Genomic DNA, 57,671 nt, shown 5'->3' with positions numbered 1-57,671 from the left:
CATCCTGATGAAGGCCTCCGCCCGCATCGGCCTGCCGGAGATCACCATCGGCACCTTCCTCGGCGGCGGCGTGACCCACACCCTGCCGCGCCTGGTCGGGCTGGCCAAGGCACGTGAGCTGGTGTTCCTGGGGGAGAAGATCGACGGCGCCGAGGCGTTGCGCATCGGCCTGGCCAACCGCTGCTTCGAGGACGACGCGTTCGATGCGCAGGTGCGGGCCTTCTGCCAGCAGCTGGCGCGTGGCGCGCCACTCTCCATGCAGCTGGCCAAGCGCCAGCTCAATGGCGCGGCGGAGCAGGGCTTCGAGGCCGCGCTGCAGGCGGAGCTGGAGGGCATGACCTTCTGCGCCACCACCCGGGACTGGCAGGAGGGGGTGGATGCGTTCCGCGACAAACGCACCCCCCGTTTCGAGGGACATTGAAATGGAGCGGTCCATGAACAACCAGTTGCAACGGATTCTCGCCCCCCGCTCGATTGCCGTAGTGGGTGCCTCCCGTGATCCGGGGAAGCGGGGCAATCTGGCGATCCGCTACCTGCAACAGAGCCAGTTTCAGGGGGCCATCTACCCGATCCATCCGCACGAGACCGAGGTGCTGGGGCTGACCTGCTACGCCACGGTGGAAGAGTTGCCGGAGGCCCCGGACCTGGCCCTGATCTGCACCGCCGCCCACACTCTGCCGGAGCTGATCCGCCGCTGCGGCAGCAAGGGCATCCGCGGCGCGGTGGTGCTGGCCACTGGCTTCTCCGAGACCGGGGAGACGGGCCAGGCGCTGGAGCAGGAGATGGTGCGGGCGGCGCGCGAGAGCGGGCTGCGCATTATCGGCCCCAACACCTCGGGCATGTTCAACACCCACTGTGGCGCCAACCTGGTGGGCTATCGCGATCTGCAGGCCGGCTCCGTCGGCCTGCTCTCCCAGTCCGGCAACATGGCGCTGTCGCTGGTGACCGAGGGTGGGCAACACGCCGCGCTGGGCTTCTCCACCTACGTCGGGGTGGGCAACGAGGCCGACGTGCAGTTCCACGAATACCTGGACTACTTTGCCGCCGACCCCGATACCCGGGTGATCGTCGGCTATGTGGAGGGGCTGAAACAGGGCCGGGCTTTCCTGCAGGCCGCCGCCCGGGTCTGCCTGGAGAAGCCGCTGGTGATCTACAAATCCGGGCGCAGCGCGGTCGGCCAGCAGGCTGCGCGCTCCCACACCGGCGCCCTGGCCGGCAGCTATGCGCTGGCCAAAGGGGTGATGCGCCAGGCCGGGGTGGTGCTGGCGGAGCGTGCCGACGAGATCCTGCCGATGGCCACCACCCTGGCGGCGATCGCCGAACGGCTGCCGCTCAAGGGCAAGCGGGTCGCCATCCTGGCCGATGGCGGGGGACACGCCACCATTGCCGCGGATGCCCTGCATCAGCTCGGTCTCTCGGTGCCGCGCCTGGCCGAGCCGACCCGGGAGCGCCTGAAGAGTCTGCTGCCGCCGGCCGCCGCCTACAACAACCCGGTGGATGTGGCCGGCGGCACCGACAACCATCCGCAACTGTTCGCCGACTGTGCCGAGGTGTTGCTGGGCGACGACGGGATCGACGCCCTGTTGATCGTCGGCCTGTTCGGCGGCTATGCCCTGCGTTTCTCCGAGGCGTTGGCCGAGGATGAGCAGCAGTGCGCCGAGCGTCTGGCCCGGCTGCCGAACCGGTTCGACAAGCCGTTGCTGTTGCAGAGTCTCTACCGGCCGTTGAAGACCGAACCGCTACGCTACCTGGAGCGCGGCGCTATCCCGCTGTTCAGCTCCATCGACGAAGCCACCCGCTGCCTGGCTGCCGTGGTCGACTACAGCGAGGCGCAGAAGCGCCTCTCCAGCCCGGACCGGCGGGGGCAGGGCGATCCCTCGGTAGCGGTCTCGGAGATGATCTACAAGGTGCTGCACAGTGGCCGCGGCAGCCTCTATGAGTACGAGGCCCTGGAGGCGCTTGCCGCCTATGGGGCGGAGGTGGTGCGGCCCTGGCTGATCCGGGACGAGCACGGATTCGGTTCCCTCGACGCGGTTGCGCCGGAGCGGCGCTATGTCATGAAGCTGGTCTCCCGGGACATCCTGCACAAGAGCGATGCCGGGGGTGTCCGCCTCAACTTGGCCGCGGAGGATTTTCCTCGGGCCTATCACGAGATCCTGGCCAACGCCCTGCGCTACCGGCCGGATGCCCGCATCGAGGGGGTGCTGCTGACGCCGATGGCGGCCCCCGGGGTGGAGGTGATCATCGGTGTCACCCGGGATCCGCAGTACGGCCCGGTAATGATGTTCGGTCTCGGCGGGGTGTTTGTCGAGGTGCTGAAGGACGTGGTGTTCCGCACCCTGCCGTTGCGCCGGGCCGATGCCCTGGAGATGCTGCAGGAGATCCGTGGCAGCAAGGTGCTCGACGGCATTCGCGGCGGTGAGCCGATCGACCGGCAGGCGCTGGTCTCGCTGATGCTGGCGGTATCGGACTTGTGCGTGAACCATCCGGAGCTCAGCGAGCTGGATCTTAATCCGGTGCTGGCGCGGGCGGCGGATTACTGTGTGCTGGATGCGCGCATCATCCTCAAACCACTACAGGAGGCTGCATGAGCGGTATCCCGAAACTGGTCGATGCGCAGCTGCAGCTGCAGGAGCGGGTCGCCACACTGACCCTGAACCGCGATGACGTGCGCAACGCCCTGACCGGCACCGCCCTGATCGATGATATCGAAACCACCATTCATTGGATCAACCGTACCCCGGAGATCTCGGCGCTGATTCTCACCGGGGCCGGGCGCGCCTTCTCGGCCGGCGGCAATATCAAGGATATGCAGAACCGCCGCGGCGATTTCGGCGGCGACGTGCACAGCGTGCAGCAGAAATACCGCGAGGGCATCCAGCGCATCCCGCTGGCACTGCACAAGGCGGAGGTACCGCTGATTGCCGCCATCAACGGCGCGGCCATCGGGGCCGGTTTCGACCTCGCCTGTATGTGCGATATCCGTATCGCCTCGGACAACGCCAGGATGGGCGAGACCTTTGTCAACCTGGGCATCATCCCGGGTGACGGCGGCGCCTGGTTCCTGCAACGCTTGATCGGCTATCAGCGGGCAGCGGAACTCACCTTCAGCGGCCGGGTGATCGATGCCCAAGAGGCGTTGGAGATGGGCATCCTGCTGGCGGTGGAACCGCCAGAGGCATTGCTGCCCAGGGCGCGGCAGCTGGCGGCGAGCTTCGCCGCCAAACCACCCCAAGCGCTGCGCTATACCAAGCGCCTGATGAAGCTGGCACAGCGTCAGGAGCTGCCCGACTTTCTCGATAGCTGCGCCCTGTTTCAGGGGATTTGTCACAACACCGAGGACCAGCTGGAGGCGGTCAATGCGTTTATCGAAAAACGTGATCCGGAGTTCAAGGGAAGGTAGGAGCCAGAATGATGTCATCTAACACCGAGCGGGACGCGGATCTTCCTGCTTGCTTGCCGGGACGTCGTAAACCCATCCCTGGGGGCTTGCCACGGCCATCATGGCCGCGGACACCCGTCAACCAAGCAGGCAGATCCTCTCTCACAAGCCGTTGCGTATTTAGAAGGCGTGGCCCTGAGGTAGGACCCTTTTCCCGTCGCCGGGGAGAGGATTGTATGCACATTCTGCGGGTCGGCCCGCGGAGAACGAGAGTAGGAAAACGAGACTGTTCATTTAAGGAGGATTCATCATGTTGAAGAAGAAAATAACCACCCTGGCACTGCTGGCCGGTCTGGCAACAGGTCTGACACTGGGCGCGGCCACCACGGCCCAAGCCCAGTCATTCATCACCATCGGCACCGGCGGCGTAACCGGCGTCTACTATCCCACCGGCGGCGCCATCTGCCGTCTGGTCAACAAGAACCGGAAGGAGCACGGCATCCGCTGTTCCGTGGAGTCGACCGGCGGTTCAGTCTATAACCTGAACACCATCCGCGCCGGCGAGCTGGACATGGGCGTGGTCCAGTCGGACTGGCAGCATCACGCCTTTAACGGTACCAGCCAGTTCGAGGAGGCCGGTCCCAACAAGGAGCTGCGTGCCGTGTTCTCGGTGCACCCGGAACCCTTCACCGTGGTGGCACGTGCCGACTCCGGCATCAAAACCTTTACCGACCTGAAGGGCAAGCGGGTCAATATCGGCAATCCCGGATCCGGTCAGCGCGGCACCATGGAGGTGTTGATGGCGGCGCTGGGCTGGACCAAGGACGATTTCTCCCTGGCCTCGGAGCTGAAGTCGGCCGAGCAGTCCAAGGCGCTGTGTGACAACAAGATCGACGCCATGGTCTTTACCGTCGGCCACCCCTCCGGCTCCATCAAGGAGGCGACCACCACCTGCGACACCGTGCTGGTATCGGTTACCGGTCCGGAAGTGGAGAAGCTGGTCTCGGAGAATGCGTACTACCGGATGGCTACCATCCCGGGCGGCATGTATCGCGGCAATGACGAGGATGTCCAGACCTTCGGTGTGGGTGCCACCTTTGTCTCATCCAGCAATACCCCGGCGGACACCATCTACCAGGTGGTGAAGGCGGTGTTTGAGAATTTCGAGGATTTCCGCAAGCTGCACCCCGCCTTCGAGGTGTTGAAAAAGGAGGAGATGGTGAAGGATGGTCTCTCGGCACCGCTCCACGATGGCGCGATGAAATATTATAAGGAAGCTGGCCTGATGTAAGGCGACACAGGGGGCGGTCCCCGGGCTGCCCGGGTTGGTGCAACCGGAGGTTTCGGGCAACCACGGGGGGTTGCCCCTACGGGAATGTTGAACACCTGAGGGGCGAAGCTGTTCGTAGGGGCAGGCCCCCGTGCCTGCCCGGGGTTGGCATCACCCGAGCAATTCGTGCACAACTCATTGGGAGAGCATGATGAGCAAAGAGACAACAAGAGAGGAGAACGTCAGCGACCTGGAACTGCAGGCGATGGTCGCCCAGGTGGATAGTGGCGCGCGCCATCCCGCGGGTATCCCTGGCAAGATCCTGTTCGGCGTGCCGCTGGCGTGGTCGCTGTTTCAGCTCTGGTATGCCTCACCACTACCGTTTTTTTTCAATTTCGGCGTGTTCAACGACACCGAGGCGCGCTCCATCCACTTGGCGTTTGCCCTGTTCCTGGCGTTCACCGCCTTTCCCGCATTCAAGCGCTCGCCGCGTGAGAGCATACCCCTGGCGGACTGGATATTTGCCGTGCTGGGGGCGTTCAGCGCCGCCTATATCTACCTGTTCTACGAGTCCCTGTCGGGGCGTTCCGGTGCGCCGATCACCCAGGACCTGGTGATCGCCTCCATCGGCATGCTGCTGCTGCTGGAGGCGACCCGGCGCTCCCTGGGGCCGCCGCTGATGGTGGTGGCGATCGTCTTCCTCATCTATACCTTCGGCGGACCCTACATGCCGGATGTGATCGCCCACAAGGGGCAGAGCCTGTCCAAGGTGATGTCCCATCAGTGGCTCACCACGGAGGGCGTGTTCGGTGTGGCGCTGGGGGTCTCCACCAGCTTCGTGTTTCTGTTCGTGCTGTTCGGCGCCATGCTGGAGAAGGCCGGGGCCGGCAACTATTTCATCAAGATGGCCTTCGCCCTGCTCGGCCATATGAAGGGCGGTCCGGCCAAGGCGGCGGTGGTCGCCTCGGCGGCCACCGGGCTGATCTCCGGTTCTTCCATCGCCAACGTGGCGACCACCGGCACCTTTACCATCCCGTTGATGAAGCGGGTGGGTTTTTCCGGCGCCAAGGCGGGCGCGGTGGAGGTGGCCAGTTCCACCAATGGCCAGCTCACCCCGCCGGTAATGGGGGCGGCGGCCTTCCTGATGATCGAGTATGTGGGGATCTCCTACATCGAGGTGATCAAACACGCCATTCTGCCGGCGGTGATCTCCTATATCGCGCTGTTCTACATAGTGCACCTGGAGGCGCTGAAGGCGAATATGCAGGGCCTGCCGAGGCGCACCCAGAGCACCCTGGCGCAGAAGCTGATGACCTTTGCCGCTATCGTCGCCGGCACCTGCTTCATCGGCCTGGTGGTCTACTACGGCATCGGCTGGATCAAGACTTACGCCGGCGAGGCAGCATTCTACATTGTCTCGTTGCTGATCATGATCGTCTATGTCGCCCTGATCAAGTTTGCCTCGCGCTATCCCGAACTGGAGGTGGATGATCCGGAAAACCCGGTGCTGGAGCTGCCGGAGGTGGGGCCGACGGTCAAGGTCGGACTCTACTTTCTGCTGCCGATCGTGGTGCTGATGTGGTGCCTGGTGGTGGAGCGTTTCTCACCCGGTCTGGCCGCCTTCTGGGCAACCCTGTTCATGATCTTCATCGTCATCACCCAGCGTCCGCTGGTGGGTTTCTTTCGCGGCGAGAGCGGTGAGATGGAGTGGATCGAGTTCCGCCACGGCCTGGTTGACTGTATCGACGGCCTGGTGGTGGGGGCGCGCAACATGATCGGCATCGGCGTGGCCACCGCGGCGGCCGGCATCGTGGTCGGTACCATCACCCTCACCGGTATCGGCCAGGTGATGATCGAGTTCGTCGAGTTCATCTCCGGCGGTTACCTGATCCTGGCGCTGATCTTCACCGCCGCCATCTGTATCGTGCTTGGCATGGGGCTGCCCACCACGGCCAACTACATCGTGGTCTCCAGCCTGATGGCACCGGTGGTGGTAACCCTGGCGGCCAACAGTGGCCTGGTGGTGCCGCTGATCGCGGTGCACATGTTCGTGTTCTATTTCGGCATCCTGGCGGATGACACGCCGCCGGTGGGACTGGCCGCCTTTGCCGCGGCCGCCATTGCCAAGAGCGATCCGATCCGCACCGGTATCCAGGGCTTCATGTACGATATCCGCACCGCGATCCTGCCCTTCCTGTTCATCTTCAACACCCAACTGCTGCTGATCGGCATCGGCAGCTGGCTGGAACTGATCCTGGTGATCGTCAGTGCCGTGATCGCCATGCTGCTGTTCGCCGCGGCCACCCAGGGTTACTGGTTGACCCGTAGCCGCCTGTGGGAATCCCTCGCCCTGCTGCTGGTGGCGTTCACCCTGTTCCGACCCGGCTTCTGGTGGGATGAGGTGTACGCGCCCACCACCGTTATCCCCGCTACGGAGATAGCCCGGACAGCGGAGGCGGTGCCGGAGAACGGCAAGTTGCAGATGACGGTGGCCGGTGAGACCCTGGATGGCAAGTTCGTGGAGAAGACTCTCCTGCTGCCGCTGGGTCCGGCCGGTAGCGGTGAAGAGCGCCTCGCCAGCGCCGGGCTGGAGACGCGTGTGGAGGGCCTCAAGGTGTTTGCCGACAACGTGATGTTCGGCAGTGCGGCGCAGGGTGTGGGGATCGATTTTGACTGGGAGATCGTCCGCCTGGAAGTGGAGTCCGATCGCCCGGCCAAGCAGTGGATGTTCATACCGGCGCTGCTGCTGTTGGCCCTGGTCGGCCTGATTCAGTTTCGGCGTCACACCAGGCTGGAACGGCAGAGTGCGCCACAATCTGCCTGATCCCCGCCTGATCTCCCTTGGTCGGCGACCCGGGTCGGTCCCGGGTCGTCACTGGTAAAAAGGAACCGGTTATGTTCAAGAAAATATTGCTGCCGATCGATCTCCAGGAGACGCAGCTGGCGGTCAAGGCGTTACGAATCGCCACCGAGGAGGCGCGCAAACACCAGGCGGAGATTTATGTGATGACGGTATTGCCCGGATACGGCCTGCCCCTGGTGGCTTCCTTCTTTCCCGACCAGGCGATGAAGGAGGCGATGAAGGAGGTGGCCAAGGTGATGAAACGCTACATCCGCGACAACCTGCCCGATGATATCGTCACCCATCCGGTGATCACCGAAGGCAATCCCCCGGAACAGATCCTCAGGCAGGCGAAGAAGATCGATGCGGACCTGATTGTCATCCCGTCCCACGCCAAGGGGTTGACCCAGGTCTTTCTCGGCTCCTGTGCCGCCAAGGTGGTGGAGCACGCCAAGTGCTCCGTGATGGTGATCAAGGGCGGGTGACCGACTAAAGGGGATGCGGAGCTTGTGACACGGATTACCCGGACTAGACTTAGATGGCGTCCAAAAGCATCCGCAGGTGGTCTGTTTCATCGGCTGATTGATGGTTTGTGGCAACTTCGGACGGACGCGGTGCACCAAAACAACATCATAAGGAGGAGTTTATGCGCCGGATTATTGGATTGAGTGTCTTGCTGTTGGCCGCCTGGTCGGCACAGGCGGAGGTTCAGGGAGAGGAGGTGACCTACCAGGCGGGCGATACCACGCTCAAGGGTTACCTGGCCTATGACGATGCCATCACCGGCCAGCGGCCGGGAATCCTGGTGGTACACGAGTGGTGGGGCCACAACGAGTATGCCCGCAAGCGCGCACGCCTGCTGGCCGCGATGGGTTATGCCGCGCTGGCGGTGGACATGTACGGCGATGGGAAACAGGCCGATCACCCGAAGGATGCGGGGCAGTTCGCCGGTGAAGTGAGCAGCAACATGGAAGCGGCCACCACCCGCTTCGAAGCGGCCATGGCGTTGCTGAAACAGCACGCGGCGGCGAACCCCGCGCAGATCTCGGCCATCGGCTACTGTTTCGGCGGCGGCATCGTGCTGGAGATGGCGCGTCGTGGGGTTGATCTGGACCTGGTGGCCAGCTTCCACGGTAGCCTGGGAACTGACGCACCGGCCACACCGGGCAGTGTGAAAGCGGAGGTGCTGGTGTTCAATGGCGCGGCCGATCCGTTCGTCAAGCCGGAACAGATAACCGCATTCCAGTCGGAAATGGAGAGTGCCGGGGTCAACTACCGGTTTGCCAGTTACCCGGGGGCCAAGCACTCTTTCACCAATCCCGACGCCACCGCGGTGGGTCAGCGGTTTGATATGCCCCTGGCCTATGACCTGGAGGCGGATCATCTCTCCTGGCTGGCATTCCAGCAGGCGCTGGAGGAGATGTACAGCAAGTAGCGGTCCGATATTGATCTCTCGCAAAGACGCCAAGAACGCAAAGAAAATACCGGTACGCCTCGACTTTGCGTGCTTTGCGTCTCTGCGAGAATAATTTTTCTGATTACGCACCCGGCTCGGCCGTATCAGAGGTGGGGTGATGAGGTCCGTAGGGTGGGTTAGCGGCGCACAGCCACGACACTTTCCGACTGCAGCAACGCCCGGGCGCCGCGTAACCCACCAGTTCTCCGGCCACCCAACGGTGGGTTTCGTTGTGCATCGGGCAATATGTGCGAAGCGTGCCTGTCTGTTCGATGGGCTACGTCGTACCTCCTCCGCCCATCCTACATCCCTGCGGTAGTCAGTCAGGGTGAGATCGGCTCAGCTCTCCAGATCCAGCAGCGGCAGCGAACCGCGCGCCTTGATCTGCGACAGCTGGATATTCGACTTGATGGAGGAGACCCCGGGCATCTTCATCAGGTGCTCGGAGATAAAGCGCGAGAAGCCCTGCAGGTTGCGGGCGATCACCCGCAGCTCGTAATCCCCGTCACCGGTGATCAGCAGGCACTCCAGGATCTCCGGCCGCGCCTGTACCGCCTGCTCGAATGCCGCCGCGATATTCTCCTGATGTTTCTCCAGGGTGATGTTGATCAGCGCCACCACGTCCAGCCCCAGGGCCTGCGGGTCGATCACCGCCGAGTAACCGGTGATGACGCCGGACTTCTCCAACTGCTGCAGACGGCGGGCGCACTGGGAGGGGGAGAGATTGATGCGCTCCGACAGGGCGACATGGGAGAGGCGGGCATCCTGCTGCAGATGGTGCAGGATCAGTCTGTCGTACTTGTCCAGTTTGAGGGGCATGGTCTGTCTCGCGATGGCTGGGTCTGTTCCGGTGATGCAAAACCAGGCAAGTAGCCGTGCATAACGCCCTGGTATTGCGTGAAAAATGCGTAAAAATAGAATAGATGCGTGAAAGTAGCATTATGGTCCGGTTTAGGCCAGGTAATCACGCGAAAACAGCATGAGAATTCCGCTATGCTGACAGCCGTTTCCACCCCTGACTGGAGAGATGATGATGACACTGGCCGAGGCACTGCTGGACGGTTTGAAGCGACACGGCGCACGGGAGTTGTTCGGGATACCCGGGGACTTCGCGCTGCCGTTCTTCAAGGTGATTGAGCAGTCCGGCATCCTGCCGTTCTATACCCTGAGCCATGAGCCGGGGGTCGGTTTCGCCGCCGACGCCACGGCGCGCTACCGTGGCTCACTCGGGGTGGCGGTGGTCACCTACGGCGCCGGTGCCTTCAACATGGTCAACAGCGTGGCCTGTGCCTACTCCGAGAAGTCGCCCCTGGTGGTGATCTCCGGTGCCCCCGGCATTGCCGAGCTGCAGGGCGACCTGTTGCTGCATCATCAGGTGAAGAGTCTCGCTTCCCAGCACCAGGTGTTCAAGGAATTCACCTGTGACCAGGCCGTGCTGGACGACCCGCGCACGGCACCGGACAAGATCGCCCGGGTATTGCGCAACTGCCTGGAGCAGTCGCGTCCGGTCTATATCGAGTTTCCGCGTGATCGGGTGAACAGTCCCTGTGATGCCGTCCCGCTGCTGGAGCCCTCCGTGGGCGATCCCCGGGCGCTCGCCGCCTGTGCCGGGGAGATCCTGGCGCGGCTTGCGGCGGCGCAACGGCCGGTGATCCTGGCCGGAGTGGAGGTGCGCCGTTACGGCCTGGAGGAGAAGGTGGCGGAGCTGTCGCGCCGCCTGCGACTGCCGGTGGCCACCTCGTTTATGGGGCGCGGCCTGTTCTCCCATGCCGATTGCCAGCTGATCGGCTCCTATATCGGCATGGCCGGTGATCCCACAGTCAGTGAGACGGTGGAGGAGTCGGATCAGCTGCTGATGCTGGGGGTGATCGTCTGCGACACCAATTTTGGCGTATCCGCCAGACGGCTGGATATCCGCCATACCGTGAATGCCGCGGACCGCGAGGTGGCGGTGGGGTATCACCTGTACCGGGCACTCTCCCTGGCCGAGCTGGTGGACGAACTGCTGCGCCAGACCGCGTCCAACACCCACCATGCGACCCCGCTGAAACCCGACTATCCTCGTGGCCTGGTGGTGGACGATGCGGCCATCGTGCCCACCGATATCGCCCGGGCGGTGAATGACCTGTTCGATCGCTACGGTCCCATGCCGATCGCCTCGGATATCGGCGACTGCCTGTTCACCGCTATGGAGATGGACAACACCCAATTGGTGGCGCCGGGCTACTACGCCACCATGGGTTTCGGCGTGCCGGCGGGACTGGGTCTGCAGGCCGCCAGCGGCGAGCGGCCGATCATCCTGGTGGGCGACGGGGCGTTCCAGATGACCGGTTGGGAGCTGGGCAATTGCCGCCGCTACGGCTGGGACCCGATCGTGCTGCTGTTCAACAACAGCTGCTGGGGCATGCTGGCCACCTTCCAGCCGGAGAGCAGTTTCAACCACCTGGATGACTGGCGCTTTGCCGAGATGTGCGGGCCGCTGGGGGGCGACGGGGTACGGGTCGGCAGTCGCGCCGAACTGCAAGCGGCATTGGAGCGGGCGGTGGCGGCCCGGGGCCGCTTCCAGCTGATCGAGATCATGCTGGCTACGGACGCTCGCAGCGCCACCCTGCAGCGTTTCATCGAGGCCCAGGGACGGCGCAGCGGGATGGTTACAACTCCATATCCCAGCTCTCGCTGATGATCTCGGTGCCGAACTGCTTCTCCTGCCAGGCGCCGCTGCAGCTGAACCCCGCCTTGGTGTAGAGCTTGCGCGCCTGGGTCAGGTCGGCACAGGTCCACAGGGTGATCCGCCGGTAGCCGGCCTGGCGGCAGAAATCGACGCACTGCTCGATCAACCGACGGCCGAGTTGCAGACCGCGAAAGCGCGGTTCCACCAGTAGCGCACGCAGCCGCGCCGTGGTCTCATCCTCCTTGACGGCGAAGATACTGCCGGCGAACTGCCCGTCCACCTCCGTCACCCAGCCGCGTTCACGTTGCGGGTCATAGTTGCTGGCAAAGGCCGAGAGCACATCCAGCACCGTGCGCTCAAAGCTCTGGTCCCAGCCGTACTCGGTGGCATAGAGTACGGCATGGCGGTTGATGATGGTGCCGAGATCACCCAGTTTCAGCGGTCGGATCAGCACCACGTGCCGGCTGTCGGACTCCAGCAGGTGACGGATACGTGTCATGGCGGCGATCAGTTCGTCCTGCTGGTCCGGCGGCAGGGGCTTGAGCAGGAGCTGCATGCTCTCCCGTGCCAACCCGTCGAGCGACTTCAGCTGGGCCTCGCCGCGCGATGTCAGGGTGAGTTGTTTGCGGCGCCTGTCCCCGGGGTCGGCGTCGCGCTGCAATAGCCCCCGCTCCAGCAACTTGGCGAGTATCCGGCTCACATAGCCCGGGTCCATGCGCAGATAATCCGCCAGCGAGGTGGCGGTGGTGCTGCTGTCCCGGGCCACCTCGAACAGCACGCGGATCTCCGGCAGGCTGTACGGTTCACCGAGAAAACATTCGTCGAGAATGCCGATTTGGCGGGTATAGAACCGGTTGAAAACCCGGATCCGGTCGATTCTGTCTGCTGCCTGGTCGCTGCTCATCGGCTGATCTCCCTGCGTATGTGCCGTTAATATGCAACCAATTAGTTGACATAGTCAACAAAAATAAACCCGCTTGCCTGAGGAAGTTGAACGCAGGGGCGAAGTCGATCTTCGCGTCGGATGGTACGACCCCGGTTGACGCTGCTTGTTCAGTTGAAACCGAGCCGGCCAATCAGCGGGAAGCGGTACTCGTTTCCGGCCATCGCCTTGGCCAGCCCCACGATACCCAGCAGCACCAGGGTGGAATGTACCGTGGTGAAATAGAGGATCAGCACCATCCAGGTGTTGGCGCTGCGATAGCCCCCCAGCCAGAGGATCGCCAGGTTGGCGAACACCAGCAACACGCCGCCGATGAGGCTGGCGATGAAGGTCTGCTCCAGATGGCAGCGGGCCAGGGGCGGGGCGCTGTGGCGGTGCTTGAAATAGAGATAGGCGAGCCAGAGAAAGCAGACGCCGGGCAGCAGCAACAGGTTGGCCAGGAACAGCGCCTGCGCCATGATCGCCAGTTGCATCCCCGGTTGTTCGCCTGTTTCGTTCATAGCTTGAAACCGTATTTTCTTATTCTGCCTGATTAGAGTGTAGCTGGTGACATGCTACGGGCAACGACGCCGGCTGTCGTTGCTCGCGGCGGTTCTCAGGCTTACTAACTCAAGTTTCGGAGTTCAAAAGGCGTCGTTCAGGGCGGGCTACCCCCTTGCCGGGACCGTCGGAGGCAGGGATGCCGACGCCGAGCGTACAGGGAAGTATTCACAGCGTGTCGCGGCAAGGGGGTGGCCCGCCCGGTGTCTGGAACTGAACTCCGAAACTTGAGTTACTAACGGTATGGGAACTGCTATATTGCCTTGACAGTGAATCAGGAGGGAAGCCGTATGCCGCAACTGTTATCACTTTCCCGGGCCGCGCGTCTCGCGGATGTCACGCGCGGCGAACTGCAGAAAAGAATCAGAAAAGAGCGGGTTAAAACCTTTGAAGGCGAGATCGCCGTCGAGGACCTGCTGAGCCTCTATCCCCATATCAATCTGGATGACGACCCGGTCCTGGAGCGGGTTCTGCGCATCAAGAGCGAGGCGCGCCCCAAGACCCACTACAGCGACGGCTGGATGCCCGACCCGCAGGTCCTGATGCAGCGGCTGCACGAGTTTCAGTACACCCTGGTACGGACCAAATCGGCCCTCAACACCTCCGAAGCCTTATTGGATGAAACCGTCAGCGATCTGCGAAACGCGCTGGAGAAACCGGAGCCGGTGTTGCGCGCGGCGATCAAGCAGTGCATTGGTAAACTGGCCGGCGCCAGAAACCGACTGGACCGGGCAAGTGACGCCAAGGCGCGCCTGTTCGCCAAGGACGCCCTGTTGAAGATCGTTACCGCCAGTGTGCGCCTGCAGCCGAGTGGCCACGAGTACTTCATCGAAGGCAACGACTCGATCCTGGAGGCGGGGCTCAAGGCCGGCCTCTATCTCGACTACGGCTGCACCAGCGGCAACTGCGGCGCCTGCAAGTGCCGGGTGGTTTCGGGCGCCGTGCGCCAACTGCGCCAGCACGACTATGTCCTGAGTGCCAAGGAGCAGGCCGAAGGCTATATCCTGGCCTGTTCCAACACCGCGATCTCCGACCTGGTAATCGAGGCCAGCGAGGCCACGGTCAGCGACCGGTTGCCCCATCAGGTGATTCGCGCCGGGGTGCGCAAGCTGGAACGGGAGAGCCCCGAACTGGCGGTGCTGCATGTGCAGACACCGCGTACCCAGTCGCTCCGCTTCAAGGCTGGACAGCGGGTCAGGGTGACCAGCGAAGATGGTGTCAGTGACAGTCTCTACATCGCCAGTTGTCCATGCGACGGTCGCAATCTGCTGTTCCTGGTCTTTTCCGGCATCGGTTCACCCCTGGAAGCAACGGTGTTCCAGGGTGGCCTGGCGGAACAGACCCTGCTGCTTGAAGGTCCGGATGGCGATTTCCTGCTGCATGAAGACTCCAGGCGCCCGGTACTGTTTGTCGCCAAAGGCGGCGGCCTGGCGCCGATCAAGAGCCTGGTGGAGCAGGCCATCACCATCGATGATGCCGAAGAAATCTCGCTGATCCTGGTGGGCGGAAGCCCGCCCGGCTCCTCCCTGGAACGACTCTGCCGCTCCTGGAATGACGCCCTGGACAACTTCCAGTACCGCAGCACCGAGGCATCCATCCCGGCCGATCAACTGGCGGACCAGATCATCCAGGCCGTGGAACAGAACCCGCGCACCGAGATCTACATTGCCGGTCCCAAGGCGTGGCTGAACAGCCTGCTAAGGGCCGCGGCAGACCAGGGTGTGGACCCCGGTGAATGGTCTGTGGAGACGGTGGGGTGTTGATTTTTTAAGCACACAACCAAACCCGTGGGCCGGTACGGCTGATTCCGGGCATCGGGGGAGTGTCAATGCCATCAGCTAAGCCTACGCGGCGATGACAGAAAAAGATTGTGATGTGGTATCGAGCGAAGACGAGGTGGAGAGTTTCCTGGCGGTCCTTCGAGTCATCGTGGAATGTCTCCACAACGCGTGCGATCGAAAATGATGTCAGTGGCCCCGTTGGGAGTGTGCCTTTTGAGACGACTGTTATTTTTCCTGAGTTTGCTTTTATCTTTTCAATCCTTCGCCACTGAAACCAAGGATTTCTTGTTTATTTTGTATCTCAATGCCGACAATTCCCTGGACCGGCAAGTCGGGGTTATTGTGGGCAGGCTGCAACAGTTAAAGGAACTCAAGAACACCCATGTCACAGTATATTTCGATGGGGAACGGTTGAACGACACCCATTGGTATTATCTGACCCAAGGGCCTGGCGGTGTACGGAGTGTCACTGTGAAGGAGAATATTGAGATGGATTCCGCCGCATCGGATACCATCGTCGATTTCGTTGCCTGGAGTCTGGCCAACTTTCCGGCTCGCAAGAATATTTTTCTTATGGCTGCCCATGGTTTTGGGGTTCATGGCCTCACAGAGGCACGCGAGCACAATAACTTCATCGATGACCGGCAGTCGGGAAACGCTCGCAACGATGACCATTGGACCCGGCTCCTGGAAACAGAGCTAAAAAATCAAAATAAGAAGATTGATCTGTTTGTTTACTACTCCTGCCTGATGGGAGAGATCGAAAATCTTCTACCCTTTAAACGTATCACTGAGGCCGTGGTGGCCTCCAAAACCAGTATCTGGCTGGATAAGAATCCTTATTCGACACTAGCACGCGGCATCGAGCCGGAGAAATTCATTGCCTTCGCTGATGCCCATCCCGAAGTGAAAGCGGTGAATCTAGCCGAACATATCGTGGATAATTTCCGCAAATCCTATGAAGCCCACACCTTTGAAGACGCGCCGGGGTTCTTCAAACAACACGAAGCCGCTCTGGCCGTGTTTGATCTGAACAATCTGGAACCGGCCATCGAACGTCTGAATGAGACCGCCAGGAGAATACTCAACCATCCGGAAAAAGAAGAGATTTATCGAAGAATTATTATCGACCTTTTATCTTTTCCCCAAAGCGTTTCTTATGAGTATTTTGATTATGGCGTATTGCTCGATTATTTTGCCTCACTGACTGAAAACACAACAGACACAGTGAATTGGCTGACAGAATCTGACCGGCCCATGATCCTCAAACGTTATGACCGCAATAATGAATTTCCAGTTGATCAGCAGCTTTCCGGTTTGTCTGTCTATTTCCCAAATTTCTATGCCTGGTTCATCAAGCGGACGTATACGACTTCGGTTTTTCAGCACTATGCTTCCGATATTCCGGAGGAGTTCAGTGACTGGAAAAAATTCGTCAGCGACTATTATGGTTTTGTCCGAGAAAATGAAATCAAAATGTTTATGGAGTTTGCAATACAAAGAATCTTCGAGGAGACGGATTTTCCGGCTTCGCGGTGGGGCCCATCCGAACTGAATAATGATATCTGGCTTTTCACGGTTGTTGAGACCCTGCTTCTGCGAAGGAAGAAAGATCCTGAAATCCGTGCTCTGGCTAAAGATTATATTTCCAGGATAGAAAAGGCCCTGCATAAGGACAAGGCGCTCAAAGACCACATCAACCTTTTGAAAGATGCTTACGACTGAATGTCTCTCCAAGCCAGACATGGGAGGTAGTGTCAATAATATTCTGCACATTTCTTGGCGGCGATTTATCGGGGCCGGCATCCCGGCGCCATCAGCTGATGGTCTTGCGCATGCGGTACGACAGGCTATGATGGTGCCACACGACAATAAACGGCAGTTAATCAAACGGTTATAACCACGAATTTAAAAAGGGATTGAGCGGGCATGGCGATATTGGATGATGAGAAGGAGGGTTTGTACAAGACTTTGCTGGAGTCGACCAAGGCCATCCCATGGAAGCTTAACTGGGTCACCAAGGAGTTTGAGTATATCGGCCCACAGATTGAAAAACTGCTGGGATGGACACAGGAGAGCTGGGCGACCGCCCAGGAGTGGATCGACCGGATACATCCCGAGGACCGGGACGAGACGGCGAACCTGTGTATCTCCCAGTCAGAGCATGGTATCGACCACGAAGCGGACTACCGTGCACTGACCGCGGACGGCGGCTATGTCTGGGTGCGTGATGTGGTGCATGTGCTACGCGAGAATGGCGTTACCACCGCGCTGGTTGGCTTCATCTTCGATATCTCCGAGCGCAAGAAGATGGAAGACGTGCTGCTGCGTCTGAACAGGCAACTGGAGGCGCTCTCTTTCCATGACGCGCTTACCGGCGTGGCCAACCGGCGCATGTACGACAAGACCATGGGGGCTGAGTGGGCACGCGCGCATCGCAATCAGGAGCCCATGTCGCTGATTGTCATCGATATCGACCACTTCAAGGAATACAACGATCGCTATGGGCACGTGATGGGCGATGAGTGTCTGGTGAAGGTGGCCACGGCACTGGGGGGCGTGAGCTCGCGCTCCACGGACCTTCTGGCCCGTTACGGCGGTGAGGAGTTTGTTCTCATGCTGCCGAACACCGATCGCAATGCCGCGCTGGAGCTGGCGGAAAGGTGCTGTGCCGTGGTCGCGGGGCTGCGGATCCCGCATGCCGCATCCGGTGCCAGTGACGTGATCACCATTAGCGCCGGTTTAAGCACCATCGTACCCTCCGCAAACACCCACCCCGCATCGGTGTTCGATGCGGCGGATAAAATGCTCTACCAGGCCAAGCAGAAAGGGCGCAACTGCGTGGTGTATGCCGGGCCGCGAGAGGCGTCGGTCGATACCAGGCAACGTTAGTCGGTTGGGTTTCGCGGGCGCACCGCAACCTACGCGCTCACCCTTTCCCCACCCTGGCCTGATGGGGCCACGGTTCGATGTGTCCCCTATATGAATGGCACTAAGTTAAGGCAGGAATCCATTTTTTCGTCATTCCGGCGCAGGCCGGAATCCATGAATTCACCGCGGATGCGGGTTCTGGATCCCGGCATTCGCCGGGATGACGGGGGCTCTGGGCTTAACTTAGTGCCATTCTCCCCTATATGACGCCACCTCCGGAGACCTGCCGCCCCTGAGCTATAATCTTGTTGTTACCTGTTGTGGGGTACGGGATGAAGGACATTCGTGGTAGGTCTACTTCTGAGGCAGGACGATGACGAATGAGACAACGGTAAGATCGCGAATCCTGGATATTGCCCTCATGTTGGCAGAGGCCAAGACATGGGAAGCGGTGCGGCTGCAGGAGGTGGCGAGCCGGGCCTCGCTCTCCCTGGTGGATATCCGGGCCGAATTCAGGGAGAAAGATGAATTGATCGATGCCTGGTTTGAGCGTGCCGACCGCGCCATGTTGACCGACGCCGCGACGCTGGCCCATCGGCGGCTGGCACGTCACCAGCGCATGCACCGGGCGATCATGACCTGGCTCGGCGCGCTGGCCGGGCATCGCCGGGTGACCCGCCAGATGGTTCTGGGCAAGCTTGAACCCGGGCATCTGCATCTGCAGATTCCCGCGCTGATGCGTATCAGCCGTACCGTGCAGTGGATGCGTGAGGCTGCGGGGTACCAGGCCGTCTTTCCCCGGCGGGCGTTGGAGGAGACGGTGCATACCAGCATCTATCTCGCCACCTTTTCCCACTGGATGTTCGATGACTCGCTGCGCTTTCAGCGAACGCATAGGTTTCTCCATCGGCAATTGAAGCGGGCCAAACCGGTCTTTAGTTGTGGTACAGCCCTGAGCGGGGCACGTGGGGCGGGCTACCACCCTTCACACGCCACGCCCCGGGCGGAAGCGCAAGGTGACCAGCCGATCCATTGAGTCCGGTAGAGACCATTTGCGGTCTCTCTTCGAAAGGCGATGGATACTCTGACCCACTCGCTGTTTGGCGCCTTGGTGGTGCGCGCCACCGATGGCCGGAAATCGGCATGGGGCGGGATCGGTGCCCGACGGGCAACCCTGGTGGGGGCCGCCACCGCGGCCTTTCCCGATATCGATTACCTCACTTTCTGGATAGATCCGCTCAGCTTTCTCGCGGACTGGCACAGAGGTCCGACCCATTCGCTGCTGCTGGCGCCGCTGTGGACCATTGCGCTTGGCTGGTCATGCGCCTGGTGGCTGCGTGACCGGGCCAATAGCCGGGGCTATATGGGCATCTGCCTGCTGGGGCTGCTCTCGCACATCGCTTCCGATCTTCTCACCAGCTATGGTACGCAGATCCTGGCGCCGTTGTCGGACTGGCGCCCGGGGTTCGGGACCACCTTTGTCATCGACCCCTATTTCAGCGCGATCGTACTGGTGGGAGTGGTGGCTTCAATCGGTTTAGGCTGTTCGCTGGGTGCGCGTGCCGGCCTCGCGGTGCTGGCTCTCTATCTGGGTCTTCAGGTGTTGCTGCAGCAGCAGGCAAAGTCGATCGGAGAAACCTATGCCCGAGTCGAACGATTGGAGCAGGCGACCAGCCGTGCCGTGGCCCAGCCGCTGTCACCGTTCAATTGGTTGATTATCGTCAGCGAAGGGGAGCGCTATCATATCGCCCGGGTGAATCTTGCCGCTACGGGAGGTCAACCGCCAGGTGGCGCCTCGGGGTGGCTGGCGAGACTTTGGTCCGCCTACCAGGCGCCCCAGGCCTTGAATTGGGAGAGGCGAAGCCGCTTTGGTGAGCCTGGCCGGGTGCGGGAGCTGGTCCGGCCCGTATGGCAATCGACCGGGTTTGCCGCGTTTCGGCGCTTCGCCCGCTATCCTGCGCTGTACCGGATCGACCAGTTTGAAGGGGAGACCTGCGTCTGGTTCACCGATTTGCGTTATCGCCTGCCGGGGCTGATTCCGCCTTTTCGCTACGGCATGTGTGGCACGGGCGGGATCGAACACTGGGGACTGTATCGGTTAAGGCGTTTTACCCTCGATGAGCGTCAGGCCCTGGAGAAACGCTGATGCATCCTGCCGCTTGCGCGCCAGTCCGTAGGTTGGGGTGAGGAACGAACCCCAACAGCGTAGCGGAAAGGAATTTAGTTGGGGTTCGCAGGCTCACCCCAACCTACGAACTCCAGATTAACCGTTATACCTTACTGACGATCAGCGCGGCGTTCACCCCGCCAAAGCCGAAACCGTTACACAGGGCGTGTCGCGTGGTTTGGGGGCGGGCAACGTTGGGTACGAAATCCAGGTCCTGCATCGCCTCGTCGCTGGCTTCCAGATTCAGGGTCGGGGGCAGCAGGTCGTGCATCACCGCCAAGGCCGAGAAGATGCTTTCGATGCCGCCCGCGGCACCCAGCAGATGACCGGTGGCCGATTTGGTGGAGGAGACCGGGGTCGTCGGCAGACTATCGCCGAACACGCTACGCAGGGAGGCCACCTCGGCATTGTCCCCCACCGGGGTGGAGGTGGCGTGGGCATTCACGTAATTGATGTCGCCGGGTGCGAGTCCGGCCATCTTCAGGGCGGCGCGCATGGCGGCGGCCGCGCCGGAGCCGTCCTCCGGTCCGGAGGTGATGTGATAGGCATCGGCGCTGGTACCGTAGCCACTGAGTAGGGCCAGCGGCGTGGCGCTGCGTGCCTGGGCGTGTTCCAGGGTTTCGATCACCATCAGGCCCGATCCTTCGCCCATGACAAAACCGTTGCGCGCCCGGTCGAACGGACGCGACGCCCTAGTCGGTGCCTCGCTTTCGGTGGAGAGGGCCTTGAGGGCATGGAAACCGGCCAGCGACAGCGGGTCGACGCACGCCTCGGCGCCCCCCACCAGGGCCACGTCCGCCTCGCCGCTGCGGATGATGCGCATGCCGTCGCCAATGGCCTGGATACCCGCGGCACAGGCGGTCACGGGGCAGCCCAGGGGGCCTTTGAAGCCGTAGCGGATGGAGAGGTTGCCCGCGGCCATGTTGGCCAGGAAGGCCGGTACGGTAAACGGGGAGAGGCGCTTGTAGCCGCGCGTATCCAGGGTTTGCTGGGCCTGGGTGATGGTGGTGAAACCGCCGATGCCGGTGGCGATGATGGTGGCGGTCGCCTGCCGCTCGGCCTCGGTTTTGGGAAACCAGCCGGCCTGTTCCAGCGCCTGCTGGGCCGCCCCCAGGGCATAAATGGTGAACAGATCGAGCTTTTTGCGTTCTTTCTTCTCGATCAGCGGTTCGATGTCGAAGCCGGCTTCCGGGTCCTGCTCGATACCGGGTACCAGCCCCGCGATCTTGATCGGAAAATCTGTCGTATCAAAACGGTCTATCAGGCCAACGCCCGATTGGCCAGCGGTCAGGCGCTCCCATACCGGCTTGACGCCGCAACCCAGAGGGCTGATCATGCCCATCCCGGTGATGACGATCGGTGAACTCATGGTTTCTCCACAGCTTGAGTTAAGGGCTCGCGCAAAAATAAGTTTCGGTATTCGGTCGCAACTGGACCCCGCTGGCGGCGTTACGCTTTTTGGCAAGGGAACGGCCATTGCCTGCAAAGCGTGCCTTGCCAGCGTGGCCCAGTTACGCCCTCGGTACTGCGAAATTATTCTTGCGCGAACCCTGAGGATGAAACTCTAGCACCAGACAATATATGATCAAGATAATATTTTGCCCACGCGGGGTGGTGAGGGAATCTCATGTCTTATTCTGAAGATCACAAAGCAAAATCCAAGGACCGCATCCTGAAGTCCGCGACCGAACTGTTTTGCCGCTACGGTTTTGATAAGGTCTCCATCAGCCAAATCATGAAACTGGCAAAGCTGACCCATGGTGCTTTTTATGCCCATTTCGAATCGAAAGAGGCCCTCTACAACGCCTCGTTCCTGGAGACCCTCAAGGGCAGCCGTGCTGCTCGACTGGTCAAGGGGCCGTTGTCGATCAAGCACTTGACGGCCCTGGTTACCAGTTACTGGAACTTGCAGGAACTGAAGGAAAAAAGCAAGCCCGGCCCGGAAACGATCCTGTTTAACGAGATCGGCAACGAAAATGCCGAAGTCAAGAAACTGTTCGAAACTTCATACCACAACCTGAAAAAGATGCTGGAAACCCGCATCATGGCCTTGAGCCGGCTCAAGAAGCTGCCCTTCGAACCGGATCGCGACACCATTGCCGAAAAATCCCGGGCCATCCTTGCATCGCTGGTGGGCGCAGTCGCCATCGCCAAGAGCATTCCCCACGAAGAGGAGCGGCGCGGCATCCTGGAGGCCACGCAAAAGCAGATCCTGATCATGCTCGGCGTGAATGAGAGCGAACTGGACAGTGTACTGGGTGCAGTGGCGCCGGATGTCTGGCAGAGTTGAGGCGCACAGCTGCCGATTTAGCCCCGGCGGCGGATCGGTGGGGAAACCCCGCCACAAGGTGCAGGCTCCCAGCCGCTGAATCCATTACTACAATCAGCATCATGGCGCACGCGAACCTGACCCTGGATCTACGCAGCTACAGCAGTGAAACCCATGCCCATCAGCATGATTATCACCAGCTGGTGCTGCCCGTGGCCGGCCGTCTCTCGATGCGGGTCGGCGGGCAGGAGGGCGCGGTCTCCGCACAACGGATCGCCGTGATCGCCGCCGGGCGGGAGCATGGTTTCGCCGCTACCGATCTGAACTGTTTTGTGGTGGCTGATGTACCTGAAGCCCTGGCACCCGAACTGGCACGCTTGCCGGCTTTTATTCCGCTCGATAAAACCCTGTCGCAATATGTCGCCTTTCTGCACCTGAAACTCCAGCAAGGCCCGGGCAACCGGACCAGTGAGCGGCAGATGCTGCTGCTGTTGATCCAGCTGTTACAGGAGCGCTACGGCGATGCCTTGCGGCTGGATCGCCGTATTGAGGCGGCACGTGCCTATCTCGACCAGTATTCCGACCGACCCACCTCTCTCACCCGGCTCGCGGCAGTGGCTAATCTCAGTACCCGCCAGCTCAGTGAACTGTTCCGGCGCCAGCTCGGTATGACCCCACAGCAGTATCTGCTGGAGAAGCGCATGCAGCGGGCGTGGCAGCTGCTGGAAGCCGATGAACTGGACATCCAGCAGATCGCCGAGCGGGTGGGGTACGGCAGCCTGTCCGCCTTCAGCGACCGCTTCCGCAAGCACTTCGGCCATTCGCCACGCCACTTTCGCCGGATCGGCAAATAATCCCGCCACACCGGCAAAGACCCATGTTGCGCGGGCGCATAGACTCCCAATCATCAATATCGGTTGATTCCGGGAGGGGGTATGTCCCCGCAGCATCGCGCCACCCTGATCGGCTCCGGCGCCATATTCCTCTGGGGTGCCCTGGCCCTGCTGACCCGCCTGACGGAGGGACGCATACCGCCGTTTCAGATGATGGCGATGACCTTCTCATTGGCGTTCCTGCTGATGCTGGGCCGCTGGTGCGGCCAGGGCCATCTGGGGTTGCGCCACCTGCGCCAGCCGCCACTGGCCTGGCTGCTCGGTGTCGCTGGCTATTTCGGTTATCACTTCTGCTATTTTCTCGCCATGCGCCTGGCACCCGCGGTCGAGGTGAGCCTGCTGGCCTATCTCTGGCCCCTGCTGATCGTGCTGCTCGCCGCGTTGCTGCCCGGCGAACGGCTCAGGCCGCGCTATCTCGCCGGCGCCTTGCTGGCGCTTGCCGGCTGCTGGCTGCTGGTCGGTGGGGGTGGGAGCGGTTTCAATCCGGACTATCTGGCCGGCTATCTCCTGGCGTTGGCCTGCGCCCTGATCTGGTCAGGTTATTCGGTTCTGAGCCGCCTGCTTAGACGGGTACCCACCGATGCCGTCGGCTGGTTCTGCGCGGCGACCGCCGTGCTCGCGCTGCTGCTCCATCTGGCGTGGGAAACGACTGTCTGGCCGCAGGGTGGCGGTCAGTGGATCGGGATGGTGGGGTTGGGCCTGGGACCGGTGGGGATCGCCTTCTTCGCCTGGGATCATGGCATCAAGCACGGCGATCTGCAGCTGCTCGGGGTGCTGGCCTATGCCGCGCCGCTGATCTCCACGCTGCTGCTGTTGATCACCGGGGAGGCCTCGCCGAGCTGGACGCTGCTGCTGGCCTGCCTGGCCATCGTGGCCGGCTCGCTGATGGCCGGACACCGTGGCCGCGCGGTTGAGGATAAATCGGTTGCGGTTGAAGGGTAGGGGGCGGAGCCTTGCTGCAGTCGCCACCATCAGGTTGTCCAGGCTCGATCCGTCAACCGGGGGAACGGCTGCCGCTACGGGTCAGCCTGCCTCAACTATACTCAATGTCTGTGTGATCCCACCCAGACATTGGAGGTTACGATATGACCAAGCAACTATGGCTCACCGCGGTCTTGACCCTGGCCTTCTCCGCGCCCGTGCTGGCCGGCCACTGCCCGAAGGATGCCAAGGCGATTGATGCCGGGCTGAAAACTACCCAGCTCGGCGATACGCAGAAGTCGGAGGTGATGGCGCTGCGTGACGAGGGGATGAAGCAGCATGACGCGGGCCAGCACAGTGAGGCGGAGAAGACCCTCGCCAAGGCGATGCGGATGCTGTTGGAAGCCGGCAAGATGTAGCCAGGAGATCAATATCGGGCCGTTGTGCCTCTTTTGTGCAAGGGGCAGAACGGCCTTTCTGTTGCCAAATATCCGCGAAAAGGCGTAGCGTTGTGGGTTCCGATCATCTTCCCCGGGTCGATTGTGCCCACCTGCGCTCGACTGGGCACGGTGGGTGGCTGGCATGATTGTCCCGGGTGAGCAGCGTGGGTTACATCCCGGCCTCAACCCATGCCATCCAGGGCGGTCTGGTCGCTTGATTCCTAGTAGGAGATGGCGATCGCCACCATTACGTTGTCGAAGCTCGATCCATCAACCGGGGGAACGGCCGCCGCCAGCCGGTTTTCTCGCTGTTCCAGGTCGAATAGCCGCTGATTGAGCGCCACAACACTGGCCTCCAGCGAGCTTCCATTGTTCACCGGATCACCAAATCCCTCGCTCAGGGTGATCATCTCCTGTCGAACTTGCATCAACTGCTCATCCACCACTGCCCCCGCGGCGGCCATGGAGAAGGCCTCGCCCTTACTGGTTGCCTCCAGCGCCACCTGGATGAACAGGTCGCTACCGCGCAGCGCCACCTCGGTGTTGAAAAACGCCAAGCCGTTGTCCAGCGAGTTGCCGTCGTGGACCAGGTAGCCGAAGGCGCCGATTTCCCGGGTCTCCTCAATTACCGGCACCGCCGCACTGGCTACGGCGGCCTGGGCAAAATCGGGTGCCCGCGATTCGGCCAGCCCGGCCAACAAGGTTTCCTGGCTGTATTTGTCTTGAATCTGGTGGTTGAGGGCGTGCAGCGACTGGTTAAGCGCCTCGTCACTGAAGACTTCGGGACCCACTCGGCCGTCACCGCTCGCCTCGGCCAGTAGTGCACTGCTCGATACCGTTGTTAACAAAGCGGTCGCATACATGACACCCAACGCGGTTCGACAGGGTCTGGTAACCCGCTTCTTGTTCATGGCATTCTCCTTCTGAAATGGGTCCTGGTGGTAGAATACTAGACCAAATCAGTAGGAAATAGGTGATGGAGTTGTTATCGGGCTGTCATGGCTTTTTTGTTCAAGGGGCAGAACGGCCAGGAGTTCATGGCGGCGGGTTTCCTTTATTGTGGACCTGCCGGGCGGGGCGGTTCCAGATAGTAGCCCGACGGGATCGCTTGCAGCCGCGCGGTGTCCCGTAGGTAAAGGTAGACCCAGGCCGGCCGGTGGGCACCGTCCGGCAGCAGAATCGACCGGATCTCCCGCCGGTATTCGTGTGGTTGCGGCGACTCCTCGCTGCAGGCTTCGTACCGATCCAACCGCTTCAGCAGGGTCAGTGGATCGCGCATGGCATAGAGTTCGCCATGAACCCACTCGTCGGATCGGTCGGATACGACGGCGCCCGGATAATCCTGCACGGCATAGAGCCGGGCCTGTAATCGGCCGGGCGAGACAAAGTCGCTCTGGCCGAGCAGGACCTGGTGCATCGGATGGCCGGCACCCCTGAGCAGGGTGCCGTAGACAAACAGCAGCTTAGTCGTCATGCCGGGCGCTCTTCTTCTTTTTCTTGACCCGGAGGGCGTTCTTGGAGTTTTTCACCAGGTCCTCGATGATCGGTGCCAGCAACACCTCCATGGCGAAGGTCATCTTGGTGCCGGGTATCACCAGGGTGTTGCGGCGCGAGATGAAGGAGTTTTCGATCATGTGCTTCATGTAGACCAGATCGATATTGTACTTCTTGATGATGCGCTTCTTCACCCGGATCACCACCAGACTCTCGTCGGCCGTCGGCACCTCCCTGGAGATAAAGGGGTTGGAGGTGTCCACCGTGGGGATGCGCTGAAAGTTGATGTCGGTGTGAGAGAACTGCGGGGTGATGTGCTCCACGTAGTCATCCATGCGGCGCTTGATCGCCTCGACAATGGATTCGGTGTCGTAGCCGCGGGTCTCGTTGTCGCGCTGGATCTTCTGTATCCACTCCAGGTTGATGATCGGCACCACCCCGATCAGCAGGTCCACATACGGGCGCACCTCCGGCATGCCGCCGTGGAGTCCCTCATAGAGCAGCAGGTCGGTCTCCTCCTTGGTCTCCACCCAGGGGGTGAAGGTGCCCGGTTTCATATCCCACTGCAGGGCCTCCTCCTCGTTATGCAGGTATTGGCGGATCTTGCCCTGGCCGGTCTCCTTGTAGGTCTTGAACAGCAGCGCCAGCTCGTCCAGCAGGTTCGCCTCGGGGCTGAAATGACTCAGGTTGCGACCCTGCTGCTTGGCCAGCTTGGTGGCCTTTTTCATGTCGCTACGGGTGTAGCGGTGGTAGGAGTCACCCTCGATCATCAGCGACTGGATACCTTCACGATAGAAGATATGGCCAAAGGCGTCCCGGACGGTACTGGTGCCGGCGCCGGACGAGCCGGTCACGGCGACAATCGGAAATTCTCTCTTACCCATGGATGCACAATTCTCGGCAATTCTGAACGACGAATCGGCCGATTCTGGCATATTTTCGAGCGGATTGCCCGGCCATTTGAAGATTGAAGGGTGGAGGGTGATGTTTGCAATATTCAAAAAAAGAGGGGGGCAATGCCCCCCTCCACAACCACTGCCGGTCCGGCTGGTCGTCAAAGGCGCCGACCCACCGTTACGTATCAACGCACTCTTGTGGGTGGGTAGGTGTACTTCGACACCGGAAACTGCCTGACACTCAGTTCATGCGGACCTTTTTCACCCGCACGATCTGGTAGGGGCGGCTGATGTAGCTCAGCGGTACGCTCCAGACATGGACCAGTCGGGTGAACGGGAACAGCAGGAACACGCTCATGCCGAAGAACATGTGCAGCTTGAAGATGAAGTTCACATTCTGGATCAGGCTGGGATCGACACTCAGGGTCGCCACGCTCTTCACCCACTCGGTCAGGGCGATCATGGTGCTGGCATCGCCATGGGCGGCGTGCTCAAAGGAGACTACCGTGGTGCTCAGGCCCAGGGCAACGGTGGCCAGCAGCCAGCCGATGATGAAGGTATCACGCTTGCGGCTGACCGCACGCACCCGCGGCTCATTCAGGCGGCGCAACAGCAGCATGATGGCACCGATCAGACAGAGGCTGCCGAAGATCAGACCCGCATAGATGGCAATGTACTGGTGGGTGGCATCGGAGATGCCAGCCGCCAGGAACCAGCTGTGCGGGGTCAGCATGCCGACCAGGTGGCCGAAGAAGACCGCCAGTATGCCCACGTGGAACAGGTTGCTGGCAAGCCGCATGTTCTTGCCGCTCAGCAGCTGACTGGAATCGGCCTTCCAGGTGTACTGTTCACGATCGAAACGGAGCCAGCTTCCCAGCAGGAAGATGGTACCGGCGAGGTAGGGGTAGGCCCCAAAAAAGAAGTTATTCAGTGTCATTCAAAACGCTCCTCAGGCTGCTTGGGCCAGATGTCCACGGTTTTCCACAATGCGAAGTATCCGCGCGTAGGGGCTCTCGGCCTTTTCCAGATTGTCGCCAATCACCTTCAGTACCTTGGCGGCGTCGCCCAGGAAGACCCGCGCCTGCAGGTCGTCCAGTGTGGAGACATACTCCAGGATCAGCGGCAGGAAGTCGGGGATCTCCTTGCTCTCGATCTCCAGGCCGCTGGCCTTGTAGTACTCGGAAAGGTCGATCAGCGCCGGACCGCGACCCCGGTCATCACCAAACAGGTGATGGGTGAGGTGCAGGTCGTGCTCCGGAACCATGTCGAAGGTCTGGACATACTTGCTCTGCAGACCGGTCAGGTCGTGCATGTTTATCCAGGAGATCAGATGGAGCAGATCTTCCTTCTCCTGCGGGCCAATGGCGTCATCCTGGTGGATGGCGTCGATGATCCCGGACAGGTTTTCCATCAGTTCGTCATCCGGATAATCGAGCAGCCGGGCCATGATGTTGTAGATAAGCATCGTGATAATCTCCCGTTAAACGGTATCTTTTTTCCGCGGTTGCTGAATGCCCTGAGGGGTATAGGTGCGTTTGCGTGGCGCGGGGAACAGGGTAAACCCTTCGCCGCTACCACTGCCCTGAGAGCTGACGTTGCCGGCACTGAAACCGTTCTGTCCCTGGAAGGCATAGGGATCTTCCTGCGCCAGCGCCTCGTTGGCGGTTGGGATTACGAAGCGGTCGTTGTAGTTGGCGATACCGAGCATCTGGTACATCTCGTCGGACTGCGCCTCGGTCAGGCCGGCGGCTTCCAGGGCGGCGAGGTTGGTGGTGCCGTCCACGCCCTTGGAACGCTGGTTGCTGCGCATCGCCAGCAGACGGTTCAGGGCGCTGACGATCGGCTTCTCGTCGCCGGCGGTGAGCAGGTTGGCGAGATACTGTACCGGGAAGCGCAGTGCCTCGGCCTTGGGGATCACGCCGTCGGCCTCGGTCGGCAGGGTGCCCTGGTCGATCTGGCTCTGTACCGGCGACAGCGGCGGCACGTACCACATCATCGGCAGGGTGCGATACTCCGGATGCAGCGGGAAGGCGATCTTCCACTCGATGGCCATCTTGTAGACCGGCGAACGCTTGGCCGCTTCCAGCCAGGTGTCGGGGATTCCCTGCTCCTGGGCCTGACGGATCACTTCCGGATCGTTCGGATCGAGGAAGATATCCATCTGCGATTTGTACAGATCCTTTTCGCCGGCCACGGCGGCGGCGTCGCTGATCTTGTCGGCGTCATACAGCACCACGCCCATGTAACGGATACGCCCGACACAGGATTCGGCGCAGGCGGTCGGCATGCCCGACTCGATACGCGGATAGCAGAGGATGCACTTCTCGGACTTGCCGGATTCCCAGTTGAAGTAGATCTTCTTGTACGGGCAGGCGCTGACGCACATGCGCCAGCCGCGGCAGCGGTCCTGATCGATCAGCACGGCACCGTCCTCGTCACGCTTGTAGATCGCGCCGGACGGGCAGCTGGCGACACAGGCCGGATTCAGACAGTGGTTACACAGTCTCGGCAGATACATGTGGAAGGTCTTTTCGAACTCCTTGTAGATCTGCTTCTGGATACCCTTGAAGTTCTGATCCACCGAGCGCTTATCGAACTCGCCGGCCAGGTCGTCTTCCCAGTTCGGACCCCAGTGGATCTTCTCCATACGCTCGCCGGTGATCTGGGAGAGCGGACGGGCGGTCGGCGCCGCCTCGGAGAGGGGCTTGTTCTGCAGCTTGGGGTAGTCGTAGTCGAACGGCTCGTAGTAGTCGTCGATCTCCGGCATGTCGGGGTTGGCGAAGATGTTCAGCAGCTTGCTGATGCGGCCGCCGGCCTTCAGCTCCAGCTGGCCGTTCTCTTTCTTCCAGCCGCCTTTCCACTTCTCCTGGTTCTCCCACTCCTTGGGGAAACCGATGCCGGGCTTGGATTCGACGTTGTTGAACCAGGCGTACTCAACACCCTTACGGTTGGTCCAGATGTTCTTGCAGGTTACAGAACAGGTGTGGCAACCGATGCACTTGTCCAGGTTCAGGACCATTGCGATTTGTGCACGTATATTCATCATTTATTCCTCAATATTCTTTCCACCGGGTGCAGGGTGTCGCCACCCTGCAGGTTGCGATTCACAGACTCAGTTGTTGATTCCCTCAGGATTCAGTTGAGCCTCGCGTTCCGGTGTCAGATCACCTTCCATCCAGTTCACATCGGCATCTTCGATCTTGTGCACGATGACGTTCTCGTCGCGCTGGCTGCCCACGGTCCCGTAGTAGTTGAAGGCGTAGGAGAGCTGTGCGTAACCGCCGATCATGTTGGTCGGTTTCATCACCACCTTGGTCACACTGTTGAGAATGCCGCCGCGTTTACCGGTGGTGTTGGAACCCGGTACGTTCACGTTCTTCTCCTGGGCGTGATACATGATCGCCATGCCCTTGGGTACGCGCTGGCTGACCACGACGCGGGCCACGGTGGCGCCGTTGGCGTTGACCGCCTCGACCCAGTCGTTGTCCCGGATGCCGATGCTCCTGGCCTCGTCCTCGTTCAGCCAGAAGTAGGGGCCGCCACGGAACAGGGTCAGCATGCGCAGGTTGTCCTGGTAGGAGGAGTGGATACCCCACTTGGAGTGCGGGGTGATCCAGTTCAGCGTCAGGCTCTTCTTGCCTTCCAGCTTCTTCGCCAGTTCCTTCGGCAGGTTCTTGTGCGCACCCAGGTCCTGTGGCGGACGGAAGCAGCAGAGACCCTCGCCGAAGTCCAGCATCCACTCGTGATCGAGATAGAACGAGGCACGTCCGGTCAGGGTACGGAACGGGATGTGCTCGTGGATGTTGGTGTAACAGGCGTTGTAGCTCACCTCCTCGGACTCGATGCCGGACCAGGTCGGCGCGGTGATGATCTTGCGCGGCTGGGCGACGATATCGTGATAGCGGATCTTCTCCTCGTGACGGCCTTCGTACAGATGTTTGTGGCTGATGCCGGTCTTCCTGGACAGCGCGGACCAGGACTTGTGGGCCACCTCGCCGTTGGTCTCCGGCGCCATGTGCAGCACCGTGTCACACACCTGCACATCCTCCAGCAGTGAAGGACGGCCCTTGGAGATGCCCTCCTCGGTGATTATGCCGTTGAGCTCCTTCAACTGGTCGATTTCCAGGTCGGTGTTCCAGTCGATACCCTTGATGTTGTTGCCCAGCTTGTTCATCAGCGGGCCCACCGAGGTGTACTTCTTGTAGGTGTTGGGGTAATCGCGCTCCACCACCTTGAACAGCGGGGCGGTCTTGCCCGGGATCAGGTCACACTCGCCGCGTTTCCAGTCCTTGACCTCGCCATAGGGCTGGGCCAGGGCCTGCGGGGAGTCGTGCTGCATCGGCAGGGCGACCACGTCCTTTACGGTGCCCAGGTGCTTCTCGGCGATCTCGGAGAACTTCTTGGCGATCTTCATGAAGATCTGCCAGTCCGACTTGGACTCGAATGCCGGATCGACCGCCTTGCCCAGTGGATGCACGAACGGGTGCATGTCGGTGGTGTTCAGGTCGGCCTTCTCGTACCAGGTGGCAGTCGGCAGGATGATGTCCGAGTAGGCACCGGTGGAGTTGAGGCGGAAGTTGATGTCCACCATCAGATCCAGCTTGCCGACCGGCGCCTTTTCACGCCACTTGATCTCCTTGCAGCTGGCCCCTTCGGTGCCCTCCTGCATCACGCCGTTCTGGGCGCCCAGCAGGTGCTTGAGGAAATACTCATGGCCCTTGGCGGAACAGCCGATCAGGTTGGCGCGCCAGACGAACAGGTTGCGCGGATGATTCTCCTCGGCATCGATATCCTCGATGGAGAAGGCCATGTCGCCGCTCTTCAACTGCTCTGCCATGTACTGGGACACGCCGGCCTCGTCGGTGGCGCCGGCCGCTTCCGCCGCCTTGACGATCTCCAGCGGGTTCTTGTTGAAGTGCGGCGACGAGGGCAGCCAGCCGAGACGCTGGGAGACGACGTTGTAGTCACCGATCTGGTAACCGCGATACTTGGCGGTGGCAGTGGAGCCAAGGATGTTGTCGGCCTCGACCTTCTCATAGCGCCACTGGTCGGTATGGAAATACCAGTAGGTGGTGCTGTTCATGTGACGTGGCGGACGGTGCCAGTCGAGGGCGAAGGCGATCGGTGCCCAGCCTGCTTGCGGACGCAGTTTCTCCTGACCCACATAGTGCGCCCAGCCGCCACCGGACTGACCCACGCAGCCACAGATGTGCAGGATGTTCATGATACTGCGGTAGCCCAGGTCGTTGTGGTACCAGTGGTTGATGGCGGCACCCATGATGACCATGGATTTGCCACGGGTCTTGGAGGCGTTCTCGGCAAACTCGCGGCCGGTACGGATCAGGTCGGCGGTCTTGATGCCGGTGACCCTGGAGCCCCAGGCCGGGGTGTAGGGTACGCTCGCGTCCTCGTAGGAGGTGGCCAGGTTGTCGCCCAGGCCACGGTCGATACCGTACTGGGAGACCATCAGGTCGAACACGGAGGTGACGAACACTTCCTCACCGGAGGCCAGCTTCAGCTTGCGCACCGGGATGTTGCGCAGCAGGGTGTCATCCTCGCCTTCGGTGAAGTGGGGGAAGGCCACGCTGACCACGTCGTCACGGCTGTTGATGCAGGTGAGTTCGGCCTCGATATCCGCCTGGTCGGCGGCGTTCTTCGGCAGCAGGTTCCACTTGCCTTCCTCGCCCCAGCGGAATCCGACCGAGCCGTTGGGCACCACATAGGCCTTGCTGACCTCGTCATAGACCACGGTCTTCCACTCGGGATTGTTGGACTCGCCCATGTTGTTGTCGAAGTCGGTGGCGCGCAGGAAACGACCGGAGACATAACGGTCGCCGTCCTTGCGCAGCATCACCTGCATCGGCATGTCGGTATAGGTGCGCACATACTCGCTGAAGTAGGGGTCCTGCTTCTTGATGTGGAATTCATTCAGCGCCACATGGCCCATGGCCATGAAGGCGGCGGAGTCGGTGCCCTGTTTTACCGGCATCCAGAGATCGGCGAACTTGACGAACTCGGCGTAGTCCGGGGCCATGGAGACCACCTTGGTGCCGTTGTAACGGGACTCGATGGCGAAGTGGGCGTCCGGGGTCCGGGTCATCGGCAGGTTGGCGCCGCAGATGATGATGTACTTGGAGTTGTACCAGTCGGCCGCTTCCGGCACGTCGGTCTGCTCGCCCCACACCTGGGGAGAGGCGGCGGGGAGGTCACAGTACCAGTCGTAGAAGGAGCCGCAGGCGCCGCCGATCAGCGACAGGTAGCGGGAACCGGCCGCGTAGCTGATCATGGACATGGCGGGGATGGGCGAGAAACCGTAGATGCGGTCCGGACCCCATTTCTTGATGGTGTAGACGTTGGCCGCGGCGATGATCTCGGTCAGCTCTTCCCAGCTGGAACGGACGAAGCCGCCCAGGCCGCGTACGGCGGTGTAGCTCTTGCGTTTGGCGGGGTCCTGCTGGATCGCTTCCCAGGCTTCCACCGGGTCCTTGCCGCTTTTGCGCTCGCTGCGGTAGAGATCGATCAGACGGCCGCGCACCAGCGGATACTTGATGCGGTGCGGGCTGTACAGATACCAGGAGAAGGAGGCGCCGCGCTGACAGCCACGGGGTTCGTGGTTGGGCAGGTCGGGCCGGGTCTCCGGGTAATCGGTCTGCTGCATCTCATAGGCAACCAGACCATTCTTGACAAAGATTTTCCACGAGCAACCACCGGTACAGTTTACCCCGTGGGTGGAGCGGACCACCTTGTCGTGGCGCCAGCGGTTACGATAGGTATCTTCCCACTGGCGATCCTCGTTAGTCACTATACCGTGGCCCTTGGAGAAGGTCCCCTGGACCTTCTTGAAAAACCGCAGGCGGTCAAGAAAGTGGCTCATTGTGTATCTCCTCTAAGCATGTTTTTCACAACGTGCTATTAAACAAAACAGTGTTAAGTTGGAGCAGGCCCTGGCTGGGGGGTAAGTATCCGCATGAGCAAAGCACGTGTGGATAAGCGGGCCTGCTCCAGACCCTTTCAACTCGGGTGATCAGCCACCGGATCAGGGGTTGTCGTACTCCCGTTTCGGACCCAGGTAGTACCACCAGTTGATGGCCAGACAGACCAGATAGAAGATGGCGAAGCCATACAGGGCGTACTCGGGGGTGGCGGCCTTGATCTGTTCACCAAACAACTGTGGGATCAGGAAGGCGCCGTAGGCGGCGACCGCCGAAGTCCAGCCCAGTACGGGTCCGGTCTGTTCCTTGTTGAACACCATGGCGATGGTGCGGAAGGTGGAGCCGTTACCGATGCCGGTGGCGGCAAACAGGATCAAAAACAGCACCAGGAAGGGGATGAAGAAATCTTCCGGGGTGGCTGAGGCATAGGCGGCCTGCAGGAAGTAGGCGACACCAAAGGCGCTGCCAATCATCACAATGGATACCCACTGGGTCACCTTGGCTCCGCCCATCTTATCGGCAATCCAGCCGCCGACGGGACGCAAAAGGGCGCCGATAAAGGGTCCCATCCAGGCGTACATCAGCGCGGAGGGACCGTTGGCATTGACCGTGTCATGGGTCAGCACGCCATTCACCAGCAGATGCTGGTAACCGAATACCACCTTGATCGCCAGGGCGAAACCGGCGGAGTAGCCGATGAAACTGCCGAAGGTCATGGTGTAGATGACACTCATGATCCAGGTGTGCTTGTTGCTGAAGATCTTGAACTGACGCTGCAGATTCGGCTTGATGTCGCCGGGGATCAGCTTCATCAACATCACGGTACCGAACAGGATACCGGCGATCACCGGCCACTTGGCCCAGCCCGGCGCGCCCAGTCCGGTCGGTGCCGGCAGGATGATATAGAGACCGATGGCGGCGGTGAGGAAACCGATCAGCAGCATGCCGGTAATCTTGCCCATGGCGCCCAGTGGAGAGCCGATGTGCGGAGAGACATGCTCGGTACGGATGTTGTGCATGCCGAACCAGCCAGCAAAGGCCAGCGGAATCAGCAACAACAGCCAGACATAACCGCCGTTGTGAATATAGCTCTCGGTACCGGCCGGAATCTTGCCGATCAGGGTGCCGGAGGTGTTCTCCAGGATCATCGGTTCACCGCCGAAGATACCGAAGGTCATCACCAGCGGGATCAGGACCTGCATGGTGGTGACGCCGAAGTTACCCAGGCCCGCGTTCAGACCCAGCGCCAGACCCTGTTGACGTTTGGGAAAGAAGAAGCTGATGTTGGACATGGAGGAGGCGAAGTTGCCGCCGCCGAAGCCGGAGAGGAAGGCCAGGGCCTGAAAGATCCACAGCGGGGTCTCCTTGTCCTGCAAGGCGATGCCGGCACCGATGGCCGGTAACATCAACAAGGCCGTGGTAAAGAAGATGGTGTTTCGGCCACCGGCAATACGGATGAAGAAGCTGCTGGGGATGCGCAGCGTGGCGCCGGTCAGGCCGGCGATGGCGGCCAGGGTGAACAGTTCCGATTTGGCGAACGGGAAGCCGAGGTTGAGCATCTGCACGGTGATGATGCCCCAGTACAGCCAGACGGCAAAGCCGCACAGCAGGCTGGGGATCGAGATCCAGAGGTTGCGGTTGGCAACCCGCTTGCCCTCCGACTCCCAGAACTGGGAGTCTTCCACATCCCATTTTTGTAAATCAGCCATAATTGCCTCTCTATTTTGATTGTTACTGCTTCAATCGTGGTGTTTTTTCACTCTTGTCACTACTCAAGCGTATCCACAGCGGCCGCCTTCAGCTGACGCATGCGCATGTCGTCCGCCTCCAGCCTCGCGCGTTGTTTCGATTCGGAATACCTGGCGATCAGCTCTTCCAGCAGGTGCGCCTGCTCAACCGCGGCCTTGGCGGCGGCGTACTCTTCCGGGCATTCGTGGGATTTCACATACTCATCCACCGCATGCCCCTTGGCGATCTCCATATCCTGTTCCTGATGCTCCCGGGCGAAGGTGTAATGCATCCAGATCAACGAGACGCAGGTGGCGCCGTAGAGCAGCATGAAGACGGTGGAGTTGACCCCGGTGATATCCTTCATGGCGCCGAACATGATGGGCAGCAGGAAGCCGCCCATGCCGCCGGCCAGGCCGACGATGCCGGAGATGACGCCGATGTTCTCGGGATACTCGTCGGAGAGAAACTTGAACACCGACGCCTTGCCGAAGCCCCAGGCGATGCCGACGATGAACAGCAGCACGGTGAACACCCAGACGTTCAGGCCGAGATCGTAGGTGACCGGGCCGTTGAGGGTCTTGATGGTGACGGCGGTCTGCGGATAGGACATGAAGAACAGGCAGACCCAGGAGATCCACATCACCCACCAGGTCACCTTGTAGGCGCCGTACTTGTCGGAGAACCAGCCGCCGAGGGCGCGGATCACCCCGGAGGGGAGCACGAAAATGGCGGCCAGCAGGGCGGCGGTGGTGAGATCGAATCCATACTCGTTGATGTAGTACTTGGTCATCCACAGGGAGAGGCCGACAAAGCCGCCGAAGACCAGGGAGTAGTACTGGCAGTATTTCCACACTTTGGGGTCTTTCAGTACGGCCAGCTGCTCTTTTATGGTGATGGTCTTGGCGACCTTGTGGTCGGGGTCCTCGTAGGTGAACATCCAGAACAGGATCACCACCACGCCCATGGCGACGGCGTAGACCTTGGGGACCATGGTCCAGCCATAGGCGACCACCAGGGAGGGGGCGACGAACTTGGTCAGCGCCGCGCCGGCGTTCCCCGCGCCGAAGATACCCATGGCGAAGCCCTGCTTCTCCTTGGTGAACCAGCGGGCGGTGTAGGCGATGCCGACCGAGAAGGAGGCGCCGGCGATACCGACAAACAGGCCCAGCACCAGGAACTGCCAATACTGGGTGGCGCTGCCGATGAACCAGAGCGGGAGGATCGTGGCGCACATCAGGATGAAGTAGACGATGCGGCCGCCGAACCGGTCGGTGAGCATGCCGACCGGCAGCCGCACCAGGGAGCCGGTCAAAATGGGCGTGGCGATCAGCAGGCCGAACTGGGTATCGTTCAGGGTGAGCAGCTGTTTGATCGGGATGCCGATGATGGAGAACATCACCCAGACCGCGAAGCAGGCAGTGAAGGCGATGGTATTCATGCTCAGTACGGATATTGCTTTTCTTTGCTGACTAGCCATGTTTTCAATACCTGTCACTATCAAATTTATTTGGCAAATTATTGAGAAGAAACAGCCCGCTCGTTGGTGTGTGGGATGCAGTCTATACCCATAAAATGGTTGTGGAAGTGGGGTGGTCGGCCGCTCGGAGGTCGGGGATGCCACTAAAGAGGTAGTGGGGGTAGAGGTTTTAAGTGCATGTAAATAAAGGGAAAAATAACTTCCCAATGGGCAGTGGCCAGCGGGATGTAAACCCTGCAAAGATTAAGGTGGTACTGCTAAAGACCTTGCCTCTACCACCCCTGCTCGGGATAAGATCCCCGCATGGCACCCCGTTTCAAAAATTCCATAGTCCTGCGCATGGGGATCTCCATGGGATCCATCATCCTGCTTGGTTTTGTCACCATGCTGGGATCGATCATCATCGAAGAGAAGACCCAGGGTCATGCAGCGGCGGTCAATCAGGCCGGCAGCCTGCGCATGCAGTCCTATCGCATCGCCACCCGGCTGGTCTACCAGTCGGATATCGATCCCGAGACCTACTGGAAGCTGACCAACCAACTGGTGCAGGAGTTTGAGGAGCGGCTGCGCAGCCCCCGCCTGATCGGTATCCTGCCAGCCAACCCGGAACATAAGCTGACCCGGGCCTACAACCGGATCAATCAGCAGTGGCACAAGAAGATCAAGCCGGTGCTGACGGTCTATGTCAGTCTGATGGCACCAAGCAAGAGTACCCTGATGCCGCCGCACGAGATCGGCGATCCGCTCTGGGCCACCACCCAGCAGAACATACGCGAGCGCTACGTCTCCATCGTCGACCGCTTTGTCGGCGATATCGATAAGCTGGTTCGGCTGCTGGAAGAGGGGACCGAGTCGAACATCCAGTGGCTGCGGATCATTCAGCTCAACTCGCTGTTCCTGACCCTGGCGGCGGTGTTCTACACCATGTATCTGGTACAGGCAGCGGTGTTGCCGCCGCTGCGTGACCTGCTGCGTTTTGCCCAGCATGCGCGGCGCGGTGATTTCACGGTGCGGGTCAAACACGAGCAGGGCGATGAACTGGGCCAGCTGGGCCGCGCCTTCAACGGCATGGCGGACGACCTGTCCAAGATGTATGCCGACCTGGAGAAACGGGTGCGGGAAAAGACCGCCGACCTGGAACGCAGCAACCGCTCGCTGGAGCTGCTGTACAAGACCACCCACCGCCTCAGCGACACCCATATATCACCGCAGATGTACGAAGAGCTGCTCAAGGATATCGAGAAGGTGGTCGGCTTCGGTCCCGGAAATATCTGCCTGGCCAAATCGATGGGCGGCGAGGTGTTCACCCTGGCCTCCAGCAATCTGTCGGGGACGACCGTCTGCAACAAGGAGGAGTGCCTGACCTGCATGAACCAGCAGGGGACCCAGATCAAGGAGTGGCGTGAGTCCGACCTGACGGTGCGGCGGGTGTTGTCGATACCGATTCGGGATCAGGATGAGCAGCATGGCATCCTGTTCATCGCCATCCCCGAGGGTACCCTGCTTAAGGTGTGGCAAAAACAGCTGCTGGAGGCGGTGGCGGACCACATCGGCGCGGCCATCAGCGTGGCCTACCGCACCACCTACAACCGGCGGCTGGCACTTTACGAGGAGCGGGGGGTGATCGCCCGCGAGTTGCACGACTCCCTGGCCCAGTCGCTCTCCTATCTGAAGATTCAGGTGAGTCGCCTGGACATGGCACTGAAGCAGTCCCGCGATGAACAGACCATCCAGGGCGTAGTGCAGGAGATCCGCGAGAGCCTGAGCAGTGCTTACCGGCAGCTGCGCGAGTTATTGACCACCTTCCGCCTGAAGGTGGATGGCCGGGGCCTGCGCCAGGCGTTGGAGGATGCGGTTGACGAGTTCAATGGTCGCAGCGATATCGATATCCGGCTCGATTGCAATCTGCAGGGACTGCAACTGAGCGAGAACCAGGAGATCCATGTGCTGCAGGTGATACGCGAGGCGCTCTCCAACGTGATCCGCCACTCCGGCGCCACGACGGCACAGGTGACTTTGACGGGCGGGGAGGATGAGCCGATCCGGGTGAGCGTGGTGGATGACGGCCATGGTATCCCGGACTCGCCCGAACGCTCCCGCCATTACGGCCTGGCGATCATGGATGAGCGGGTCAGGAGCCTGGACGGTACGCTGACGATCGAGCCGTTGCCGGAGCACGGGACCCGGGTGGTATTCGAATTCATGGCCTCGAAAAAAGACCATGAGACAATAGATGAGAAGGTGGATACCATAGAGTTATGAATAAGGCGATGCCGATTTCTATCATGATTATTGACGATCATCCGCTGTTCCGGAAAGGGCTGGGGGATCTGATCGGTATGGACCCGGAGCTGTGCCTGGTGGCCGAGGCCTCCTCGGGAGAGGAGGGACTGACCCGGGCCCTGGAACTTAAACCGGAACTGATTCTGCTCGACCTCAACATGAAGGGGATGGATGGTCTGCAGACCCTCAAGGCGCTGAAGCAGACCGATCTGGAGAGCTATGTGGTGATGCTGACCGTCTCCAATAGCGAGAGTGATGTCACGGCGGCACTGCGCCTGGGCGCCGATGGCTATCTGTTGAAGGATATGGAGCCGGAGAATGTCCTGGAACAGATCCAGATCGCCGCCTCCGGCCGGCTGGCGATCACCGACAGCCTGACCGAACTGCTGGCCCGGGCACTGCGCGAGGATGCCCGTCCCCGCTCACCCAGCGAGGCGGGCCTGACCCCGCGGGAAGAGGAGATCCTGGAGCTGATCGCCAGCGGCATGAGCAACAAGCAGATCGCCCGGGAACTGGATATCGCCGAGGGTACCATCAAGGTGCACGTCAAACACCTGTTGAAGAAACTCAACCTGCGCACCCGGCTGGAAGCGGCGGTCTGGTGTACCAAGAACAGCCCGGCGGGGTGAAGAAGTTTGAAGTTTGAAGGGTGAACTGAAGCAACCCTGATTTTGGTCTTCAGATCGTAGGATGCGGTGAGTGAAGCGAACCGCATCAGGACACTGGCGCCGTTTTCAGTGGGGGTTGGTGCGGTTCGCAAGCTCACCGGCACCCTACTTCCGAAAGGGGGTGACCCGCTCGACGTTTGGCACTGAACCGGTACTGGGAGTAAAACGGCTCGTCAATGCCGAGCGCCCACATTCAGGATTGCTTCGTGAAGGGTGAAATCGTACATTTCTTTTCTTTCATACTTCAAACTTCACCCGTCAAACTTCAAACTTTCCAAACAGGCCTCCACCATCGCCCGGGCGGCATTCGAGATTGAACGGTTGGTGTGGGTCACCGCCCCCAGGGTGCGGCTCAGCCGCGGTTCCGCGATATCCAGCACCTTCAGCTCGGGGTCATGGGTCATGCTCTCCGGCAGCAGGCTCCAGCCGAGTCCAATGGAGACCATCATCTTCAGGGTCTCGAAATAGTTGGTGGCCATGCCGACCTTCAGACTGAGCCCGAGCGGCCGCAGGGCCTGTTCCAGGATGCCCCGGGTGTAGGTGCCCTCGGCCACCAGCACCGCCTGGTACTCGACCAGATCGGCCAATGAAACCAGCGGCCGGGCGGCCAGGGGATGCTCTTTCGCTACCACGAAGAGCAGCGGGTCGTGCCAGATGGGCTGGGTGGTCAGGTTGGTGATCGGTTCCGTGGGCAGGGTGACAATGGCCAGCTCCAGATCGCCCTGCAGCACCGCACCACAGGCCGTCTCCGAATCCATGAAGCGGATATCCAGCTGAACTTCGGGATAGCGCCGGCTGTAGCGTTTGAGCGCCGGCGGCAGGCGCCGCAGGCCGATATGATGGCTGGTGCCCATGATCAGCCGGCCGCCCACCTCGCCGGCGAGATTGGCGATGCTGCGACGGATGTCCTCCAGCTCGTAGATCATCCGCCGGGCCCGGGGCAGCAACTGCCGGCCCGCCTCGGTCAGGCTGATCTTGCGGCTGATGCGGTCGAACAGGCGGGTATTCAGCTCCTCTTCCAGGGCGGCCACCCGTTTGCTCACCGCCGGCTGGGTCAGGTGCAACTGCTCGGCGGCGAGGGAGAAGGAGGCGCTCTCCGCCACCGCCAGAAAGGCCTTCAATGCATTAATATCCATCACAGTATCCTACGGGTTGTGTTTGATTCCTCATTCCCACGCTCTGAGACTGTGAAAGTATTCGGGCTGATCAACGCGGCAAAAAAATTGACCGCCTGAGAAGCCCGTAGAGAGGCGATCGCCACCTCGGGAAGGGTTTGGGTACCCCCCTTTTCGCGTCATTTGGCAATTCTTTCACAGTCTCTCTGCGTGGAAATGCATGCTGCCGTGCCCCGAGTGCGCGCCGTAACCTGGCGTTTGACGACCGCGGACGCGTTGGGTTAAGCGGCGCCCGGGCTTTGTCGTGGCCTGCATGGGCGGTGCCTGTGCGCCGCTAACCCAACCTACAGGTTCCGGTCCCGGCCTAGAAAACAATATATTCCTTAAAGGAATTATAAACATAAAAAAGATGAATTTGTTTTATATTTAATCGGGGTTTATCCTTTCGGCTCCATTCACAGGTGGCAGAACGATGAGCGCAAAAACTCTCTACGACAAGATCTGGCAGGAGCACGTGGTGCGGACCGACGCGGACGGCACCACGCTCCTTTATATTGACCGGCAACTGGTGCACGAGGTGACCTCGCCCCAGGCCTTCGAGGGCCTGCGGCTGGCCGGGCGCAAGCCCTGGCGCACCAGTGCCACCATCGCAACCCCCGACCACAACGTGCCGACCCTGGGCCGGGCTCAGGGTATCGACGATCCGATCGCACGTCTGCAGGTGGAGACCCTGGATCGCAACTGCGAGGAGTTCGGTATCACCGAATTCGGCATGTCCGATGTCCGTCAGGGCGTGGTGCATGTGATGGGCGCGGAACAGGCGCTGATCCTGCCCGGTATGACCGTGGTCTGCGGCGATTCCCACACCGCCACCCACGGCGCCTTCGGTGCCCTGGCGTTCGGTATCGGCACCTCCGAGGTGGAGCATGTGCTGGCGACCCAGACCCTGATCCAGAAGAAATCCAAGTCGATGCTGGTGAGCGTCGACGGCCAGGTCGGTCCCGGCGTCACCGCCAAGGATATCGTGCTCAAGATCATCGGTGTCCTGGGCACCGCCGGCGGCACCGGCTATGTGATTGAATTCGGTGGCGAGGCGATCCGCGCCCTGAGCATGGAGGGGCGCCTGACGGTCTGCAACATGGCCATCGAGGCGGGCGCTCGCGCCGGCTTCGTGGCGGTGGATGACACCACCCTCGACTATCTCAAGGGTCGCCCCTATGCGCCGAAGGGCGAGCAGTGGGCGCAGGCCGAGGCCGCCTGGCGCGGACTGCAATCCGATGCGGGGGCGGAATTCGACGCCGTGGTGCATATCGATGCCGCGGCAATACAGCCCCAGGTGACCTGGGGCACCTCGCCGGAGATGGTGCTGCCGGTGGATGGCATCGTGCCCGATCCGGACCAGGAAAAAGATCCCACCAAGGCCGACGGCATGCGCCGCGCCTTGCAGTACATGGGGCTGGAAGCCGGCACCCCGCTGGTGGATATCCGCCCGGATCATGTGTTTATCGGTTCCTGCACCAACGGCCGGATCGAGGACCTGCGGGCCGCGGCCGAGGTGGCCAGGGGCCGCAAGGTGGCGCCCAATATCGTGCAGGCGCTGGTGGTGCCGGGCACCGGCCTGGTCAAGCAGCAGGCGGAAGCCGAGGGCCTGGACAAGATCTTCATCGAGGCCGGTTTTGAATGGCGCGAGCCCGGTTGTTCCATGTGCCTGGCGATGAATGCCGACCGGCTCAAGCCGGGTGAGCGCTGCGCCTCCACCTCGAACCGCAACTTCGAGGGGCGCCAGGGGCAGGGCGGACGCACCCACCTGGTGAGTCCGGCCATGGCCGCCGCAGCGGCCGTGATGGGTCATTTTGTTGATGTGAGGGGGCTCTGATGGAAGCTTTTAATACCTTTACCGGTGTGGTGGCCCCGCTGGACCGCTCCAATGTGGATACCGACGCCATTATTCCCAAGCAGTTTCTCAAGTCGATCAAGCGTACCGGCTTCGGTCCCTACCTGTTCGACGAGTGGCGCTACCTGGATCACGGCGAGCCCGACATGGACTGCACCCATCGGCCGTTGAACGATTCCTTCGTGCTCAATGACGCCCGCTATGCCGGCGCCCAGGTGCTGCTGGCGCGGGACAACTTCGGTTGCGGCTCGTCGCGCGAACACGCCCCCTGGGCGCTGGCCGATTACGGCTTCAAGGTGGTCCTGGCCCCCAGCTTTGCCGATATCTTTTTCAACAACTGCTTCAAGAACGGTATCCTGCCGATCCGCCTGAGCGCCAGCCAGATCGACGGCCTGTTCGCCAAGGCGACCGGGGACGAGGCGCTGAGGATCACCGTGGACCTGCAGGCCCAGACCCTGACCATGTCCGACGGTGAGGTAATCGGCTTCGAGGTGGACGAGTTCCGCAAGCAGTGCCTGCTGGAGGGGCTGGACGATATCGGTCTGACCCTGCGCCACAGCGACGAGATCGCCGCATTCGAGCAGCAGCGCCGGGAGAAGGCGCCGTGGATCTTCGGCGAGGGCTGATGGGTCTGAATCGTGCCGGGGGTCGGGGTCGATATTTCGACTCTAATTCCCGTCTGTAGAGCAACATACAACAAGGTTAAACAACAATGAGCAAAAATATTCTGGTACTGCCGGGTGACGGCATCGGTCAGGAGATCGTCGCCGAGGCGGTCAAGGTGCTGGCCTGCCTGCGTGACGACTACGGTTTGGATATCGACATGGACGAGGCACTGATCGGCGGCGTGGCCTATGACGCCGCGGGCCATCCGCTACCCGAGGCGACCCTGAACCTGGCGAAAGAGGCCGATGCGATGTTGCTGGGTGCCGTGGGCGGACCCAAGTGGGAGCCGCTGGACATCTCGGTGCGTCCGGAGAAGGGGCTGCTGGGGCTCCGCAAGGAGCTGGGACTGTTCGCCAACCTGCGTCCGGCCATCCTCTATCCGCAGCTGGCGGATGCCTCCACCCTGCGACCGGAGGTGGTCTCCGGCCTGGATATCATGATCGTGCGCGAGCTGACCGGCGGCATCTACTTCGGCCAGCCGCGCGGCGTACGGGTGTTGGAGAGCGGCGAGAAGGAGGGCTTCAATACCCTGGTCTACCGCGAGTCCGAGGTGGACCGCATCGTCCGTGTGGCCATGGACATTGCGATGAAGCGCAACAAGCGGGTCTGCTCGGTGGACAAGGCCAATGTGCTGGAGTGCACCGAGATGTGGCGCGAGGTGGCGGTCAAGGTGGGCGCCGACTATCCCGAGGTGGAACTCTCCCACATGTATGTGGACAATGCGGCCATGCAGCTGGTGCGGGCGCCAAAACAGTTCGATGTGATGGTGACGACCAACATGTTTGGCGATATCCTCTCCGATTGCGCCTCCATGCTGACCGGTTCCATCGGCATGCTCCCCTCCGCCTCGCTGGACGAGCACGGCAAGGGCATGTACGAGCCGATCCACGGCTCGGCGCCGGATATCGCCGGTCAGGGCGTGGCCAATCCCCTGGCGACCATCCTCTCGGTGGCCATGATGCTGCGCTACTCGCTGGATGAGGACAACATGGCAGAGCGGGTCGAGCGGGCGGTGAACAAGACCCTGGATCAGGGATTGCGCACCCCGGACATCTACTCCAAGGGTACGCAGAAAGTGGGTACCGAGGCGATGGGCGACGCGGTGGTCGCGGCGTTGCGAGAAGGCTAGCCGACACGCGGTTTATAACGAATTTTTGTACTTATATAGGTGGAAGCAATGAAACGGGTAGGTTTTGTCGGCTGGCGTGGTATGGTGGGCTCGGTCCTGATGGAGCGGATGCTTGCGGAGAAGGACTTCGATCTGATCGACGAGCCGGTCTTCTTTACCACTTCTCAGGTGGGACAGGAGGGACCCGACATCGGCAAGCCGATACCCGCGCTCAAGGATGCCACCCGCATCGACGAGTTGAAGGCGATGGATGCCATCGTCTCCTGCCAGGGCGGTGACTACACCAAGCAGGTCTACAAGGATCTGCGCGGCGCCGGTTGGGACGGCTACTGGATCGATGCCGCCTCCGCCCTGCGCATGGAGCAGAACAGCGTGATCATCCTCGATCCGGTCAACATGGACGTGATCCAGGGCGCCCTGGCCTCCGGGGTGAAGGACTTCATCGGCGGCAACTGCACCGTCAGCCTGATGCTGATGGCCCTGGGCGGTCTGTTCAACCGGGACCAGGTGGAGTGGGCCACCGCCATGACCTATCAGGCGGCTTCCGGTGCGGGCGCCAAGAATATGCGTGAGCTGCTGAGCCAGATGGGCGCGGCGCATGCCTCGGTAGAGGGGCTGCTGGCCGATCCTGCCTCGGCTATTCTGGGCATCGATCGGGACGTGGCGGCCGCCATGCGCAGCGAGGCGTTTCCCACCGACAACTTCGGGGTGCCGCTGGCCGGCAGCCTGATCCCCTGGATCGATACCCAACTCCCCAACGGCCAGAGCCGCGAAGAGTGGAAGGGCGGGGCCGAGACCAACAAGATCCTCGGGCGTGAGGCCAACCCGGTGCCGATCGACGGACTCTGTGTACGCATCGGTGCCATGCGTTGCCACAGCCAGGCCCTGACCATCAAGTTAAGGCAGAATCTGCCGATGGATGAGATCGAGGCTATGCTGGCGGAGGCCAACGACTGGGTCAAGGTGATCCCGAACGACCGGGAGCGCACCGTGCGCGAGCTGACACCGGCCGTGGTGACCGGGACCCTGGACGTACCGGTGGGGCGGCTGCGTAAACTGGCCATGGGTGAGGACTACCTCTCGGCATTCACCGTGGGTGATCAGTTACTCTGGGGGGCGGCGGAACCGCTGCGCCGCATGTTGCGTATCCTGCTCCAGGACTGAACGGTAATCGGTAACAGACCGGGAGTTGGCCCAGCGGCATCGACAGGCGGCTGGGTCAGCTCCCTTTTTGTTGTGGCGGGTCTAGGAGCCTGTTGGATTTAACACTGACCTACTGCGGAAAAGCCGAATTTGGCCATATTTTCCGATCTTTCTCGTTAAATAGGTCCACTATTCGCCTCGAAAGATCAAAAAATCTGGCTCAAATCGGCTTTCCCTCGCTACGGTCGGTCAAACCCGACAGGCTCCTAGTACTACTTCAATTTTGATAAAGTACGTTTGTAGGGTGGATAAGCCGGTAGGCGCATCCACCAATGCTCACGGGATGATTGGCCTGCCTTGCCGGCCTCACACGATGGCTTGCCTCCTCGAATCCGGCCCCTTTTTCAGCGCCAGCCCAAGCCGCTCCCGGCCATCCATGGCCTCCACGGCATAAGTCCATCCGTGGACAAAACTCGCTTCGCTCAAACAAGGGCAGGCTTGAATCTGAAAAAGGGGCCGAATTCGAGGCGCCACCAAGACCGACCAACAAGGCAGGCCAATCACTTACAGACCGTGTGAATAGTTACCTAACATGTTGAATTTTAATTTATATATTTGATGCAGTTTGGCCCGGTTCCCGGTTCCCGGTTAACTTTATTTGTGGGTGAGTGTTGATGACGGATAAAAAGGTGGATATCGCGGTCGTGGGCGCGACCGGGATCGTCGGCGAGACGATGCTCGCGATCCTGAAAGCGCGCCGCTTCCCCGTGGGCAAGGTCCATGCGCTGGCCAGTCAGCGCTCGGTCGGCAAGCGGGTCGCGTTCGGGGATAAGTATCTGGTGGTGCGGGATCTGGCCGGGTTCGATTTCTCCCAGGTCAGGATCGCCCTGTTTTCTGCCGGGGCGGCTGTCTCCGCCGAATATGTCCCGAAAGCGGTGGAAGCGGGTTGTATCTGCATCGATAATACTTCACAGTTCCGTCATGAATCCGATATTCCCCTGGTGGTACCGGAAGTCAATCCGGAACGGGTCGCCGATTACCGGCAGCGCGGAATCATCGCCAATCCAAACTGTTCTACCATCCAGCTGATGGTGGCCCTGAAGCCGATCCATGCCGCGGTAGGCATCGAGCGCATCAATGTCTGTACCTACCAATCCGTTTCCGGTGCCGGGCGTCGGGCGATCGAAGAGCTGGCGGGACAGACCGCGCGACTGCTCAATGGTCAGTCGATAAAGCCGCTTGTCTTTGCCAAGCAGATCGCCTTCAATGTGCTGCCCCAGATCGACGACTATATGGAAAACGACTATACCCGTGAAGAGATGAAGATGGTGTGGGAGACCCGCAAGATCCTGGGTGACGAATCGCTACGGGTCAATCCGACGGCGGTGCGGGTGCCGGTGTTTTTCGGTCACGCCGCGGCGGTGCATATCGAAACCGGGGAGAAGATCGGCGCGCAAGAGGCGCGGAACCTGCTTCTGAATTCACCCGGTATCGAGTTGCTGGATGAGTCGATCGATGGCGGATATCCCACGCCGGTGACGGAATCCGCCGGGCATGACGGTGTCTTTGTCGGACGCGTTCGTGAAGATATTTCGCATCCGCGCGGGCTCAATTTGTGGATTGTGTCTGATAATGTGAGAAAGGGTGCGGCACTTAACACAATTCAGATTGCTGAAATTTTGGAAAAAGACTATTTGTAAGCTATAGTTAGGCCACAATTATTAAGTGTATTCTATGATTTGGGTATTTGCCGGCGTTACCTGTCTGACAATTCAGGGCAGCGGGTATGGAAGGGGGAGACATGGTTCGTAAATTATCCTTGGCTATTGCCTTGGTAATCGGGATATCACCACTAAGCAGCTACGCGGTCGGACTGGGGAATATCCACCTCAACTCTGCATTGAATCAGTATTTTGATGCGGAGATTGACCTGTTGTCGGTCGATCAGGATGAGATCACCGATATCAAGGTGAATCTGGCCAGCCCCGAGGCGTTTCGCCGCTCCGGAATAGATCGTCCGTACATCCTCAGCAAGCTGCGCTTCACGGCAGAGGAGACGGCGGACGGCAAGAGCGTCATCCGCGTCTCCAGCCGCGATCCGATCCGCGAACCTTTTCTCAATTTCCTCATCGAGGTGAACTGGCCGAAAGGCAGGCTGTTACGGGAATATACCGTGCTGCTGGATCCGCCGGTCACCCTGGGGCGCCGCCCGGCACCGGTGCAGCAGGCGCCGATGCAGCGGGCTCCGGATAGCCGCATAGCGGCCCCGGCCCCGCGGGCGCCGGCACCCGCCGGCCGCTCGGCCGTTGCCCCTTCCGATGTCACCTGGGCCGGCAGTCCCGCAGTCGGCGAATATGGCCCGACCCAACGCAACGATACCCTGTGGGGTATTGCCAGTCAGGTGCGCACAGAGGGCGCCACTATGGCGCAGATGATGATCGCCCTGCAGCGGGCCAACCCGCAGGCGTTCATCAACCAGAATATCAACAACCTCAAGGTGGGGCAGGTCCTGCGTATTCCCACGGCCGATGAGGTACGGCAGCTGAGTCGACGCGAGGCGTCGATCGCCTATCGTGAGCAATTGCAGGATTGGCAGGCCGACAGCCAGCCGAGCGAAATGGCCTCGGAGGGCGCCGCTGCCGATCAGCCGATGGGCATGGAACAGCAGGCCGATGCTGCACCCGCGCCCTCAGCCGAGCTGAAGATCGCCTCAGCACGACCCAGCGGGGAGGGCGAGGCGGGCGCCAACGGAGGCGCTGGTGAAGGCGTCAGCGAGGGGGCCGGGGTGGATCAGCTGAAACAGGAGCTGATCGCCTCCGAGGAGGCCAAGGAGGCGGCGCTGCAGGAGGCGGAGGCGGTGCGCTCCCGGGTGGAGGACCTGGAGTCCCAGCTTGAAGACCTGCAGCGTCTGCTGAGTCTGAAAAATGATCAGTTGTCGCGGCTGCAGGCCGGGGTCGCGGGGAGTACCGACACCCCTGAAGAGCCCCCCCTGGTCAGTGAAGGCACGGACGGCGCAGCCGATGGCGCACCGGTGATGGCCGAGCCGGAGGCGGAGAGCGCGGCACCCGCCGAGGGTGAGACGGCGGAAGCCGATCAGCCGCCGGTCATGGAAGAGGAGCCTGCCGACACGGTCGTACCGGAGGGCGCTCCGCTTGCCGGTGGGGATGAGCCCTCCCCGGTGATGGAAGAGGAGACCCCGAAACCTGAGGTGATCGACCAGGCGCCTGTAACCGAAACCGAGCCGCAACCGGAACCGGCGGCACAGCCGGCCCCCCCGCCGGCACCCGCCGAGCCCGCCGAGGAAGACGGACTGCTGGCGATGATCGGCCAGGATACCACCCTGCTGGGTGTGGCGGTGGCCGGTATCGTGGTCCTGCTGGCACTCCTCTGGGTGGCCATCAGCCGTCGCCGTTCCCATAGTGCGGACTTCCAGGAGAGTATCCTGATCAGTACCATCGATGAGAGCGACTCCGAGCAGCTGATGGACGAGATCGGTCAGGAACCGGCATCGCATTCGACCGAGGAGACCTCATTCCTGAGCGACTTCTCGCCCAGCGATATCGATGCCCTGCAGGATGAGACCGGCGAGGTGGACCCACTGGCGGAGGCGGACGTCTATATCGCCTACGGACGCTACCAGCAGGCGGAGGAGCTGATTCGTCAGGCGATAGAGAAGTCCCCGGAGCGGACGGAACTGAAGTACAAACTGTTCGAGATCCTCTATGCGACCAAGGATAAGGATGGCTTTGTCGCCCTGGCCGAAAGCGCATCGGCGGAAGGTCTGGATCAAAGGGATCCGGCGGCCTGGGGCAAAGTGATCGCCATGGGAGCCCAATTGGCCGCCGGCCACGCCCTGTTCGCGGGGGCTGCAGCCACCTCAACGATCGACGACGAACTGAGCTCGCTGGAGGATGAACTGGGCCTGGACAACGAGCTCGACCTGGACCTGGACTCCACCGCGGTCGATCTGGCGGACCAGGAGGACGACCAGCTGGAGTCCGTCGCTGCCCTGGATATGGATGAGGGTTCCGAATTCTCAACCCTGGATGATCTGGCCGATCTGAACCTGGACAGCGAACTGCTCAAGGCCAATCTGGATGAGATCAGCACGGATCTGGGCTTTGAGCCGGAAGGCGCGGAGCCGGCGCCGGCCGCGGAAGAGGATGCGGAGATACTCTCCCTCGAAGGCGAAGAGGACCTCGCCCTGGATGCCGATACCGACCTCAATCTGGTGACGGACCGTGACACCGTGGATGAGGATACCGCGGATGGCGATCTGACCCTGAGCGAGCTGGATACGGAAGGACTGCTGGATGAGGAGAGTGCCTTCGCCATCGAGGATCCGCTGGAGAGCGCGGAAATGGATGACCTGAGGCTGGATGCCGAGTCGGAGGCCGAGCAACTGGGTGACGCGGTACTCGATTTCAGCGACCCGCTGTCGCTGGAAGGGACCGATTCGCAGATGTATGATTCGCTTGAGCTGGGCCCGGAGGATGACGAGAGGCCCCTGGAGCTGGATGAGTCCTTCTCCCTGGCTGATCTGGACCAGGAGGATGAGGACGATGTACAGCTTGAGGGAGAAGCGGGCGACCTCACCGACGAGATCAACACCAAGCTGGACCTGGCCCGCGCCTATGTCGAAATGGAAGATGCCGATGGCGCCAGAAGTATCCTTGACGAGGTGGTCAAAGAGGGCAACGAAGGGCAGCAGGCGGAGGCGCGGAAGCTGCTGGGTCAGCTCTCCTGACAGCTTTCAGCGGTAACAGACGGAAGGCGCACCCCGGTGCGCCTTCTGCTGTTTTGGCTTCTCTATGACATTCAGGAGCAGAGGCTGAATGCGTTTGGCAATGGGTATCGAGTACGACGGCTCCGCATTTCACGGCTGGCAGTTACAAAAATCCGGGGTGCGCACGGTGCAGCTGCTGCTGGAGACGGCGCTGGGCAAGGTGGCGGCCCATCCGGTGCGTACCCACTGTGCCGGCAGGACCGATACCGGGGTGCATGGCGAGGGGCAGGTGGTCCATTTTGATACGCCTGCGCTGCGCCCGCTGCGGGGTTGGCTGCTGGGGACCAACGTCAATCTGCCCGACGATGTGAATGTCAACTGGGTGCGCGAAGTGCCGGAGTCGTTCCATGCGCGGTTTTCCGCCATCAGCCGCAGTTACCGCTACGTCATACTGAATCGCCCCACCCGGTCGGCCATCTGGCGCCATCGCGCGGTGTGGATCCACCAGCCACTGGATGAGCAACGCATGCAGGTGGCGGCGACGCACCTGATGGGCACCCATGACTTCTCCTCCTATCGGGCGGTCGGCTGTCAGGCCAAGAGCCCGGTCAGAACCATCAGCCGGCTGCTGGTGCGCCGGGAGGATGACCGGGTGGTGATCGAGGTGACGGCCAACGCCTTCCTGCATCACATGGTGCGCAATATCGCCGGTGTGCTGATCAGCATCGGCAAGGGTGAACAGCCGGTGACCTGGAGTCGGGATGTGCTGGAGTTCAGGGATCGCACCCTGGGCGGAGTCACCGCCCCGCCGGAGGGGCTCTATCTGGTTCATGTCGGTTATCCCGATGAATTTGTTGCGCCTGCTGCCGTGGCTATCCAGGAGTGACGGTGGGACTGGAGAGGGCAATTTTTTTCACTGCTTTCGGTTCGTATGCGGGGTAAAATCTTCCGCATTCAGGCACTATCCTGTATCGTTATCTGTTCTATGAGAACCCGGGTCAAAATTTGTGGTATTACGCGTCCTGAAGATGCCATGGCCGCGGTCAGGGCCGGAGCGGATGCCATCGGTCTGGTCTTCTATCCGCCCAGCCCACGCGCGGTAACGGCGTCCCGGGCGGCGCAGATCATCCGCGAGCTGCCTCCCTTCGTCACCACCGTCGGACTGTTTGTGAATGCCACTGCCGAAGCGGTGGCGGAGGTGCTGGAAAACGTCCCGCTGGATCTGTTGCAGTTTCATGGAGATGAGACCGCGGCGGCCTGCGAAGGCCATGGCCGCCCCTATATCAAGGCCCTGAGGATGCGTCCGGAAGTGGATCTGCCCGCTCTGGACAGGCAGTATCGGAGCGCGGCGGGCCTGTTGCTGGACAGCTATCAGCCGGGCAAGCCCGGTGGCACGGGCGCCCCCTTCGACTGGGGACGGATACCTGAACCGATGCGGGCCCGGATCATTCTGGCGGGCGGCCTGACCCCGGACAATGTCGCGGCCGCCATTGAACGGATCGGCCCCTATGCCGTCGATGTGAGTGGTGGCGTGGAGCAGGAGAAAGGTATCAAGGATGAAGAGAAAATCAGGGCATTCATGCGAGGAGTAGAGCGTGCCAAGCGAACAACCGATTGATTTCACCCACATGCCGGATGCCCGCGGGCACTTCGGCCCCTATGGCGGCCTGTTCGTCTCCGAGACGCTGATGGAGCCGCTGCAGGAGTTGCGTGATGCCTACGAAAAATACCTGCAGGACGCCGACTTCCTGGCCGAGCTGGACGCCGACCTGGCCAACTACGTGGGACGCCCCTCGCCGGTCTATTTTGCCGAGCGGCTGAGCCGCGAGAACGGCGGGGCGCGGATCTACCTGAAACGTGAGGATCTCAACCATACCGGCGCGCACAAGGTGAACAACACCATCGGCCAGGCGCTGTTGGCCAAGCGCATGGGCAAGCGCCGCATCATAGCCGAGACCGGGGCCGGTCAGCACGGTGTGGCGACCGCCACGGTCGCGGCCCGGCTGGGACTGGAGTGCGTGGTCTATATGGGGGAGGTGGATATCGCCCGCCAGGAGGCCAACGTCTATCGTATGAAACTGCTGGGTGCCCGGGTCGAGTCGGTGTCGTCCGGCTCCAAGACCCTCAAGGATGCGCTGAATGAGGCGATGCGCGACTGGGTGACCCATATCGACAACACCTTCTACATCATCGGTACGGTCGCCGGTCCCCACCCCTATCCCGCCATGGTGCGGGATTTCCAGGCCGTGATCGGCCGCGAGGCCCGGGTGCAGATGCAGCAGCAGACCGGCGCGCTCCCCGATGCCCTGGTCGCCTGCGTCGGCGGCGGCTCCAATGCCATCGGCCTGTTCCACCCCTTCCTGAATGATGCGTCGGTCGCCATGTACGGCGTCGAGGCCGCCGGTGACGGGCTCGATTCGGGGCGCCACGCCGCACCGCTGTGTGCCGGTACCCCCGGTGTACTGCACGGCAACCGCACCTATCTGATGGAGGATCCGAACGGCCAGATCATCGAGACCCACTCCATCTCGGCCGGACTGGACTACCCGGGGGTCGGCCCCGAACACGCCTGGCTGAAGGATGTGGGACGCGTCGGCTACGTGGCCGCCACCGACGATGAGGCGCTGGCCGCGTTCCATACCCTGACCCGGGTCGAGGGGATTATCCCGGCGCTGGAGTCGAGCCACGCCGTCGCCTACGCCCTCAAGCTGGCCCGGGAGATGGATGAGCAACAGACCATTCTGGTCAATCTCTCCGGCCGGGGTGATAAGGACATGCACACCGTGGCGGCACGGGATGGATTAAAGATATGAGCAGAATCAGTGATCGTTTCAAACAGCTTGAAGAGCGGGGGCGGGTGGCGCTGATTCCGTTCGTGACCGCGGGCGATCCCGGACCTGCCGTGACGGTGCCACTGATGCACACCATGGTGGAGGCCGGTGCCGATATTATCGAACTGGGGGTGCCGTTTTCCGATCCGATGGCCGACGGGCCGGTGATCCAGCGTGCCAGCGAGCGCGCCCTGGAACAGGGTGTCTGCCTGCGGGATGTGTTGGGCATGGTGCGGAAATTCCGCGAACGGGATGAGGCCACGCCGGTGGTGCTGATGGGCTACCTCAATCCCATCGAGGTGATGGGCTACGAGGCCTTCGCCCTGGCCGCCGCGGAGGCCGGTGTCGACGGCGTGCTGACTGTGGACCTGCCGCCGGAAGAGGCGGACGATCTGCTCTCCTCCCTGCGGCCGCGGAATATCGATCCGATCTTCCTGATGGCGCCGACCACCACGGATGAGCGCATGCAGCACATCTGCGATACCGCCAGCGGATTTGTCTATTATGTGTCGGTGAAAGGGATCACCGGGGCCGGCCATCTGGCGGTGGGCGATGTCGCCGCCAAGACCGCGCAGATCCGCAAACACACCCGCCTGCCGGTAGGCGTCGGTTTTGGTATCAAGGATGCCAATACCGCCCAGGCCGTGGCCCAGGTGGCGGATGCGGTGATCGTCGGCAGCGTCCTGGTGCAACGGATTGAGGAGCTGCGCGAAACACCGGATGAGATCGCCCCGGCCATCGCCATGATCCTCTCCTCCATGCGGCAGGCGATTGATTTGATATGATGCGGACGGCTGCCGACACGGGCAGCGGTCCGCCAGGATTAAAGAGAAAAAACGGGATTTAACCATGAGTTGGTTTGAAAAATTGATGCCGAGCCGTATCCGCACGGAAGGCGGCAACAAGCGGGGCGTTCCGGAGGGGCTCTGGACCAAGTGCCCCGGTTGTGGGGCGGTCCTCTATCGCGCCGAGATGGAGCGCAACCTGGATGTCTGCCCCAAGTGCAGCCACCATAACCGGATCGGTGCGCGCAAGCGCCTGGCGGCATTCCTCGATGCGGATTCCGGGCGGGAACTGGCCGCCGATCTGTCACCCACCGATCCGCTGAAGTTCAAGGACAGTAAAAAGTACAAGGATCGCATCACCCAGGCGCAGAAGTCGTCGGGGGAGAAGGATGCGCTGATCGTCATGCAGGGTACCCTGAAGGGGCTGGACGTGGTCTCGGCGGCCTTTGAGTTCAGCTTCATGGGCGGTTCCATGGGCTCCGTGGTGGGTGAAAAGTTCGTTCGGGGGGTGAACGTGTGCCTGGAGCAGCGTATCCCCTTCATCTGTTTCTCGGCCAGTGGCGGTGCGCGTATGCAGGAGTCGCTCTTCTCCCTGATGCAGATGGCCAAAACCAGTGCCGCACTGCAGAAGATGCGCCAACAGGGCGTCCCCTATGTCTCGGTGATGACCGACCCCACCACCGGCGGCGTCTCCGCCAGCTTCGCCATGCTGGGCGATCTGAATGTGGCCGAGCCCAATGCCCTTATCGGCTTCGCCGGTCCCCGGGTGATTGAGCAGACCGTACGCGAAACCCTGCCCGAGGGGTTCCAGCGTAGTGAGTTCCTGCTGGAGCACGGTACCCTGGATATGATCATCGACCGGCGCGATATGCGCGACAAGCTGGCCGGCCTGCTGAGTATCCTGACCCATCAGCCCAAACCGGCCGTCGCGGGCGAAGTCGAAATCCCCGCCATTACGGAGGAGTAGACGGCGCGGATTTCGCATGACCGTAGGTTGGGGTGAGCCTGCGAACTCCAACCTACGGCTGGCGGTCCGGGTATGACTCCGACCCAGTCGATCCCAGCAGACAGATACCACTATGCGCTTTGACAACCTCGATGACTGGCTGAACTGGCAGAGCACGCTGTACCCGAGAGAGATCGAGCTTGGTCTGGTGCGGGTCGGCGAGGTCTGGCGGCAACTCCACCCGGCGCCGCTCGGCTGCAAGGTTATCACTGTGGCCGGGACCAACGGCAAGGGATCCTGTGTCGCCTTCCTGGAGGCGATACTGCGCGCCGCCGGCTATCGTGTCGGTTGCTACACCTCGCCCCATCTGGTGCGTTATAACGAACGCATCGTGATCGACGGCGAGCCGCAATCCGACCGGAGTATCTGTGAGGCGTTCGAGCGTGTTGACCGGGCGCGCGGCGACACCCCGCTGACCTATTTCGAATTCGGCACCCTGGCGGCGCTGGATCTGTTCGCCGCCGCCGCACTGGATGTGGTGGTGCTTGAGGTGGGTCTGGGGGGGCGGTTGGACGCGGTCAATATCATCGATCCCGATGTCGCCCTGATCACCACCGTGGATATCGACCACACCGACTGGCTGGGCCACAACCGGGAACAGATCGGGCGGGAGAAGGCCGGTATCATGCGTCAGGGCCGGCCGGTGGTCTATGCCGGCAGCGACATGCCGGCCTCGATCGGTGAGGCGGCGGAGCGGTTGGGCGCCCGGCTGCTGCGGGCCGGAGAGGATTACCAGTGGCGCCGCCAGGAGCAGGGCTGGGAGTGGTTGCAGGCGGAGCACCCGCGATATTCGCTGCCGCTGCCCAATATGCGCGGTGCCTTCCAGTTGCAGAACGCCGCGGCCGCGCTGATGGTGCTGGAACTGCTGCGCGACGAACTGCCGCTGGATCAGCGGGCGGTACGCTTCGGCCTGCAGGAGGCGCAACTGCCGGGGCGTTTCCAGGTGCTCGGCCGCGATCCCCTGGTGATCCTGGATGTGGCCCATAATGCCCAGGCGGCGCGGGCGCTGTCGGACAATCTCGGGGACATGTTCTGCCACGGCCGGACCCTCGCCGTATTCTCCATGCTGGCGGACAAGGCGATCGATCAGGTGGTCAAGATCCTCGCCCCGCGAATCGATGAGTGGTATCTGTTTCAGATCGATGCCGGCCGGGCGGCACCCGTCGCGCAACTGGAACAGGTGCTCGGGGAGCAGGGGGTCGAGGCGTCCCGGCGGCACCGCTTCGAGCATGTCGCCGCCGCCTTTACGGCCGCCCGCGCCGCTGCCGGGGAGGGGGATCGGATCGTGGTGTTCGGCTCGTTCTATGCGGTGGGTGACGTGGCAAAGCTGGTTTGAACGCCGGGGCTGGTGGATACCGCGCGACAATTCTCCCCTGAGGTCTGGAATGGCGGCGGCAACCATCCCTATAATGGGGGCAACCTCGGAATCGGCAAAAGGTGTGCGACGTGGATGAGAGATTGAAAAAAAGATTGGTCGGGGCGACGGTACTGGTGTCGCTGGTGGTGATCTTCGTGCCGATGCTGCTGGAAGATGAACCGGTGATCGAGACCGGCATCTACAAGACCAATATCCCACCCAAACCCGAGCGCGACTTCTCCTCCCGGGTGATCCCTTCCGAGGACGAGCAACTTGCCATCCCGCCGGCCTCGCACCGCCCGCAGATCGTGCCGCTGAAGCAGCCGCCGGCCCCGGCGGTTACGGAGAAAACCGCGCCATCCGCCCCGGCCGATAACCTCGAACAGGCGGAAACCCAGTCGCCGGCCGTTGAGTCGCCGGCGGTTGAGCCGCCGGCGGTTGAGCCACCCGCCGTTGAGCCGCGGGTCGGCCTGACTGCCTGGGTGATTCAGGTCGGCAGCTTCTCCAGCCGGGAGAATGCCGAGAAGCTGGTGCAGCAGATCCGCGAGATGAAATACGCCGCGTTCATGGAACAGGCGGATGTGGACGGCAAGACCGTCTATCGGGTCAAGGTCGGGCCGGAGGTCGATCGTAAATTGGCCGACAAGATGCTGGTCAGTCTGAACAAAGACCTCAAGCCGTTGAATCTAAAGGGCACGGTGAGATCCTATCCCTGAGTTAACCCCCATTTCATTAGCGGCTGTGGCATTATTCGCTTCTGCTGGCGGAATGCCTCTGTTAAAATTTCGCGTTTTCCAAGACAAAAATCCGATTATGAATTTAACGTCTATTCCCAGCACGGTTGCGCTGTCCTGAATGGTCTGGATTGATTACGTCATTATCGGCATTATCGGCCTGTCGGCGGTGATCAGTCTGGTCCGCGGTTTCATGCGCGAAGCGCTGTCGCTGGCTGCCTGGGTGCTCGCCTTCTGGGTCGCCTGGACCTTTTTTCGTGAACTGGCCCTGCAACTGGACTGGTTCACGGTTCCCTCGGTCCGGCTGGGGGCCGCCTTTCTTATTCTCTTCATAGCGACCCTGATGCTGGGCGCGCTG

General features: G+C 61.4%; 47 protein-coding genes (2 of these 47 only partly in view). 33 read left to right on the top strand and 14 right to left on the bottom strand.

Going from position 1 to position 57,671, the window contains the following annotated elements; translation table 11 throughout:
• The 7 genes from O9K64_RS06020 to O9K64_RS05990 all read left to right on the top strand — a co-directional run.
• Positions 1 to 421, top strand: partial view of an enoyl-CoA hydratase/isomerase family protein gene (locus O9K64_RS06020; protein ID WP_275097170.1) — the 3' portion only. Its footprint begins 383 nt before the window's first position; only the last 421 of its 804 coding nucleotides appear in the window; its start codon lies off the left edge, out of view; the stop codon is at positions 419 to 421.
• Positions 422 to 434: 13 nt separating this feature from the next.
• Complete coding sequence (locus O9K64_RS06015; RefSeq protein ID WP_275097169.1) at positions 435 to 2,591, top strand: acetate--CoA ligase family protein; 2,157 nt, start codon at positions 435 to 437, stop codon at positions 2,589 to 2,591.
• Positions 2,588 to 3,403 (top strand): enoyl-CoA hydratase-related protein, encoded by an 816-nt coding sequence (locus O9K64_RS06010; RefSeq protein WP_275097168.1) that lies wholly within the window; start codon positions 2,588 to 2,590, stop codon positions 3,401 to 3,403. Before O9K64_RS06015 ends, O9K64_RS06010 begins: the two co-directional genes overlap by 4 nt.
• Positions 3,404 to 3,692: 289 nt before the next feature.
• Entirely contained in the window at positions 3,693 to 4,673 is a 981-nt protein-coding gene (locus O9K64_RS06005; protein WP_275097167.1) for a TAXI family TRAP transporter solute-binding subunit, read from the top strand.
• Positions 4,674 to 4,860: 187 nt separating this feature from the next.
• On the top strand, positions 4,861 to 7,476 hold the full coding sequence (locus tag O9K64_RS06000; protein ID WP_420493155.1) for a TRAP transporter permease: 2,616 nt from the start codon (positions 4,861 to 4,863) through the stop codon (positions 7,474 to 7,476).
• 71 nt (positions 7,477 to 7,547) lie between these two features.
• Positions 7,548 to 7,979 (top strand): universal stress protein, encoded by a 432-nt coding sequence (locus O9K64_RS05995; protein ID WP_275097165.1) that lies wholly within the window; start codon positions 7,548 to 7,550, stop codon positions 7,977 to 7,979.
• A gap of 161 nt (positions 7,980 to 8,140) precedes the next feature.
• Positions 8,141 to 8,929: a dienelactone hydrolase family protein gene (locus O9K64_RS05990; RefSeq protein ID WP_275097164.1), complete on the top strand. Its 789-nt coding sequence runs from the start codon at positions 8,141 to 8,143 to the stop codon at positions 8,927 to 8,929.
• A gap of 360 nt (positions 8,930 to 9,289) precedes the next feature.
• On the opposite strand, the gene O9K64_RS05985 is transcribed toward O9K64_RS05990, so the two are convergent.
• Positions 9,290 to 9,769, bottom strand: a complete 480-nt coding sequence (locus O9K64_RS05985) for an Lrp/AsnC family transcriptional regulator (RefSeq protein ID WP_275097163.1) — start codon at positions 9,767 to 9,769, stop codon at positions 9,290 to 9,292.
• A gap of 208 nt (positions 9,770 to 9,977) precedes the next feature.
• Between O9K64_RS05985 and ipdC the strand changes: the two genes are divergently transcribed.
• On the top strand, positions 9,978 to 11,630 hold the full coding sequence (gene ipdC / locus O9K64_RS05980) for an indolepyruvate/phenylpyruvate decarboxylase (protein ID WP_335342242.1): 1,653 nt from the start codon (positions 9,978 to 9,980) through the stop codon (positions 11,628 to 11,630).
• Here ipdC and O9K64_RS05975 read toward each other — a convergent pair.
• Positions 11,602 to 12,525 carry a bifunctional helix-turn-helix transcriptional regulator/GNAT family N-acetyltransferase gene (locus O9K64_RS05975; protein WP_275097162.1) on the bottom strand — a complete coding sequence of 308 codons (924 nt, stop codon included), beginning with the start codon at positions 12,523 to 12,525 and terminating at the stop codon, positions 11,602 to 11,604. The two genes, ipdC and O9K64_RS05975, sit on opposite strands and share 29 nt — an antisense overlap.
• A 149-nt stretch (positions 12,526 to 12,674) precedes the next feature.
• Positions 12,675 to 13,064, bottom strand: a complete 390-nt coding sequence (locus O9K64_RS05970; protein WP_275097161.1) for a hypothetical protein — start codon at positions 13,062 to 13,064, stop codon at positions 12,675 to 12,677.
• A 330-nt stretch (positions 13,065 to 13,394) separates the two neighbouring features.
• On the opposite strand from O9K64_RS05970, the gene O9K64_RS05965 reads away from it, so the two are divergent.
• From O9K64_RS05965 to O9K64_RS05945, 5 genes are all read left to right on the top strand, one after another.
• A complete protein-coding gene (locus O9K64_RS05965) occupies positions 13,395 to 14,867 on the top strand; it encodes a 2Fe-2S iron-sulfur cluster-binding protein (protein ID WP_275097160.1) in 1,473 nt (490 codons plus the stop codon).
• 231 nt (positions 14,868 to 15,098) lie between these two features.
• Positions 15,099 to 16,610, top strand: coding sequence for a clostripain-related cysteine peptidase (locus O9K64_RS05960; RefSeq protein ID WP_275097159.1), 1,512 nt, complete (start codon positions 15,099 to 15,101; stop codon positions 16,608 to 16,610).
• Positions 16,611 to 16,814: 204 nt separating this feature from the next.
• Positions 16,815 to 17,777, top strand: a complete 963-nt coding sequence (locus O9K64_RS05955; protein ID WP_275097158.1) for a GGDEF domain-containing protein — start codon at positions 16,815 to 16,817, stop codon at positions 17,775 to 17,777.
• A gap of 352 nt (positions 17,778 to 18,129) precedes the next feature.
• Positions 18,130 to 18,792, top strand: a complete 663-nt coding sequence (locus O9K64_RS05950; RefSeq protein WP_275097157.1) for a TetR/AcrR family transcriptional regulator — start codon at positions 18,130 to 18,132, stop codon at positions 18,790 to 18,792.
• 39 nt (positions 18,793 to 18,831) lie between these two features.
• Positions 18,832 to 19,902, top strand: a complete 1,071-nt coding sequence (locus tag O9K64_RS05945) for a metal-dependent hydrolase (protein ID WP_275097156.1) — start codon at positions 18,832 to 18,834, stop codon at positions 19,900 to 19,902.
• Positions 19,903 to 20,026: 124 nt separating this feature from the next.
• Here O9K64_RS05945 and fabF read toward each other — a convergent pair whose 3' ends face one another.
• The gene (gene fabF / locus O9K64_RS05940; RefSeq protein WP_275097155.1) at positions 20,027 to 21,292 is read right to left on the bottom strand and encodes a beta-ketoacyl-ACP synthase II; all 1,266 of its coding nucleotides are present in this window, start codon (positions 21,290 to 21,292) and stop codon (positions 20,027 to 20,029) included.
• A gap of 258 nt (positions 21,293 to 21,550) precedes the next feature.
• Between fabF and O9K64_RS05935 the strand changes: the two genes are divergently transcribed.
• The 4 genes from O9K64_RS05935 to O9K64_RS05920 all read left to right on the top strand — a co-directional run bounded on the left by O9K64_RS05935 (position 21,551) and on the right by O9K64_RS05920 (position 24,425).
• Entirely contained in the window at positions 21,551 to 22,213 is a 663-nt protein-coding gene (locus O9K64_RS05935) for a TetR/AcrR family transcriptional regulator (RefSeq protein ID WP_275097154.1), read from the top strand.
• Between the two features lie 101 nt (positions 22,214 to 22,314).
• Positions 22,315 to 23,046, top strand: coding sequence for an AraC family transcriptional regulator (locus O9K64_RS05930; protein WP_275097153.1), 732 nt, complete (start codon positions 22,315 to 22,317; stop codon positions 23,044 to 23,046).
• Between the two features lie 81 nt (positions 23,047 to 23,127).
• Complete coding sequence (locus tag O9K64_RS05925) at positions 23,128 to 24,027, top strand: DMT family transporter (RefSeq protein WP_275097152.1); 900 nt, start codon at positions 23,128 to 23,130, stop codon at positions 24,025 to 24,027.
• Between the two features lie 143 nt (positions 24,028 to 24,170).
• A complete protein-coding gene (locus O9K64_RS05920) occupies positions 24,171 to 24,425 on the top strand; it encodes a hypothetical protein (protein WP_275097151.1) in 255 nt (84 codons plus the stop codon).
• Positions 24,426 to 24,667: 242 nt separating this feature from the next.
• Here the strand turns inward: O9K64_RS05920 and O9K64_RS05915 are convergent, their stop codons facing one another.
• From O9K64_RS05915 to O9K64_RS05875, 9 genes are all read right to left on the bottom strand, one after another.
• On the bottom strand, positions 24,668 to 25,357 hold the full coding sequence (locus O9K64_RS05915) for a hypothetical protein (RefSeq protein ID WP_275097150.1): 690 nt from the start codon (positions 25,355 to 25,357) through the stop codon (positions 24,668 to 24,670).
• 143 nt (positions 25,358 to 25,500) lie between these two features.
• Positions 25,501 to 25,920 carry a gamma-glutamylcyclotransferase family protein gene (locus O9K64_RS05910; RefSeq protein ID WP_275097149.1) on the bottom strand — a complete coding sequence of 140 codons (420 nt, stop codon included), beginning with the start codon at positions 25,918 to 25,920 and terminating at the stop codon, positions 25,501 to 25,503.
• Positions 25,910 to 26,824, bottom strand: a complete 915-nt coding sequence (locus tag O9K64_RS05905; protein ID WP_275097148.1) for a phosphoribulokinase — start codon at positions 26,822 to 26,824, stop codon at positions 25,910 to 25,912. Before O9K64_RS05905 ends, O9K64_RS05910 begins: the two co-directional genes overlap by 11 nt.
• A gap of 253 nt (positions 26,825 to 27,077) precedes the next feature.
• A complete protein-coding gene (narI, locus tag O9K64_RS05900; protein ID WP_275097147.1) occupies positions 27,078 to 27,773 on the bottom strand; it encodes a respiratory nitrate reductase subunit gamma in 696 nt (231 codons plus the stop codon).
• 12 nt (positions 27,774 to 27,785) lie between these two features.
• On the bottom strand, positions 27,786 to 28,301 hold the full coding sequence (narJ, locus tag O9K64_RS05895; RefSeq protein WP_275097146.1) for a nitrate reductase molybdenum cofactor assembly chaperone: 516 nt from the start codon (positions 28,299 to 28,301) through the stop codon (positions 27,786 to 27,788).
• Positions 28,302 to 28,316: 15 nt separating this feature from the next.
• Positions 28,317 to 29,879, bottom strand: coding sequence for a nitrate reductase subunit beta (gene narH / locus O9K64_RS05890; protein ID WP_275097145.1), 1,563 nt, complete (start codon positions 29,877 to 29,879; stop codon positions 28,317 to 28,319).
• A gap of 69 nt (positions 29,880 to 29,948) precedes the next feature.
• Positions 29,949 to 33,710: a nitrate reductase subunit alpha gene (locus O9K64_RS05885; RefSeq protein ID WP_275097144.1), complete on the bottom strand. Its 3,762-nt coding sequence runs from the start codon at positions 33,708 to 33,710 to the stop codon at positions 29,949 to 29,951.
• 162 nt (positions 33,711 to 33,872) lie between these two features.
• The gene (locus O9K64_RS05880; RefSeq protein WP_275097143.1) at positions 33,873 to 35,477 is read right to left on the bottom strand and encodes an antiporter; all 1,605 of its coding nucleotides are present in this window, start codon (positions 35,475 to 35,477) and stop codon (positions 33,873 to 33,875) included.
• A 59-nt stretch (positions 35,478 to 35,536) separates the two neighbouring features.
• A complete protein-coding gene (locus tag O9K64_RS05875; protein WP_275097142.1) occupies positions 35,537 to 36,976 on the bottom strand; it encodes an MFS transporter in 1,440 nt (479 codons plus the stop codon).
• Positions 36,977 to 37,327: 351 nt separating this feature from the next.
• On the opposite strand from O9K64_RS05875, the gene O9K64_RS05870 reads away from it, so the two are divergent.
• Complete coding sequence (locus tag O9K64_RS05870; protein WP_275097141.1) at positions 37,328 to 39,238, top strand: histidine kinase; 1,911 nt, start codon at positions 37,328 to 37,330, stop codon at positions 39,236 to 39,238.
• Between the two features lie 8 nt (positions 39,239 to 39,246).
• The gene (gene narL, locus O9K64_RS05865; protein WP_335342241.1) at positions 39,247 to 39,888 is read left to right on the top strand and encodes a two-component system response regulator NarL; all 642 of its coding nucleotides are present in this window, start codon (positions 39,247 to 39,249) and stop codon (positions 39,886 to 39,888) included.
• 290 nt (positions 39,889 to 40,178) lie between these two features.
• Here narL and O9K64_RS05860 read toward each other — a convergent pair whose 3' ends face one another.
• A complete protein-coding gene (locus tag O9K64_RS05860) occupies positions 40,179 to 41,063 on the bottom strand; it encodes a LysR family transcriptional regulator (RefSeq protein ID WP_275097139.1) in 885 nt (294 codons plus the stop codon).
• 451 nt (positions 41,064 to 41,514) lie between these two features.
• Between O9K64_RS05860 and leuC the strand changes: the two genes are divergently transcribed.
• The 14 genes from leuC to O9K64_RS05790 form a co-directional block, all read left to right on the top strand.
• Entirely contained in the window at positions 41,515 to 42,918 is a 1,404-nt protein-coding gene (gene leuC / locus O9K64_RS05855; protein WP_275097138.1) for a 3-isopropylmalate dehydratase large subunit, read from the top strand.
• Positions 42,918 to 43,562: a 3-isopropylmalate dehydratase small subunit gene (gene leuD / locus O9K64_RS05850; RefSeq protein ID WP_275097137.1), complete on the top strand. Its 645-nt coding sequence runs from the start codon at positions 42,918 to 42,920 to the stop codon at positions 43,560 to 43,562. Before leuC ends, leuD begins: the two co-directional genes overlap by 1 nt.
• Positions 43,563 to 43,648: 86 nt before the next feature.
• Complete coding sequence (gene leuB / locus O9K64_RS05845; protein ID WP_275097136.1) at positions 43,649 to 44,731, top strand: 3-isopropylmalate dehydrogenase; 1,083 nt, start codon at positions 43,649 to 43,651, stop codon at positions 44,729 to 44,731.
• A gap of 48 nt (positions 44,732 to 44,779) precedes the next feature.
• Positions 44,780 to 45,895: an aspartate-semialdehyde dehydrogenase gene (gene asd, locus O9K64_RS05840; protein ID WP_275097135.1), complete on the top strand. Its 1,116-nt coding sequence runs from the start codon at positions 44,780 to 44,782 to the stop codon at positions 45,893 to 45,895.
• A gap of 653 nt (positions 45,896 to 46,548) precedes the next feature.
• Positions 46,549 to 47,574 carry an aspartate-semialdehyde dehydrogenase gene (locus tag O9K64_RS05835; protein ID WP_275097134.1) on the top strand — a complete coding sequence of 342 codons (1,026 nt, stop codon included), beginning with the start codon at positions 46,549 to 46,551 and terminating at the stop codon, positions 47,572 to 47,574.
• A 101-nt stretch (positions 47,575 to 47,675) separates the two neighbouring features.
• Positions 47,676 to 50,621 (top strand): FimV/HubP family polar landmark protein, encoded by a 2,946-nt coding sequence (locus O9K64_RS05830; RefSeq protein ID WP_275097133.1) that lies wholly within the window; start codon positions 47,676 to 47,678, stop codon positions 50,619 to 50,621.
• Positions 50,622 to 50,709: 88 nt separating this feature from the next.
• Positions 50,710 to 51,486, top strand: a complete 777-nt coding sequence (gene truA / locus O9K64_RS05825; RefSeq protein ID WP_275097132.1) for a tRNA pseudouridine(38-40) synthase TruA — start codon at positions 50,710 to 50,712, stop codon at positions 51,484 to 51,486.
• 99 nt (positions 51,487 to 51,585) lie between these two features.
• Positions 51,586 to 52,218, top strand: coding sequence for a phosphoribosylanthranilate isomerase (locus O9K64_RS05820; RefSeq protein WP_275097131.1), 633 nt, complete (start codon positions 51,586 to 51,588; stop codon positions 52,216 to 52,218).
• Between the two features lie 10 nt (positions 52,219 to 52,228).
• Positions 52,229 to 53,413 (top strand): tryptophan synthase subunit beta, encoded by a 1,185-nt coding sequence (trpB, locus tag O9K64_RS05815; RefSeq protein ID WP_275097214.1) that lies wholly within the window; start codon positions 52,229 to 52,231, stop codon positions 53,411 to 53,413.
• Complete coding sequence (gene trpA / locus O9K64_RS05810) at positions 53,410 to 54,216, top strand: tryptophan synthase subunit alpha (protein WP_275097130.1); 807 nt, start codon at positions 53,410 to 53,412, stop codon at positions 54,214 to 54,216. Before trpB ends, trpA begins: the two co-directional genes overlap by 4 nt.
• A 64-nt stretch (positions 54,217 to 54,280) precedes the next feature.
• The gene (gene accD / locus O9K64_RS05805) at positions 54,281 to 55,183 is read left to right on the top strand and encodes an acetyl-CoA carboxylase, carboxyltransferase subunit beta (RefSeq protein WP_275097129.1); all 903 of its coding nucleotides are present in this window, start codon (positions 54,281 to 54,283) and stop codon (positions 55,181 to 55,183) included.
• Positions 55,184 to 55,295: 112 nt separating this feature from the next.
• Positions 55,296 to 56,558 (top strand): bifunctional tetrahydrofolate synthase/dihydrofolate synthase, encoded by a 1,263-nt coding sequence (gene folC / locus O9K64_RS05800; protein ID WP_275097128.1) that lies wholly within the window; start codon positions 55,296 to 55,298, stop codon positions 56,556 to 56,558.
• A 110-nt stretch (positions 56,559 to 56,668) separates the two neighbouring features.
• Positions 56,669 to 57,295 (top strand): SPOR domain-containing protein, encoded by a 627-nt coding sequence (locus O9K64_RS05795; protein WP_275097127.1) that lies wholly within the window; start codon positions 56,669 to 56,671, stop codon positions 57,293 to 57,295.
• A gap of 139 nt (positions 57,296 to 57,434) precedes the next feature.
• Positions 57,435 to 57,671, top strand: partial view of a CvpA family protein gene (locus O9K64_RS05790; RefSeq protein ID WP_260295203.1) — the start only. It continues 252 nt past the right edge of the window; the window shows 237 of its 489 coding nt (coding positions 1-237); its start codon is at positions 57,435 to 57,437; its stop codon lies beyond the right edge, outside the window.

This window comes from Sedimenticola hydrogenitrophicus, assembly GCF_029017505.1.
Taxonomy (GTDB): Bacteria; Pseudomonadota; Gammaproteobacteria; order Chromatiales; family Chromatiaceae; genus Sedimenticola; species Sedimenticola hydrogenitrophicus_A.
The sequence above is the reverse complement of the archived record's forward strand: the minus strand, read 5'-3'. Positions and strand labels throughout refer to the sequence as shown.

What these genes read in the sequence shown, in the direction of transcription:
- O9K64_RS06015 (WP_275097169.1), top strand. Translation starts at nt 435, where the DNA reads ATGAACAACCAGTTGCAACGGATTCTCGCCCCCCGCTCGATTGCCGTA.
- O9K64_RS06010 (WP_275097168.1), top strand. Translation starts at nt 2,588, where the DNA reads ATGAGCGGTATCCCGAAACTGGTCGATGCGCAGCTGCAGCTGCAGGAG.
- O9K64_RS06005 (WP_275097167.1), top strand. Translation starts at nt 3,693, where the DNA reads ATGTTGAAGAAGAAAATAACCACCCTGGCACTGCTGGCCGGTCTGGCA.
- O9K64_RS06000 (WP_420493155.1), top strand. Translation starts at nt 4,861, where the DNA reads ATGATGAGCAAAGAGACAACAAGAGAGGAGAACGTCAGCGACCTGGAA.
- O9K64_RS05995 (WP_275097165.1), top strand. Translation starts at nt 7,548, where the DNA reads ATGTTCAAGAAAATATTGCTGCCGATCGATCTCCAGGAGACGCAGCTG.
- O9K64_RS05990 (WP_275097164.1), top strand. Translation starts at nt 8,141, where the DNA reads ATGCGCCGGATTATTGGATTGAGTGTCTTGCTGTTGGCCGCCTGGTCG.
- O9K64_RS05985 (WP_275097163.1), bottom strand. Translation starts at nt 9,769, where the DNA reads ATGCCCCTCAAACTGGACAAGTACGACAGACTGATCCTGCACCATCTG.
- ipdC (WP_335342242.1), top strand. Translation starts at nt 9,978, where the DNA reads ATGATGATGACACTGGCCGAGGCACTGCTGGACGGTTTGAAGCGACAC.
- O9K64_RS05975 (WP_275097162.1), bottom strand. Translation starts at nt 12,525, where the DNA reads ATGAGCAGCGACCAGGCAGCAGACAGAATCGACCGGATCCGGGTTTTC.
- O9K64_RS05970 (WP_275097161.1), bottom strand. Translation starts at nt 13,064, where the DNA reads ATGAACGAAACAGGCGAACAACCGGGGATGCAACTGGCGATCATGGCG.
- O9K64_RS05965 (WP_275097160.1), top strand. Translation starts at nt 13,395, where the DNA reads ATGCCGCAACTGTTATCACTTTCCCGGGCCGCGCGTCTCGCGGATGTC.
- O9K64_RS05955 (WP_275097158.1), top strand. Translation starts at nt 16,815, where the DNA reads ATGGCGATATTGGATGATGAGAAGGAGGGTTTGTACAAGACTTTGCTG.
- O9K64_RS05950 (WP_275097157.1), top strand. Translation starts at nt 18,130, where the DNA reads ATGACGAATGAGACAACGGTAAGATCGCGAATCCTGGATATTGCCCTC.
- O9K64_RS05945 (WP_275097156.1), top strand. Translation starts at nt 18,832, where the DNA reads ATGGATACTCTGACCCACTCGCTGTTTGGCGCCTTGGTGGTGCGCGCC.
- fabF (WP_275097155.1), bottom strand. Translation starts at nt 21,292, where the DNA reads ATGAGTTCACCGATCGTCATCACCGGGATGGGCATGATCAGCCCTCTG.
- O9K64_RS05935 (WP_275097154.1), top strand. Translation starts at nt 21,551, where the DNA reads ATGTCTTATTCTGAAGATCACAAAGCAAAATCCAAGGACCGCATCCTG.
- O9K64_RS05930 (WP_275097153.1), top strand. Translation starts at nt 22,315, where the DNA reads ATGGCGCACGCGAACCTGACCCTGGATCTACGCAGCTACAGCAGTGAA.
- O9K64_RS05925 (WP_275097152.1), top strand. Translation starts at nt 23,128, where the DNA reads ATGTCCCCGCAGCATCGCGCCACCCTGATCGGCTCCGGCGCCATATTC.
- O9K64_RS05920 (WP_275097151.1), top strand. Translation starts at nt 24,171, where the DNA reads ATGACCAAGCAACTATGGCTCACCGCGGTCTTGACCCTGGCCTTCTCC.
- O9K64_RS05915 (WP_275097150.1), bottom strand. Translation starts at nt 25,357, where the DNA reads ATGAACAAGAAGCGGGTTACCAGACCCTGTCGAACCGCGTTGGGTGTC.
- O9K64_RS05910 (WP_275097149.1), bottom strand. Translation starts at nt 25,920, where the DNA reads ATGACGACTAAGCTGCTGTTTGTCTACGGCACCCTGCTCAGGGGTGCC.
- O9K64_RS05905 (WP_275097148.1), bottom strand. Translation starts at nt 26,824, where the DNA reads ATGGGTAAGAGAGAATTTCCGATTGTCGCCGTGACCGGCTCGTCCGGC.
- narI (WP_275097147.1), bottom strand. Translation starts at nt 27,773, where the DNA reads ATGACACTGAATAACTTCTTTTTTGGGGCCTACCCCTACCTCGCCGGT.
- narJ (WP_275097146.1), bottom strand. Translation starts at nt 28,301, where the DNA reads ATGCTTATCTACAACATCATGGCCCGGCTGCTCGATTATCCGGATGAC.
- narH (WP_275097145.1), bottom strand. Translation starts at nt 29,879, where the DNA reads ATGAATATACGTGCACAAATCGCAATGGTCCTGAACCTGGACAAGTGC.
- O9K64_RS05885 (WP_275097144.1), bottom strand. Translation starts at nt 33,710, where the DNA reads ATGAGCCACTTTCTTGACCGCCTGCGGTTTTTCAAGAAGGTCCAGGGG.
- O9K64_RS05880 (WP_275097143.1), bottom strand. Translation starts at nt 35,477, where the DNA reads ATGGCTGATTTACAAAAATGGGATGTGGAAGACTCCCAGTTCTGGGAG.
- O9K64_RS05875 (WP_275097142.1), bottom strand. Translation starts at nt 36,976, where the DNA reads ATGGCTAGTCAGCAAAGAAAAGCAATATCCGTACTGAGCATGAATACC.
- O9K64_RS05870 (WP_275097141.1), top strand. Translation starts at nt 37,328, where the DNA reads ATGGGATCCATCATCCTGCTTGGTTTTGTCACCATGCTGGGATCGATC.
- narL (WP_335342241.1), top strand. Translation starts at nt 39,247, where the DNA reads ATGCCGATTTCTATCATGATTATTGACGATCATCCGCTGTTCCGGAAA.
- O9K64_RS05860 (WP_275097139.1), bottom strand. Translation starts at nt 41,063, where the DNA reads ATGGATATTAATGCATTGAAGGCCTTTCTGGCGGTGGCGGAGAGCGCC.
- leuC (WP_275097138.1), top strand. Translation starts at nt 41,515, where the DNA reads ATGAGCGCAAAAACTCTCTACGACAAGATCTGGCAGGAGCACGTGGTG.
- leuD (WP_275097137.1), top strand. Translation starts at nt 42,918, where the DNA reads ATGGAAGCTTTTAATACCTTTACCGGTGTGGTGGCCCCGCTGGACCGC.
- leuB (WP_275097136.1), top strand. Translation starts at nt 43,649, where the DNA reads ATGAGCAAAAATATTCTGGTACTGCCGGGTGACGGCATCGGTCAGGAG.
- asd (WP_275097135.1), top strand. Translation starts at nt 44,780, where the DNA reads ATGAAACGGGTAGGTTTTGTCGGCTGGCGTGGTATGGTGGGCTCGGTC.
- O9K64_RS05835 (WP_275097134.1), top strand. Translation starts at nt 46,549, where the DNA reads ATGACGGATAAAAAGGTGGATATCGCGGTCGTGGGCGCGACCGGGATC.
- O9K64_RS05830 (WP_275097133.1), top strand. Translation starts at nt 47,676, where the DNA reads ATGGTTCGTAAATTATCCTTGGCTATTGCCTTGGTAATCGGGATATCA.
- truA (WP_275097132.1), top strand. Translation starts at nt 50,710, where the DNA reads ATGCGTTTGGCAATGGGTATCGAGTACGACGGCTCCGCATTTCACGGC.
- O9K64_RS05820 (WP_275097131.1), top strand. Translation starts at nt 51,586, where the DNA reads ATGAGAACCCGGGTCAAAATTTGTGGTATTACGCGTCCTGAAGATGCC.
- trpB (WP_275097214.1), top strand. Translation starts at nt 52,229, where the DNA reads ATGCCGGATGCCCGCGGGCACTTCGGCCCCTATGGCGGCCTGTTCGTC.
- trpA (WP_275097130.1), top strand. Translation starts at nt 53,410, where the DNA reads ATGAGCAGAATCAGTGATCGTTTCAAACAGCTTGAAGAGCGGGGGCGG.
- accD (WP_275097129.1), top strand. Translation starts at nt 54,281, where the DNA reads ATGAGTTGGTTTGAAAAATTGATGCCGAGCCGTATCCGCACGGAAGGC.
- folC (WP_275097128.1), top strand. Translation starts at nt 55,296, where the DNA reads ATGCGCTTTGACAACCTCGATGACTGGCTGAACTGGCAGAGCACGCTG.